General features: G+C 60.6%; 64 protein-coding genes, 2 tRNA genes and 1 pseudogene (2 of these 67 only partly in view). 13 read left to right on the forward strand and 54 right to left on the reverse strand.

Annotated features, from left to right (window positions below):
* The 16 genes from AACP59_RS04425 to AACP59_RS09620 form a co-directional block, all read right to left on the reverse strand.
* Window positions 1–2,741: the 5' portion of a phage tail tape measure protein gene (locus AACP59_RS04425; RefSeq protein WP_339350991.1), read on the reverse strand. Its footprint begins 1,012 nt before the window's first position; only the first 2,741 of its 3,753 coding nucleotides appear in the window; the start codon lies at window positions 2,739–2,741; its stop codon lies beyond the left edge, outside the window.
* Window positions 2,742–2,753: 12 nt separating this feature from the next.
* Complete coding sequence (locus tag AACP59_RS04430) at window positions 2,754–3,023, reverse strand: hypothetical protein (RefSeq protein WP_339350989.1); 270 nt, start codon at window positions 3,021–3,023, stop codon at window positions 2,754–2,756.
* Window positions 3,024–3,118: 95 nt separating this feature from the next.
* Window positions 3,119–3,589: a hypothetical protein gene (locus tag AACP59_RS04435; RefSeq protein WP_339350988.1), complete on the reverse strand. Its 471-nt coding sequence runs from the start codon at window positions 3,587–3,589 to the stop codon at window positions 3,119–3,121.
* A gap of 92 nt (window positions 3,590–3,681) precedes the next feature.
* Window positions 3,682–4,230, reverse strand: a complete 549-nt coding sequence (locus AACP59_RS04440) for a phage tail tube protein (RefSeq protein WP_339350987.1) — start codon at window positions 4,228–4,230, stop codon at window positions 3,682–3,684.
* 78 nt (window positions 4,231–4,308) lie between these two features.
* A complete protein-coding gene (gene gp17 / locus AACP59_RS04445; protein WP_339350985.1) occupies window positions 4,309–4,704 on the reverse strand; it encodes a tail completion protein gp17 in 396 nt (131 codons plus the stop codon).
* Window positions 4,701–5,072 carry a hypothetical protein gene (locus AACP59_RS04450; protein WP_339350984.1) on the reverse strand — a complete coding sequence of 124 codons (372 nt, stop codon included), beginning with the start codon at window positions 5,070–5,072 and terminating at the stop codon, window positions 4,701–4,703. Before AACP59_RS04450 ends, gp17 begins: the two co-directional genes overlap by 4 nt.
* Window positions 5,072–5,503 carry a DUF6093 family protein gene (locus AACP59_RS04455; protein ID WP_339350982.1) on the reverse strand — a complete coding sequence of 144 codons (432 nt, stop codon included), beginning with the start codon at window positions 5,501–5,503 and terminating at the stop codon, window positions 5,072–5,074. The genes AACP59_RS04450 and AACP59_RS04455 overlap by 1 nt, the downstream gene beginning before the upstream one ends.
* A gap of 8 nt (window positions 5,504–5,511) precedes the next feature.
* Window positions 5,512–5,955: a Gp19/Gp15/Gp42 family protein gene (locus AACP59_RS04460; RefSeq protein ID WP_339350980.1), complete on the reverse strand. Its 444-nt coding sequence runs from the start codon at window positions 5,953–5,955 to the stop codon at window positions 5,512–5,514.
* Window positions 5,955–6,131: a hypothetical protein gene (locus tag AACP59_RS04465; RefSeq protein ID WP_339350978.1), complete on the reverse strand. Its 177-nt coding sequence runs from the start codon at window positions 6,129–6,131 to the stop codon at window positions 5,955–5,957. The genes AACP59_RS04460 and AACP59_RS04465 overlap by 1 nt, the downstream gene beginning before the upstream one ends.
* Window positions 6,128–7,105, reverse strand: a complete 978-nt coding sequence (locus AACP59_RS04470; RefSeq protein WP_339350976.1) for a major capsid protein — start codon at window positions 7,103–7,105, stop codon at window positions 6,128–6,130. The genes AACP59_RS04465 and AACP59_RS04470 overlap by 4 nt, the downstream gene beginning before the upstream one ends.
* Window positions 7,106–7,124: 19 nt before the next feature.
* On the reverse strand, window positions 7,125–7,676 hold the full coding sequence (locus AACP59_RS04475) for a hypothetical protein (RefSeq protein ID WP_339350974.1): 552 nt from the start codon (window positions 7,674–7,676) through the stop codon (window positions 7,125–7,127).
* An 80-nt stretch (window positions 7,677–7,756) separates the two neighbouring features.
* Window positions 7,757–8,764, reverse strand: coding sequence for a hypothetical protein (locus tag AACP59_RS04480; protein WP_339350973.1), 1,008 nt, complete (start codon window positions 8,762–8,764; stop codon window positions 7,757–7,759).
* Entirely contained in the window at window positions 8,652–10,127 is a 1,476-nt protein-coding gene (locus AACP59_RS04485) for a phage portal protein (RefSeq protein ID WP_339350971.1), read from the reverse strand. The genes AACP59_RS04480 and AACP59_RS04485 overlap by 113 nt, the downstream gene beginning before the upstream one ends.
* Complete coding sequence (locus AACP59_RS04490; RefSeq protein WP_339350970.1) at window positions 10,099–11,754, reverse strand: terminase large subunit domain-containing protein; 1,656 nt, start codon at window positions 11,752–11,754, stop codon at window positions 10,099–10,101. The genes AACP59_RS04485 and AACP59_RS04490 overlap by 29 nt, the downstream gene beginning before the upstream one ends.
* A gap of 6 nt (window positions 11,755–11,760) precedes the next feature.
* Window positions 11,761–12,270, reverse strand: a complete 510-nt coding sequence (locus tag AACP59_RS04495) for a hypothetical protein (RefSeq protein ID WP_339351007.1) — start codon at window positions 12,268–12,270, stop codon at window positions 11,761–11,763.
* Window positions 12,271–12,632: 362 nt separating this feature from the next.
* Window positions 12,633–12,983 carry a DUF8602 domain-containing protein gene (locus tag AACP59_RS09620; RefSeq protein ID WP_502260905.1) on the reverse strand — a complete coding sequence of 117 codons (351 nt, stop codon included), beginning with the start codon at window positions 12,981–12,983 and terminating at the stop codon, window positions 12,633–12,635.
* Window positions 12,984–13,321: 338 nt separating this feature from the next.
* Here AACP59_RS09620 and AACP59_RS04500 point away from each other — a divergent pair, with 338 nt between their 5' ends.
* On the forward strand, window positions 13,322–13,465 hold the full coding sequence (locus AACP59_RS04500) for a hypothetical protein (protein ID WP_339350968.1): 144 nt from the start codon (window positions 13,322–13,324) through the stop codon (window positions 13,463–13,465).
* On the forward strand, window positions 13,462–13,659 hold the full coding sequence (locus AACP59_RS04505) for a helix-turn-helix transcriptional regulator (RefSeq protein WP_339350967.1): 198 nt from the start codon (window positions 13,462–13,464) through the stop codon (window positions 13,657–13,659). The genes AACP59_RS04500 and AACP59_RS04505 overlap by 4 nt, the downstream gene beginning before the upstream one ends.
* Window positions 13,660–14,222: 563 nt before the next feature.
* Here AACP59_RS04505 and AACP59_RS04510 read toward each other — a convergent pair.
* From AACP59_RS04510 to AACP59_RS04595, 18 genes are all read right to left on the reverse strand, one after another.
* Window positions 14,223–14,975: a hypothetical protein gene (locus AACP59_RS04510; RefSeq protein WP_339350966.1), complete on the reverse strand. Its 753-nt coding sequence runs from the start codon at window positions 14,973–14,975 to the stop codon at window positions 14,223–14,225.
* A complete protein-coding gene (locus tag AACP59_RS04515) occupies window positions 14,965–15,159 on the reverse strand; it encodes a hypothetical protein (protein WP_339350964.1) in 195 nt (64 codons plus the stop codon). The genes AACP59_RS04510 and AACP59_RS04515 overlap by 11 nt, the downstream gene beginning before the upstream one ends.
* Window positions 15,160–15,178: 19 nt before the next feature.
* The gene (locus tag AACP59_RS04520) at window positions 15,179–15,340 is read right to left on the reverse strand and encodes a hypothetical protein (RefSeq protein ID WP_339350963.1); all 162 of its coding nucleotides are present in this window, start codon (window positions 15,338–15,340) and stop codon (window positions 15,179–15,181) included.
* Entirely contained in the window at window positions 15,337–15,699 is a 363-nt protein-coding gene (locus AACP59_RS04525; protein WP_339350962.1) for a hypothetical protein, read from the reverse strand. The genes AACP59_RS04520 and AACP59_RS04525 overlap by 4 nt, the downstream gene beginning before the upstream one ends.
* A gap of 52 nt (window positions 15,700–15,751) precedes the next feature.
* On the reverse strand, window positions 15,752–16,138 hold the full coding sequence (locus tag AACP59_RS04530; RefSeq protein WP_339350960.1) for a hypothetical protein: 387 nt from the start codon (window positions 16,136–16,138) through the stop codon (window positions 15,752–15,754).
* Window positions 16,135–16,398 carry a hypothetical protein gene (locus AACP59_RS04535; protein ID WP_339350958.1) on the reverse strand — a complete coding sequence of 88 codons (264 nt, stop codon included), beginning with the start codon at window positions 16,396–16,398 and terminating at the stop codon, window positions 16,135–16,137. Before AACP59_RS04535 ends, AACP59_RS04530 begins: the two co-directional genes overlap by 4 nt.
* Window positions 16,395–16,904, reverse strand: coding sequence for a hypothetical protein (locus AACP59_RS04540; protein WP_339350956.1), 510 nt, complete (start codon window positions 16,902–16,904; stop codon window positions 16,395–16,397). Before AACP59_RS04540 ends, AACP59_RS04535 begins: the two co-directional genes overlap by 4 nt.
* Entirely contained in the window at window positions 16,901–17,782 is an 882-nt protein-coding gene (locus AACP59_RS04545) for a hypothetical protein (protein WP_339350955.1), read from the reverse strand. Before AACP59_RS04545 ends, AACP59_RS04540 begins: the two co-directional genes overlap by 4 nt.
* A 374-nt stretch (window positions 17,783–18,156) precedes the next feature.
* Window positions 18,157–18,645, reverse strand: a complete 489-nt coding sequence (locus AACP59_RS04550) for an SAM-dependent methyltransferase (protein WP_339350953.1) — start codon at window positions 18,643–18,645, stop codon at window positions 18,157–18,159.
* Entirely contained in the window at window positions 18,642–18,785 is a 144-nt protein-coding gene (locus AACP59_RS04555) for a hypothetical protein (protein ID WP_339350951.1), read from the reverse strand. Before AACP59_RS04555 ends, AACP59_RS04550 begins: the two co-directional genes overlap by 4 nt.
* Window positions 18,778–19,200, reverse strand: a complete 423-nt coding sequence (locus AACP59_RS04560; RefSeq protein ID WP_339350950.1) for a hypothetical protein — start codon at window positions 19,198–19,200, stop codon at window positions 18,778–18,780. The genes AACP59_RS04555 and AACP59_RS04560 overlap by 8 nt, the downstream gene beginning before the upstream one ends.
* Before the next feature lie 120 nt (window positions 19,201–19,320).
* Window positions 19,321–19,788 carry a single-stranded DNA-binding protein gene (ssb, locus tag AACP59_RS04565; protein WP_339350948.1) on the reverse strand — a complete coding sequence of 156 codons (468 nt, stop codon included), beginning with the start codon at window positions 19,786–19,788 and terminating at the stop codon, window positions 19,321–19,323.
* Between the two features lie 353 nt (window positions 19,789–20,141).
* Entirely contained in the window at window positions 20,142–20,618 is a 477-nt protein-coding gene (locus AACP59_RS04570) for a hypothetical protein (protein ID WP_339350946.1), read from the reverse strand.
* The gene (locus AACP59_RS04575) at window positions 20,615–21,280 is read right to left on the reverse strand and encodes a hypothetical protein (protein ID WP_339350944.1); all 666 of its coding nucleotides are present in this window, start codon (window positions 21,278–21,280) and stop codon (window positions 20,615–20,617) included. Before AACP59_RS04575 ends, AACP59_RS04570 begins: the two co-directional genes overlap by 4 nt.
* On the reverse strand, window positions 21,277–22,116 hold the full coding sequence (locus AACP59_RS04580; protein ID WP_339350943.1) for a PD-(D/E)XK nuclease family protein: 840 nt from the start codon (window positions 22,114–22,116) through the stop codon (window positions 21,277–21,279). Before AACP59_RS04580 ends, AACP59_RS04575 begins: the two co-directional genes overlap by 4 nt.
* Window positions 22,116–22,703 (reverse strand): hypothetical protein, encoded by a 588-nt coding sequence (locus AACP59_RS04585; RefSeq protein WP_339350941.1) that lies wholly within the window; start codon window positions 22,701–22,703, stop codon window positions 22,116–22,118. The genes AACP59_RS04580 and AACP59_RS04585 overlap by 1 nt, the downstream gene beginning before the upstream one ends.
* Before the next feature lie 305 nt (window positions 22,704–23,008).
* Window positions 23,009–23,230, reverse strand: coding sequence for a hypothetical protein (locus AACP59_RS04590; protein WP_339350940.1), 222 nt, complete (start codon window positions 23,228–23,230; stop codon window positions 23,009–23,011).
* Window positions 23,227–23,988 carry a phage antirepressor KilAC domain-containing protein gene (locus tag AACP59_RS04595; protein WP_339350938.1) on the reverse strand — a complete coding sequence of 254 codons (762 nt, stop codon included), beginning with the start codon at window positions 23,986–23,988 and terminating at the stop codon, window positions 23,227–23,229. The genes AACP59_RS04590 and AACP59_RS04595 overlap by 4 nt, the downstream gene beginning before the upstream one ends.
* 77 nt (window positions 23,989–24,065) lie before the next feature.
* Between AACP59_RS04595 and AACP59_RS09625 the strand changes: the two genes are divergently transcribed.
* On the forward strand, window positions 24,066–24,716 hold the full coding sequence (locus AACP59_RS09625) for a DUF8453 domain-containing protein (protein WP_502260908.1): 651 nt from the start codon (window positions 24,066–24,068) through the stop codon (window positions 24,714–24,716).
* 113 nt (window positions 24,717–24,829) lie between these two features.
* Here the strand turns inward: AACP59_RS09625 and AACP59_RS04600 are convergent, their stop codons facing one another.
* Complete coding sequence (locus AACP59_RS04600; RefSeq protein WP_267431105.1) at window positions 24,830–25,072, reverse strand: helix-turn-helix domain-containing protein; 243 nt, start codon at window positions 25,070–25,072, stop codon at window positions 24,830–24,832.
* Window positions 25,073–25,166: 94 nt separating this feature from the next.
* On the opposite strand from AACP59_RS04600, the gene AACP59_RS04605 reads away from it, so the two are divergent.
* Window positions 25,167–25,580, forward strand: a complete 414-nt coding sequence (locus AACP59_RS04605) for a helix-turn-helix domain-containing protein (RefSeq protein ID WP_339350935.1) — start codon at window positions 25,167–25,169, stop codon at window positions 25,578–25,580.
* Window positions 25,570–26,022, forward strand: coding sequence for an ImmA/IrrE family metallo-endopeptidase (locus AACP59_RS04610; RefSeq protein ID WP_339350934.1), 453 nt, complete (start codon window positions 25,570–25,572; stop codon window positions 26,020–26,022). Before AACP59_RS04605 ends, AACP59_RS04610 begins: the two co-directional genes overlap by 11 nt.
* On the opposite strand, the gene AACP59_RS04615 is transcribed toward AACP59_RS04610, so the two are convergent.
* The gene (locus tag AACP59_RS04615) at window positions 25,998–27,413 is read right to left on the reverse strand and encodes a 3'-5' exonuclease (RefSeq protein ID WP_339350933.1); all 1,416 of its coding nucleotides are present in this window, start codon (window positions 27,411–27,413) and stop codon (window positions 25,998–26,000) included. The genes AACP59_RS04610 and AACP59_RS04615 overlap by 25 nt on opposite strands.
* A 51-nt stretch (window positions 27,414–27,464) precedes the next feature.
* Here AACP59_RS04615 and AACP59_RS04620 point away from each other — a divergent pair, with 51 nt between their 5' ends.
* From AACP59_RS04620 to AACP59_RS04630, 3 genes are all read left to right on the forward strand, one after another.
* Window positions 27,465–28,085, forward strand: a complete 621-nt coding sequence (locus tag AACP59_RS04620) for a hypothetical protein (RefSeq protein WP_339350932.1) — start codon at window positions 27,465–27,467, stop codon at window positions 28,083–28,085.
* A 380-nt stretch (window positions 28,086–28,465) separates the two neighbouring features.
* The gene (locus AACP59_RS04625) at window positions 28,466–29,107 is read left to right on the forward strand and encodes an excalibur calcium-binding domain-containing protein (protein ID WP_339350931.1); all 642 of its coding nucleotides are present in this window, start codon (window positions 28,466–28,468) and stop codon (window positions 29,105–29,107) included.
* A 9-nt stretch (window positions 29,108–29,116) separates the two neighbouring features.
* Complete coding sequence (locus AACP59_RS04630) at window positions 29,117–29,317, forward strand: hypothetical protein (protein ID WP_339350930.1); 201 nt, start codon at window positions 29,117–29,119, stop codon at window positions 29,315–29,317.
* Between the two features lie 53 nt (window positions 29,318–29,370).
* On the opposite strand, the gene AACP59_RS04635 is transcribed toward AACP59_RS04630, so the two are convergent.
* From AACP59_RS04635 to AACP59_RS04655, 5 genes are all read right to left on the reverse strand, one after another.
* Complete coding sequence (locus tag AACP59_RS04635; RefSeq protein WP_339350929.1) at window positions 29,371–29,967, reverse strand: hypothetical protein; 597 nt, start codon at window positions 29,965–29,967, stop codon at window positions 29,371–29,373.
* Window positions 29,968–29,969: 2 nt separating this feature from the next.
* Window positions 29,970–30,503 (reverse strand): ImmA/IrrE family metallo-endopeptidase, encoded by a 534-nt coding sequence (locus AACP59_RS04640; RefSeq protein WP_339350928.1) that lies wholly within the window; start codon window positions 30,501–30,503, stop codon window positions 29,970–29,972.
* 201 nt (window positions 30,504–30,704) lie between these two features.
* Window positions 30,705–30,778, reverse strand: a tRNA-Ile gene (locus AACP59_RS04645).
* 65 nt (window positions 30,779–30,843) lie between these two features.
* Window positions 30,844–32,481, reverse strand: a complete 1,638-nt coding sequence (locus AACP59_RS04650) for a peptide ABC transporter substrate-binding protein (RefSeq protein ID WP_339350091.1) — start codon at window positions 32,479–32,481, stop codon at window positions 30,844–30,846.
* Between the two features lie 178 nt (window positions 32,482–32,659).
* Window positions 32,660–33,286, reverse strand: coding sequence for an ECF transporter S component (locus AACP59_RS04655; RefSeq protein WP_339350092.1), 627 nt, complete (start codon window positions 33,284–33,286; stop codon window positions 32,660–32,662).
* A 301-nt stretch (window positions 33,287–33,587) separates the two neighbouring features.
* Here AACP59_RS04655 and ettA point away from each other — a divergent pair, with 301 nt between their 5' ends.
* Together ettA and AACP59_RS04665 are read left to right on the forward strand one after the other, a co-directional pair.
* Window positions 33,588–35,264: an energy-dependent translational throttle protein EttA gene (gene ettA / locus AACP59_RS04660; protein WP_339350093.1), complete on the forward strand. Its 1,677-nt coding sequence runs from the start codon at window positions 33,588–33,590 to the stop codon at window positions 35,262–35,264.
* Window positions 35,265–35,303: 39 nt separating this feature from the next.
* Entirely contained in the window at window positions 35,304–36,218 is a 915-nt protein-coding gene (locus AACP59_RS04665) for an acyl-CoA thioesterase (RefSeq protein ID WP_370465966.1), read from the forward strand.
* A gap of 75 nt (window positions 36,219–36,293) precedes the next feature.
* Here the strand turns inward: AACP59_RS04665 and AACP59_RS04670 are convergent, their stop codons facing one another.
* The 11 genes and pseudogenes from AACP59_RS04670 to AACP59_RS04720 form a co-directional block, all read right to left on the reverse strand.
* Entirely contained in the window at window positions 36,294–36,815 is a 522-nt protein-coding gene (locus AACP59_RS04670; RefSeq protein WP_297316956.1) for a DUF3180 domain-containing protein, read from the reverse strand.
* Window positions 36,812–37,966: a dihydroneopterin aldolase gene (locus tag AACP59_RS04675; protein WP_339350098.1), complete on the reverse strand. Its 1,155-nt coding sequence runs from the start codon at window positions 37,964–37,966 to the stop codon at window positions 36,812–36,814. The genes AACP59_RS04670 and AACP59_RS04675 overlap by 4 nt, the downstream gene beginning before the upstream one ends.
* A 107-nt stretch (window positions 37,967–38,073) precedes the next feature.
* The gene (gene ftsH / locus AACP59_RS04680) at window positions 38,074–40,230 is read right to left on the reverse strand and encodes an ATP-dependent zinc metalloprotease FtsH (RefSeq protein WP_339350100.1); all 2,157 of its coding nucleotides are present in this window, start codon (window positions 40,228–40,230) and stop codon (window positions 38,074–38,076) included.
* Window positions 40,227–40,820 carry a hypoxanthine phosphoribosyltransferase gene (gene hpt / locus AACP59_RS04685; RefSeq protein ID WP_339350102.1) on the reverse strand — a complete coding sequence of 198 codons (594 nt, stop codon included), beginning with the start codon at window positions 40,818–40,820 and terminating at the stop codon, window positions 40,227–40,229. The genes ftsH and hpt overlap by 4 nt, the downstream gene beginning before the upstream one ends.
* The gene (tilS, locus tag AACP59_RS04690) at window positions 40,807–41,916 is read right to left on the reverse strand and encodes a tRNA lysidine(34) synthetase TilS (RefSeq protein WP_297316952.1); all 1,110 of its coding nucleotides are present in this window, start codon (window positions 41,914–41,916) and stop codon (window positions 40,807–40,809) included. The genes hpt and tilS overlap by 14 nt, the downstream gene beginning before the upstream one ends.
* 31 nt (window positions 41,917–41,947) lie before the next feature.
* Complete coding sequence (locus AACP59_RS04695) at window positions 41,948–43,360, reverse strand: D-alanyl-D-alanine carboxypeptidase/D-alanyl-D-alanine-endopeptidase (protein WP_339352930.1); 1,413 nt, start codon at window positions 43,358–43,360, stop codon at window positions 41,948–41,950.
* A 128-nt stretch (window positions 43,361–43,488) separates the two neighbouring features.
* Entirely contained in the window at window positions 43,489–43,611 is a 123-nt protein-coding gene (locus AACP59_RS04700) for a hypothetical protein (protein ID WP_297316950.1), read from the reverse strand.
* A gap of 995 nt (window positions 43,612–44,606) precedes the next feature.
* Complete coding sequence (locus tag AACP59_RS04705; protein ID WP_339350107.1) at window positions 44,607–44,948, reverse strand: hypothetical protein; 342 nt, start codon at window positions 44,946–44,948, stop codon at window positions 44,607–44,609.
* Between the two features lie 156 nt (window positions 44,949–45,104).
* Window positions 45,105–45,921 (reverse strand): annotated as a pseudogene (locus AACP59_RS04710) (ABC transporter ATP-binding protein).
* A gap of 210 nt (window positions 45,922–46,131) precedes the next feature.
* The gene (locus AACP59_RS04715; RefSeq protein WP_297316948.1) at window positions 46,132–47,358 is read right to left on the reverse strand and encodes a glycosyltransferase family 2 protein; all 1,227 of its coding nucleotides are present in this window, start codon (window positions 47,356–47,358) and stop codon (window positions 46,132–46,134) included.
* Window positions 47,358–48,881: an AI-2E family transporter gene (locus AACP59_RS04720; protein ID WP_339350109.1), complete on the reverse strand. Its 1,524-nt coding sequence runs from the start codon at window positions 48,879–48,881 to the stop codon at window positions 47,358–47,360. The genes AACP59_RS04715 and AACP59_RS04720 overlap by 1 nt, the downstream gene beginning before the upstream one ends.
* Before the next feature lie 137 nt (window positions 48,882–49,018).
* Here AACP59_RS04720 and AACP59_RS04725 point away from each other — a divergent pair, with 137 nt between their 5' ends.
* Both AACP59_RS04725 and AACP59_RS04730 read left to right on the forward strand, forming a co-directional pair.
* Entirely contained in the window at window positions 49,019–49,909 is an 891-nt protein-coding gene (locus AACP59_RS04725; RefSeq protein WP_297316962.1) for a glycosyltransferase family 2 protein, read from the forward strand.
* 85 nt (window positions 49,910–49,994) lie between these two features.
* A tRNA-Glu gene (locus tag AACP59_RS04730) sits at window positions 49,995–50,066 on the forward strand.
* A 161-nt stretch (window positions 50,067–50,227) separates the two neighbouring features.
* On the opposite strand, the gene AACP59_RS04735 is transcribed toward AACP59_RS04730, so the two are convergent.
* Entirely contained in the window at window positions 50,228–51,784 is a 1,557-nt protein-coding gene (locus AACP59_RS04735) for a xylulokinase (RefSeq protein WP_339350111.1), read from the reverse strand.
* 65 nt (window positions 51,785–51,849) lie between these two features.
* Window positions 51,850–52,236 carry a VOC family protein gene (locus AACP59_RS04740; RefSeq protein WP_297316945.1) on the reverse strand — a complete coding sequence of 129 codons (387 nt, stop codon included), beginning with the start codon at window positions 52,234–52,236 and terminating at the stop codon, window positions 51,850–51,852.
* A gap of 360 nt (window positions 52,237–52,596) precedes the next feature.
* Here AACP59_RS04740 and AACP59_RS04745 point away from each other — a divergent pair, with 360 nt between their 5' ends.
* Window positions 52,597–54,602 carry the 5' portion of a carboxypeptidase regulatory-like domain-containing protein gene (locus tag AACP59_RS04745; protein ID WP_339350113.1) on the forward strand. It continues 1,921 nt past the right edge of the window, so only the first 2,006 of its 3,927 coding nucleotides appear in the window; the start codon lies at window positions 52,597–52,599; its stop codon lies off the right edge, out of view.

The raw sequence follows: 54,602 nt of genomic DNA on the forward strand, positions 1-54,602 counted from the left end.
TTTTTGTTGATGGTGGCCCCGTTCGCGAGAGCGAGGGCAATATCATACTGGTGCTTGTCAAGGTCTAGGGTTCCTTTCTTCGGATCGATCTTGGCTCCGGTCACCTCGCTGATGGCTTTCATGGCCGCCTTGTTGTCGCCGGTGATCTGGATCGTCTGACCGTCCTCAAGGACCTTGGCCTTCACGCTGAGCTCATCCAAGGCTCTGGATGCGTCACCGCTATCGACACTCACCTTGACAGGTTGGAGCGGTTCGCCGTTGGCCTTCTGCACCTTGTTCACAAGGTCTTGCACCGCGTTCGATGAGAGCCCCACGGAGTCCGCGAAGGCGTTCGCCTCCTCCGGGGTCTTGCCCATCTGCTGCGCGTACTGGACCAGCCGGTTGCGGGCATCATCCATGAGGGGGCCGATCTTGGTCATATCATCCCCGGCTCTGGCGTGCGCCTCGGCGGACTGCATGGCCGACTTCGCCACATCGTTGAGGGCCTTCATGTTGTCCCGGCCCTTTTCGGTGTTTATATCAAGGTTTGCCCCATTTTTTTTGATCGACTCGGTGGCCTTGTCGAAGGAGTCATGCAGGGAGATGTCGGCATCGGAGGCGCTGATGGCGAACCCGTAGTAGGTCTTCAACGCATCGATCACCTCACCCAGTTCGTTCGCCTGGTTGCTTATGCCTTTCGTCGTGGCATCAAAAGCGTCAGCGAGGATCTGGTTGGCATCAACATTCTTCGCGGTCTTGTCCGCCGCATCGGCCTGCGCGTCCGCACCTTCCTTTGTGGCCTTGGTGAGACCAGCCGTGGCGAGGGCGTTCTGCGTCTGCTCTGCGCTGTTCTGCTGGGATGCCTTCGCGTCCTCCTCTTTGGCTTTCTGCGCCTTCTTCCAAGCTCCCTGCTGTTCGGCCAGACCGCCGTAAATGGTATGGCTGGTCCCGTCGAACATCTGGCCCATGAGGCCCAAGGAATTCGCATAGGCGTCGGCCTGCTTGTGTACTTCATCCGTGGCTGCCGCATCACCTTGGATGGCCCTGATATAGGTCTGGTGGCTGATACCGGCCTGGTCCACGGCCTTCCAGAGATTGTCATAGCCGTTTGTCAGCCGGTCGATCGCGGAAGCCGTATACACGGAGGCGGAACTGTCGGACAAGGTCTTCTCGAAGTAAGCCGTGGCCGTCTCGCCCTTGTTCAGGGACTCGGTCAGGTTGTCCACACGCTCCTTGGCCTGCTCATGACGCTGTGCAAAGGAGATGAGAGCTGCACCCGCCACGGTCATAGCAATGCCCCAAGGCCCCCCAAGCAGGTCTACCACACCACCGCCAGCGGCTTTGAGCGCATCCATACGCAGCTTGGGTGCTTCGGCGCTATGACCAAGTACAGCTAGTTGGTCTCCCGAAGACTTGGTGGACATTCTCATCAGTTCGAGCGCCTCGCTGAAACCGGATGTCGCCCCCTGCATACGCTGCACCGGGTCGAACGCAGCACTCATGGCCTTACTGAAACCGCTAGTGCTCTGAGAGAGCGGGCCGAGCACCTTGTGCAACCCAGCCACAGCACCAACCAGCAGACCTATCCCTATTACGCCTTGCTGAGCAGGGGCGGGCAGGTCACCGAAGGCGGTCACAAGATTGGTGACATGCTGGACAGCCGAACGGATCGGCCCGTTCGCACCTGACCCGATCTTGATCAGAGATGTTTCCACTGCGCCGCCGAACTGTTCGACGTCCCCCTTGAGGTTGTCTGTCAGGTCGGCTGCCTGCTTGGCCGCGAAGCCCTGTTTGTTGACCTGATCAGTGAAGCCTTCCACACCTTTCGCTCCCTGCTCATACAGGGTGTTCCCAACGCTCATGGCGGCGTTGCTGAAGAGCACGCCCATGGCGTTGGCACGCTGCTCCGGGGTCAGCTTGGAGAGCTTGTCCTGGAGCTGGCCGGCGAAGTTCGCCAGTCCGACGAACTGACCGCCTGAGTCGTACATGCTGATGCCGAGCTCCTGCATCATCTTCTTGGCAGGACCACTGGCTGAGGTGAGCCCGATCAGGGCGGAGCGCAGCTGGGTGCCCGCGTCCGACCCAGTGATGCCCTTGGAGGCCATCATGGTGAGCGCGCCGGTCGTGTCCTCAATGCTCATACCGGTCTGGCTGGCGGTCACACCAACCATCTTCAGCGCCTCGCCCATGTCGCCCACTCCGCCCTGGGCGGTGGCCGCGCCGGCGGCAAGCAGGTCGGCAACGTGGCTGGCCTTGTTGCCTTTCAGTCCGAATTCGTTCAGGGCACTGGCGGTGAGCTCTGCCGCGTCAGCGACACCCATCTGACCGGATGCGGCAAGGTCTAGTGCACCCTGGAGGCCACCGCTGAGGATGTCCTTGGTGGACACACCCGCCTTGGCCAGCTCGTTAATCGCGTCGGCGGACTCAGTTGCGGAGAAGACAGTTTTGGCTCCTGCGTCCAAGGCCGCCTGCTTGAGCTGGTCCAGCTCAGAGCCGGTCGCCCCCGTATTGGTCTTGACAGCGCTCATGGAGGCGTCGAAGTCCGCGAAGGCCTTCACGGCTGCCACTCCCACGGCAGCACTGAGGGCACCGACCACGAGCCCGGTCTTCTGCGCCATCGCGCCGAGGCGTTCGCTGGTGCTCATGGGCCGTTCCAGCGACTTGGAGAGCTGTGTGGCGGATGCGGAGGCGGCCTGCATCTTGGCGGTGTAATCCGTCGAGTCGGCCATGAGCCTGATGACGATGTTCTCATTGAGCGCCAAGATGCCACCTCTTCATAGTCTGGGTTTGAGTTTCGTGGTCTGCGAGTTCGGGGCCTCGACGATGCCGGACTCCGAGAAGCGGGTCATGGCCTTCTCGCGCATCTCCCCGACGAAGCAGGTCTCCACATCCGCGTCGCTGAAAGCGGCGTTGACGGCATGCTCGTCATGGCAGAAGCTGATGTCCATACCGCATACGGGGCACTTGTGGGACGATTCGTAGATGTCGAGCGCCATCATCCAGTCGCGCTCCCCCTGGTCCCACTCCACCGGATCATCCGGCATCGGGGTCCAGCCGAGGAAGCGCTTATAGGAAATGCCCAGCCCGTGGGCAACACGCAGCTGGGCGAGGATATCGGGATGCTGTGCGAGCCTGCCCGCTAGGCGATCAGGTCGCGCACCGCTTTTGGGATCTGGTTCACGGGGGTGTTGAGTGTCTGGACGGTCTGCGCGAGTTCGGCCACCTGGGTGTCGGTGAGCGAGTCGATCAGATCCTCAAGCTCCCCATCCTCGAAAGTGACCTCCGTGCCGTCCTTCCACTCGGCCTTGACCAGCATGCGCGGCACCGCGTCCCTGACCAAGCCCTGGAAGTCCTTCACTACCCGGTCATTGACTACGTCCGCATGAGCGATGACTATCGCGTTCCATGGGCTTGACGTAAGGCCCTTCATGGTGAGCAGCAGGGTCTTAGAGTCCAGATCCTTGACCATGCCGGCCAGCTTCTCCTTGTCGGCCTTCTTGGGCTTGTCCTGGCCGACGACCTGGTTGCCCAGGTCCACGATGTCGCTCATAAGCTGGAGGTCGGTGATGATCTCCACGGTCTTGGTTATCGGCTTGACGGTGACTTCCATGATCTGCTCCTTATAAAATTGACTGCTCCTGGTGGGTGAAGGGTCCCCCATGCGGCAGGAGCAGGAGTCGCACGGGGGAAGTCTGGGATGGATCAGGCGACGACGGTGGCGGTCTCGTCGTAGGAGCCGGGGGCAACGCTGAAAGTGGTCTGGCTCTTGGTCAGCGCGTTGGCGGCGTGCGCCACCGGCGTGGTGATGCCGATCGTGACCCTAAACACGGAGACGGTCTGACCAGCCTCGAAGGCGGTCTGGGTCTTGTTGCGGCGGCGGACGAAGTAGCCCTGCACGCCCTTGCGGAGCGTCTCGAAGGCTGCATTCGGCTCGTCCGTGTTCACGTTGTTGACGATCTGCAGAGATCCGCCGTCGAACTTCTCCGAGCCGGGGATCTCACCCGCCTGTGCGGACGCCTCGCGGTCGTCCTTGATCATCTCCTGCGTGTGGTTCAGCTTCCACCCGGTCCCGTCCAGGTACTGGGACAGGTTCAGGTTCGTGGGCTTGTTCAGCTCGGCCACGGTCGGCTTGGACATGTCCTTGATGCCGTCGAAGCCGGGCACGAAGATCGTCAGGATGTTGCCATCCTCGATGGTCGCCGTGGGCAGTCCCGTCGCGGCGGGGACGGTGGGGTTGGTCGTATCAGCCATAGATTTCCTCCAATTGGTTGGTTCCGGATATGCAAAGACCCCGCACGATGGCGGGGTCCGTTGGTTTGGTTTGTTCGGTCAGGCGCTCCATCCGAAGCGCCAGGTGAGCACGCGCATCAGCCAGGGACGTGACGTGTCCGGGTCGGTCAGCTCCGCCGCGTACACGCCGGAGTCCACGTCAGGCACGAGCCTGCCCACCCGCCTGTCGGCCGGGGTGGCACCATCCAGGGCGGGTTTGAGCCCGTCCGCAATGATGTCGATGGCCTCGCCCGTGCGGGCGACGATACGGATATCGAGCATGCCCATGCTGGCGGTGGTGTGCAGGTCCTCGGCGGACTCGCGCCCGGTCTCGCTGACCCGGACCACCACCCAGGGCGGGCTCTTCCCGGTCGCCACATCGTCATACACGGTCCAGCCGGGCAGTGCTGGGATGAGATCCCTGACAACACGCTTGACCTGCTTCGTGGGGGTCATAGGGTGCTCGCCGCCTCCCTCACATACTTGGCAGTCGGCTCCAGCTCGTCCTTGCCGTGCTCGTAGAACCTGTGGTGCCCGCCACCGCGAGAGGTGCCGAAGAAAGCGATGTTCGCCAGGTCGGAAGCGCCACCCTTGCGGGGGCCTATGTCGGCCTCTATGACCGTCCCTTTCTCCTTCATCTCGTATGTGATGCCGATTCGCCGGATGGCCCGGTTGCCGGAGGATTGCAGGTCCTCCTGCACGCTCTCCTTGATGTTCTGCGCGCCGTGCTTGACGGCGGCGGCCACCAGGACATGCTTGCGGGCGGCCACGGTCGCCAGCCTCTCGGCCAGCTCGTTGACCTGGCCCACATCGATCTGGCCCATCAGTTCTCCTTGATTTCCTTGACGTTCCACCGTCTGGCGGTCGCATGCGTCTTCTCGGACTGGAGGTTGACCAGGCGGAAGCGCCTACCCTTCAGGTCCGGGTCGGCGGACTCGACCACCAGGGCCGAATCCTGCTCCCTGGTGCCCGTCACCGAGACGGGAAGGTGCAGGTACAGGCCCCATTCGGGGACCACGCCGCCCAGGTTGGACGAGTCTCCGGATGCGGAGTTGGTCTCGGCGGCCACACCTCCCGCGGTCTGCACCTTGCCCGGCCCCTCGTAGACAAGGGTGCCGCCCGTGGTCTCCACACCCGTATCAGGGTCCACCTGGATGCCTCCGGGGCGGGTGATGCGGATGGTGTCGGTCATCAGGCTTTCGGCGGCCCTCTGTAGTCGGGGCATGGCCGAGGCGATCATGCTTGCCGGGTCCATGCTGCCTCCTAGTAGCAGTAGGGGTATGAGGGAAGGGGCACGAAGCAGGGGTCCATACGCGCCTGGACGCTGTTCATGCTGCCGGAGTCGATGCGCAGGAGCTGCGCCCACTCCTCGTCCAGGATGCTGATTTCGCCCACGCTGCGCGTGCTGTCGATGGTCTGCTGCACGTTGGCGTCATCGACCTGGGTCATGACGGAGCGCAGGCCCTCGGGGTTGAGGGCCTTGCGTTCCACGGCGCTGACCAGCACGTCATTGATGGTCGCCTTGTAGAGCGCGTCCTCCCCGGCCCACTGGTCGAGCATGGGCACGCGGGAGCGGATCTTGCGTTCGGCCTTGTCGAGCCAGTACTGCACCTGCTTGCCGTGCGGGGAACCTGGGTCGATGGCCTGCTGCATGTCCACGGCCACGTCGTCCACGGTGGCGTATTTGGCGAGCTGGTAGTCAGCCATCACCCCTCCTTGGTCGTCTTGCCCCTTGCGGGCTTCTTGGTCGGCTCCTCTATCGAGTAGCCGTGCCGCTCGAAGTAGGAGAGGTCTTCGGGGTCGGTGACATTCACGCCGTCCTCGAAGACGACGCCAGCCACCTCCCCCGAGAAGCCCTCCACGGGTGTGTGGATGACGGTCACTGAGCGTTCACCACCTTCACGTTCCGCAGGACGGCTGCGGCCTTGGTGGCCTTCAGGCAAACCCCGATTGGGCCGAGCTCGACCTCACCCTCCTTGACGGCCTTGGCTGTGGAGAAGTCGGGCAGCCAGGTCTTGACGAGCTGGCCACCGGTGGTGGAGACGCCGCAGAAGCCGTCCAGGGCGGCACGGTAGGCGTACACGCTGGTGGTTCCGTCAGCCGCGATGGGGATGATCGGGTCGTTGGTTCCGGCCTTGGGGCCTGCGTCCACCAGGGTGATGCCGCCGTAGGTCTCACGGGTGATGGGGCGTCCGCCCTGCCCGATGAGCCCCTCCACGGGGTCCTTGGTCCAGGCGCTGGACCGGCGTGCGGCGGCACGGATGCGTGCCAGGGCCTTGGCGTTGCCCACCAGGACGGTGGGGGTGCCGTCCAGCAGGGACAGAAACTCATCGAGCGAGTCCAGAATCTTGAACCCGGAGTCGCTCATGTCGGTCCAGTCGGGTTTTGCTTCCTTCTCCTCGGTGGAGGAGCCTGTCAGTGCCTTGTCCAAGCCGTCGAAGCTGTTGGCGTCCGTGGCCTGGTCGCCGTTGATGACGGCATCCTGGAACTTGGCCGTGGTGGCCTTGATCTTCTGCATGAGCTGCTGGGTGACCGCGCCCGAGGCTGCGGGCCCGATGTCGGCCAGCACGCGGTCGATCTCGAAGGCACCACCGAGGACGGCCAGCTCGACCGACACCTTCTTGGTGGTGACCTCCTGCGGGGTGTACTCGGAATTGATCGCACGGAAAGCCGCCGTGGGCTGGGTCTCCTGGCGGCGGTACGAGTAGGTGAGTGTGGCCCCGCCTCCTGCGGGGTTCACCACGTCGTCGAAGGTGAGCGAGTCCAGGATCTCAGAGTTCTTTCGGAACTCGTCGATGACCATGGGGTCGTAGTCCTCGAGCGCGTTGTTCTTGGCTTCAGCCAGTGTCACTGCCATTGTGTTGTCTCCTTACGGGTCATTCGTAATGCCCTGCGATGGCTCCCGCCAGCGTTGTGGGCTTGGGTCCGCCACCCATGCCCTGGCTCTTGTCAGGCTTGGGTGTGGGCGGCTGCTTGTCCTGGTGTCCGATCAGCGTGGACAGTTCCTCTGCGTCCTGCGTCATCTCCTCGCGTGAGCCACCATTCAGCCGGGTGGCGAGGCTCAGTGGGATGCCGGCCTTGGCCGCCACCTCGTACTGCATGGCCGTGCGCTGACTTGCCTGAGCCGTCCGGGTGAGCTCTTCGAGCTTTTCGGCCCGCTTCTGCTCCTCGGTCTTGTCCCGGTCCTCGTACTCCTTGAGTTTCGCCCGCAGTTCAGCAGCTTCGGCCTTCGCGGTCTTGGCTGCCTCCCTTTCGGCTTCGAGGGCCTTCTTGCCTCCCTCGCCCAGCGGCTCGTCGGCCTTGGGCTGCGGGGGCGAGGGCTTGGGCGGGTCCTGCGGCTGGGGGTCCGGGTCGCCCGACCCCTGGCCTTCCGGCGCAGGCTGTTCGATGGTGCGTATCCGCATCCGGTATGGATCGCGCAGATGCATGGGTTCTCCTTCTGATCGGTGCCACTTCGCATGGCAAAGGCCGGACACCTCGCATGCCCGGTCGTGAAAATGGTTGACGGCTAGTCGAGCCAGCCGTAGTTGTGCAGGAGCCGGAGCGCCTTGTCATGGTCGGCTCCGACGATCTCGTAGATGGTCTCGGGCATCAGCCTGGGACGGTCCACCCTTGTGGAGCGTCCGCCCCGTTTCACGAAGTCCTTGGCGTAGCCGCTGTCGATCATCCTGTGGGACGCGAAGCCGCGCCTGGTGGTGGACTCGGTGGTGTACTTGATGGTCCGGTCGTACACCTGGGCGGTGGCGACCCCACCCTTGCGCCGGTAGGCGTTGACCAGGGCGTTCATGTCCGCGCCATCCTTGTACGCCTGGGCGTTGGCCTTGCTGCCCAGCGTGCGGGCAAGCTGCTTCTCGTCCAGACCGTCCAGGTACTCCCGGGGGTCCGCGCAGGCACCCTTGGGCATCCTGGCAGCGTAGACGGCTATGCAGTCGCAGCGCGGGTGCCGTTCGAAGGCCTTGGCCCCGCTGGGTTTCCCAGCGAGGATGACGCACCTGCCGCAGGAGGGCGGTGTGAGCGCCCGCACGTAGGTGGCCGTGTGGTAGCGGCCCCTGGCGGACATGGCGGACGAGGAGCGTGCGGTGTCGGCCAGTATGGTCCTTGCCCGCTGCTGGATCTCGTCCTCGATGACCTTCAGGGCGATCTGCTCGTCCACTCCCCGTTTGACCGCCTGCTTGCCGGCCACGACCGCGCCCCACATGGCATCCAGGGTGTCGTATCCGGCCCCGTCCACACCGACCCACTGGCGCGGGTCCGGCTTGTAGTGCGCGTACAGGGGGTGCCCGTCCAATGCGGTCATAGACTGCGGGGTCGTGGCTATCGCGTCGGTGGCGGTGTCGAGCTGCTCCGTGTCCAAGGCGGCGAAAAGGGACGGCATGGACAGGGAGAAGGCCTGGTCGAAGTCGCTACTCGCGTTGGACCGCCATATGAGCGTGATCCTTCTTGCGAGCCGGTTGCTTCGCGTCCTGAGCCGTCTGGCCTGCTTGACCGCCGTCTCCGGCAGCTCCTGTCCCGCCATGGTCCTCATCACCGGCCTCGCTCTCGTCCATGGGCTTCAGGTATTCGCCCCACACCTGCGCGTCGTCGTCCTTGAAGCGTTCGCGTTCCTTGTCCTTGCGGGCCCCGGACCAGCCGAGCTCGTCCCAGGCACCCTCGCGGCTGATGATGCCGGTGGCGACCAGCTTCTGGATCGCGTCCGCCTTCTGCGCGAAGGTCGGCGTGTTCGGGTCGTCCCAGTCGGTGCGGATGCGGTGACCGTCCACTTGGTCACCGGTGGCGAGACGGTAGGCCAGGGCCATCACGTCGCCCCAAGAGTCACCATCAAGGGAGTTTTTAAGCTCAACGTTCTTGACCAGCCGCACCTCGTCGGCGCGAATAGCACCCTCGGACGCCGGGTTCGCGGTATTCTGGCCGAAATAGCGGACAGGAAGCCCGGTGACGGCGCTCACCTGCTCCGCCAGGAGGTCGATGACCGTCTTGAAGTTGCTCAGGTCGCTGGCCGCGAACTGCCCGAATTTCGCTTCCTTCGATGTCGAGGTGGTCATCGCGGTGTAGTACGCCTGCCACGTATCAGCCACCTTGCCTGTCCTGGCATCAATGAAGTCCTTGTCCGAGAGTCCCACGGCCCACTTGCCTGGGACGGCGTGCGTCTCCATCGCCACCTGGAGGTCCATCAGCGCCCTGGCCGCCATGTCGGTGGGCCTGAGCACGTCCTGCATCTCGCTCTCACCCACGAAATTGCCCACGCGAGGCCGATTGATGAACTGCACGACCGGAACCTGCCCCAGGTTATGGTCATCCCTGTCCGTGATGGTCCAACCCCACCTGCCTGACTTGTCCAGGTAGACGGTCGAGTCGGGCAGATAGAGAGTCGCCTGGGTGGGCGCGTTCGCCTGATAAGGGTCGTAGTAGACGCGCAGGGCCGCGGTTATCCTGCGGCTCCTGGGGTCGATGCGGGCGATCATGGACTTGGAGGACTCCACCGAAATGATCGGGTGCGCCTTGTCGTCCGGGTTCGCGCCCACGGTGACGAAGCCATGCCCCTGGACGCGGGTCTCCAAATGGGCCAGGACGCTCTGGGACTCCATGTTGTTGGCTTCCCAGATCTCCCACAGAGGGTCACTGGCAGCAGGGTCCTCGGGAAGGCTGAAGCTGCGCACATGCTGTCGCTGCACCACCGTGTCAACCGTCACCCGAGGCCAATTCAAGGGGAATTCAAAGGCTCGGAGCTGGGGCGGGACCGCGATGCCGAGCACCTGGAGCATCTGCGCGCCACGGTAGTAGTCGTCGAGCTGCTTGTGGGTGCGGCGCAGATTGGACAGCCGCTGGTATAGGGAACGGACAAGAGCCTGCTCATCCGAAGATAGATCCGCTGCCGCCATGCCTGCCTCCATCCATCGTGCTAAAAACGTAGACCTTGTTCTGGCCGGCACTCCACCCGAGCGCCCTCATGTCGCTGGCAGCCTCATGGGCGAGAATGTCAGCCATGGAAATGTCGATCTTCTGGTTCTCCGAGGGTTTCCCGAGCACGAACTTGTCGCCCGGCTTGGCGACCATGCGGGCGGCCATCATGTGCAGCTTCGCGGTTGCGTCCGGCGAGTGCGTGGTGGTCCCGTCAGCCGTGTCCTCCCGGAAACGTACCAGGGCGTCATACATGCGGCCCACCTGGTTCGTGGGCCAGGCGATGACAGTATCCTCCCCGTAGCGTTCGCTCCAGGCGTCCACCTGCGTCTCCCAAGGGTGCGGGTCGCAGTAGAAGCGCCGCACGCGGTACGTCCTGAAGAGTTCGGACACGCAGGCGTCCACCTCGCTGCGGGGTATCCTGCCCTCCCATTCCTTCGGGTTCCAGAAGGCGGGACGTTTGGCAGGCCCGTAGGTCGGAGTCCACCGCCACCCGTCCTGCGTCTCGGCGCGCAGGGCGGTCCAGTCGCCGGACTGGGAGCCGTCGAAGCCGAGGCACACCTCGGTGCCCTCCGGTGGCGGCTGCTTATCCACCATCGTGCCGTCATACAGCTGCTCGGGCATGTAGGAGCCCAGGCCCTGCACCAGCTCGCACCCGAAGAACCGCCTGGCCTGCGCGGGGTCGCGCTCCAGGAGCTCGGAAGCCGTGGCCTCCACCGCCTCCAGGTTCACCCAGGGCGACCCCTGGTAGACGAACTCCAGGATCTTCCTGCGGTCCTTGGGGTCCATGAAGTCCAGGTCCTTGTCGTGCCGTGGGAAGTACTTCATGATATCCGGTTGCCGGCTCTCATACGTGGCCTGGCCGAAACTCGCATCCATGGGGTCCCAGGGGTTGGTGAGCTCGAGCATCCTGCCATCCATGCCCGATACGCCACGCAGCACGGTGTCGGCCACCTCGAACATGCCCGAGCGGCGCGTGTAGATGCCGCTCTCGTCGAGGAGCGCGAAGTTGACCGGGTTGCCCAGCTTGGACCGGGCGGAAGCGGTAACGGGGTCGATGCGCCCACCATTGGGAAGGCGGATGAAACCCTCGCGCACCTTCATCAGGTCATCGAGCTTGCCATTCCTTACCATGGTCTGCAAGGGCCGGTAGACGTTCGCGGTCTGTTCCTCGGAGTTGGCGAGAAGCTGCACCAGGGCCGTACGCCTGGGCATGCCCATGGGCTCACCAGGCCGGTACTCGTACTCGAAACCGCACCCGCAGCCCCAGTCCGAACAGCGGTACACCTCACCACCCTTGGCCCATCCGCAGAAAACACACGGGCCGCCACCCTCGAAACAGGCCACAGCGGCACCGAAAGGCGACTTGCCCAGCTTCTGACCGCCCACGATCTGGCCCCTGCGCCATTTGAAAGCCGCCCCCTGCAAGGGTCTCGAGGCGTTGAATGCCGTATCGGGACGGATGGTGTAGAAGTTCACGGCGTTCAGCAGCTGCCAGCCGGTCAGGACGAAGGGCTTGTTCAGGTCGTAGCCGCTGGGGACCACGCAATGCCATGCGGTCCAGTCCGCGAAGAGGAAACCAAGGGACTTGGGCTGCGCCTTCGGCATCTGGCATCACTCCATCTCAGCGAAACGGTCACGCGAACTCGGGAAGGAGATGACGTTCTTCGTCTTCCCCTTCCTGGCCTTGGGCTTGCTCTCATGTGGCACGATCTGCCAGCCATTGAGCTTCAAACCCTGCGGGGTCAGCCCGATGGTGTCCGCATACCTCGCCAGCGTCGCCCTGTCGGAAGCCGACGAGCAAGAGGACTCGCAGATCACGAACTGGCGCGTGTACAAAGCAACGGTGTTCTGAAGGTAGGCGTAGCACGGATCATGCCAGGCGATCGCCTGCGGCAGTCTCCACAGTCCCCTCCACACCTCCATCTCCCGCTCATGCCACAGCTCGGACCGTGCCTCGTCCTCGGCGTCGTACGGGCCGAGAGGGAAATGGGGGGCCTTGTACCTGTATCCGTTCGAGTCAAGCGGGTAGAGACCACCGGAGGAACGCCCAAGCCGTTCGGAACGCTCCGAATTCGGGTCGTAGGAAGGCCCGGAGCGGGCGCGGGCTCCACCGGACACCATGTCGCTCACCTCGTCTCCTACGGGCCGTCTCCGGCGATGTTTGAACCCTCCGCACTTGCGAGCCACCTCACCGGCGGTCTATCCGCCCCCTGGGAGGGGGCACCCCCCTGGGTGGTCGGGTCGGTTTGGTTCGCTGTTCTTTTAGGGTTGTTTGGTCTTGTTGTTTCTTGGTTTCGGGTTTGTCCCGTGCGCCGTGTTTTCCGAATCGTGTTCGGCTTGCGTTGTCCTGCTTGGCTGGCGTTGCGCTGGCGGCGTGGTCGTGCTTGTTGCCTTCGTCTTGCTGGTCGGCGTTTGTATTGTCTGCTGGTCGCGTTCGGTTTGGCCTTTGGTCATGTCATCGTCTCTGATGCCGGCACTGTTGGTCAGTGTTGTCGTGTCCAGTGTTCGCGCATTCTCATGCTGTTGGCTTGTCCTGCGCTTCGGTTGCAGTGTGCGTGTTCTGGGCCGGTCCATGTGGTGCGGTCCTGGGTGTGTCCGAGGTCCCATGTGTCGTGGCTTGTGATTGGTTGTCCGCATTTTGCGCAGGTGATGGTGTGGCCTTGGGCCAGGTAGTGTACCCACCTGGCCCGTTCGGCCTGGTGTCTAGCGTTGTAGCCGCGTTGGCTGGCTGTGCCTCTCTGGGCTTCGTGGGCTTGCTGGTGGGTCTTGCAGTAGCGTGTTCCGCGTGGAACGAGTTGCGGGCAGTTGTGCCATGAGCAGCGGCTTAGTGGCATGGCCTGCCTCCTGCCTACGGGGTTGGGTGCTGTGGTCCGTGGGTGGCTGGTTGTGCGGTGGGGCGGTTTGGTGCCGCCTGCCCGCCTACCCCAGCTTCCCACGGCGTGTCGCCCTTGCTTTCTTTACATACTTTGTTATTATAGTAATTGTCAACGGAAAGGAGGAAACCAATGGACAACATCTGGACGGCAATCAGCTCCATCGCCTCGGCGGTGTCGGCGGTAGCCGCGGTCATCGCCATCATCCAGAACAGGAAACGATGACATGACAAAGGGGTTCCGGTTAGACGTAGAAACCGGAACCCCGGTCTTCCAGACTAGACCAAAGGGAAACCAACATGAACGGATTCAACACACTCGGATGGGTCGCGCTCGCGCTCGGCGCGTGCAGCCTCGCCCTCGCCTTCTGGAACCCGATCCCGGCGGGCGTCTTCGGGCTCGCGGCAGGCGGGTTCGGACTGGCCGCGGGGCGCAGGCAGTGACCCGCAGGTATCTCAGCCTGACGGACGTGGCGGAGCGTCTCGGCATCACCAAAGGCGCTCTCGCTCGCTACAAGCTCCCCGAGCCGGACGTGCTCGTGGGCCATGCCAGGGGCTGGAGCGAGAAGACCATCGACGCGTGGAACGCCGCCAGACCGGGCCGTGGCGTCGGCGGCGGCAGGCCGCGCAGAAAGTAGGTCGCCCGGCTCGCGTCCATGTGAAGGGAAATAAGGTTTGGCGTGGCCGGGCAAGTCTGGGTGCCCGCAGGGAAAGGAACGTGAAGAAGCCTGCGGGCAAGTGTCAGTGTGTAGTTTCCTCGATGGTCACTTTCCAGCAGCCGTGCCATTCGCAGAAGCGTGCCAGCCATCGGGGTACCACGTATGCGACGGTCCTGGTCTGGTGCATGCTTGCCTCGCTATGCTGGGTGGTATGTGTCAGTATGATCCTGAGTGTCCGGTGCATCGTCATCGTCCTGGGACGACGTGCCCGGTGGTGTATCGCAAGATGAGGGCTGCCGAGAGGCAGAAGCAAAGGCGTAAGGCTCAGATTTTCTCAATCATCGTTAGTTTGCTTGTAATCGTGTTCTTGCTGTCCACGTATCTGCACCCTGAGTTGCTGACGGCTATTGGTGATTGGCTGGCTGCCTTGTGGCCTGCAATGTTCGCGCCTAAGCCTTGATATGCGTAAGGGCCGGACATCTCTGCCCGACCCCTACACTAAAATTCAACTGTAACATATCTTAGCGGAACGGCCTGATATGTCAAGCCGCGCTCGCTGGTCTGTCGTGTTCGATGCGGGCGATGATGTCCCCGACCCGGTACACGTTTCTGCCGTCAGTGCCTTTCTCGCTGCCGATGATTCCTTTCTGCGCCCATTTGCGTATGGCCCTTGAAGTGACGGGCCAGCCGCATTGGGTGAGCAGTTGGGCTATCTCGCCCGATGTGCCTTCCTGGTAGGAGTCCATGAGCCAGTCCTTCTGGGCTTGTCTAGTTTCGGCCAGGTCGTTCAATTGGCCGCATTGCGGGCAGATGGCGTATTGGGACTTGTCGAGCACCCAGAGGATTGAGCTGCATGCCTGGCACCAGCCTCCGCGCCGCTTCTCGGCCTCCCAGTCGAAGATACGCTTGACCGAGTCCGCGGCCTGGCGTATCTGGCGTTGGATGGCCGGAGCGGACCGGTTGCGGGCGAGCGAGGGCACGCCTTCCAGGAGCAGGGTCCTGCCCTTCTCCCTGTCTATGCCTGCCGGCACGAGGGCCGTGTAGAACTGGCGGAAGTACTGGTAATACCCCCATGCGTCCTCCCTGAGCGGGTCAGGATTGGTGGCTCGTGGACCGATGCTGCCTTTGGCGAGCTGTTTGGGTCCGGGCTTGGCCTGCCTGGTGGCGACCTGGTAGAGGTCGTCCATCCGGTCGCACAGGTAGCCGAGGTCGGCTGCGAGGACCCGCTGACAGTCCTTGCAGATCATCTCCCCGTCAGCCATCGCCGCCCCGTCGTTCGGGCATTCACCTGCCACTGTCGCTCCTTTCGAGGGTGATCTTGTCGGCCAGTATGGTCAGTTGGAGCCTTGGGATGGGCATCCCGTTGACGGGTGGGAGTATCTTGACCGACCCATCCTCCACGCAGTTGCTCAAGTCCACACCGTTGATGGACACCGCGTCTCTGCCGAAGTGGATGTCTGCTCCGTGCCATTCGCTCATCGCTTACCCTCCTTGTCGTTCAAAATTCTGGTCCTTCCTGGTGTGCTGCTTCATGGCTGATGGCGGTGCGCATAGCTTGGATGACCGCTTGCGGATAGCCGTATTGGCGGCGTATCTGCTCATCGTCTGCTCCCTCGCGAATCGCCTGCAGGGCCTTAGCCTGCCGTGTGGCGCGAGTCATGCTGCCTCCTCCTGGAAGATGGCATCCAGGCTGGTTCGAGACCGGATGGGTGCGACGTGAAGACGATCCACTCCTTTGATGAGAATTCCGAAGTCTGCCGTCTTGGGAAACAGCCTGTGGAAGGTGTCGTCATCCACTCCCGACAGGCTCTGGACGAGCGGGTCGTGGGTCCGGTCGAAGTCGTCCTCCGGGCCTAGCCGGTACAGTCCAAGCACTTTGCCGGTTTCGGCGTCCACGTACCGGATCGCGTCAGCCTGGTGGAAGGACTCGTCCCTGACCTCGTAGCGTTTTCTTCCCTGCTCGATAAGCCTGTAGATGTCTGGCTTGATCTTCGCGGTGATGATGGTCGTGGTCTTCATGCCGCCTCCTTCGTTTTCTCCCACTGCTCGCCTAGTTGTTCGGCTTCGCGCCTCATGTCCTCCATATGCTCTTCTTTGGGCCCTTCATCGCGTTTTCCCGTCTCGCCCTCACTTTCGGACTAGGGTCAGGGTCCGAAGCGCCGTCAGAGAGCATTCTGCGTGTGATTGTCTTGACGTAGTTGCCGTCAGGCCTGATTTGGCAAAAACCTGCCGCCATCGCCTCCGGGTCGGTGACGCCCTCCCTGATCTTTCCTGCGATGGCCTCCTGCCGTGGAGTGGTCTCCGGGAGCGGCCGGCCTGCCAGCGTGCGCAGGCTGATGGCGATATCCACCAGGGCCTTGCTCGCCGTGGACAGTGACCAGGTCATGTCTTCCAACACGACCGGCCCGCTGCACTGTGACTCGTCGATGGCTTGCGCCAGCGTATCCACCTCGATCATGATTCCTCCTCCGGCTTGTACTCATTCCCGGCGTGGTCGAGCATCCACCTGCCGACTCTCCTCGCCATGCCCGGGCTGAGGGTCTTGCCCACGAAGTCACGCCCCTCGCTGAGGGTGAGACGGATGCCGCCATCCACCTCGACCAGGGACATCTCACGTATCCCGTACCCGTCGCGGATGCCGAGATCGTACCTGTCCTCGGACGGCTGCTCTTCGGGCGGCCATTCGGACCAATCCTCCGGCCCCTTAAACTTGCTCATGCTGCTCCTCCGATCATGTCTTCCAGTCGCATGTCTCCTGCTTTCGCCTGACCGCCGATGAAATGCCGGACGGGCCTAGTTTTGGGTTTCGGCTTGGGTGCCTCGATGACCAGCCGCTGGGAGGCTTCCACCGCGATGGCGTGGGCCTGGTCCAGAGGGACGCCTTGTCCGGTGTCGTGGACCAGCTTGCGCCGGTAGGCTGTCGCATGGTCCGAATCGATGCCCGCCCGGTCCATGAGCCGCTCGATCTCCGTGTTCTCCGGGACCCGCTTGGCCCGCATCCTCTTGGTGAGGATGTTCACATCACCAGAACGCATCCAGTCGGTGCCAGGGTGCGAGCCGTAGAACTCCTCGACAGCATCCCAGGCGTCATTGGCGTTCACAGCATCATCCAGTTCACGCCAGAACTGCTGGACATCGGTATCCTCGAACTGTGCATTCCCATGGTGGGTCATGATCTTGGCGTAGACCAGGGCCGCATCCTCGTACTTGATCTGCTTGCTCATGTGGTCAGCTCCCTTCTGCCCGTATCCTGCATGGTGCCCGCCCGTTCCTGGGCGATGATCCTCTCCACGACCTGCTGATTGTGGAGGAGGTTCTGCTGCGACTTGCTCATGCCCGGCGATGACGCGGGTGCCCGCTGCTTGGGTTTGGGTTTGTTCTTCCATCCCCCGTCATGCAGCCACTTGGATGCGGCCGGGATGTACCTGGGGTCCCTGTGCTCGTCCCGGAGCATCTGGGCTCCCTGGAGGAGTGCTGGCAGGCTGACGCGCTGACGGCGCACCCTGCGGAACTCCCTTACGGCGGCATCCTCGTAATCGTGATTCGGGTAGAGCGACCAGAACTGGGTGAACTCGACGGTAGGCTCCGATGATGGTTCCCGGATCTGCTCCTCGTCGCTCTCAACCCCCGTTGGGGGTTTAGGGGATATATCTACGTTAGTAGATATATAAGGTACGGGTACGGGTACGGCTTCGTTTTTGCTTCGCGGTTTGCTTCGATTTTGCTTCGATTTTGCTTCACGATTTGCTTCGCGTTTGCTTCGTCTCGACTCCCCAGATTTCAGACCGCCGCTCCGTCCAGCCTTGGAACGACTGGCTTTCAGGTCCTCAATCTCCTTCGCGGTCGGGTTGTAGTCGAAGAAGTCGTGGATGCGCCACTGGTCACCCTCGTCCTCCCACAATCCTGCGGCGACGAGTTCATCGGCCTGCTTTTCGCTCGATTCGACGTGAAGCAAACGAAGCAATTGCTTCGGGATGGTTCCGCCCGTCTGAGCGCCACTCGCCCAGGAGCCTCCCTCGACCCAAAGGCCGACGGCAGCCAGGCTCACTCCCGCCATTTTCCGGTTCATGGGCAGTCGGTCATCGACCTTGAACCACACCATTTTGTCCTCCTTTCCGTTTGATTCCTGGTCCCCGCTGGCACCTGCAGGACCGTGTTGCCCCGCTCGCGAGATTCGTGCCGGCGATCGTCTTGACCTGCCCGCAGTCGCACCGACACGTCCACATGACCGTCCTGCCCCGGTGCCCCCAGTAGCCGAGCACGGTGAGCATCCCGAAGCGCTCCCCGCGCAGATCCTCGATCGAGCGGGCCATGCCTGGGAATCTGAATGTGTCACGGGGTTTCCGGTGCAGGAGCTCCAGGTCTTCTTTGGACCTGTGCCCGCCATGAACAGGGTCCAGGTCATGCAAACGGCGCGTGTACCGGCGGCGGCTGACAGGCTCACGAAGCTGCCGGGCGATCACCAGGGCAGGCGGGTCAAGCCACGTCATGAGACGCCTCCTTGACCCATACGATCCAGTGCGTGCCGGTCTGCTTGGGCTGCCGGTTGCCGAACAAGGGCTTCCGATTTGTGCAGGCGAGGATCTCCCTGACCGGTATCTGGGTCTCGTTCCACTTGAAGATCAGCACACCGCCAATCTCCAGGACTCGGAAACACTCGGAGAAACCCTGCTCCAAGCCTTCCCTCCAGTCAGCGGACAGCCTGCCGTACTTCTTGACCATGTAGCTCTTGTCCCCGCCACGCTCCAGATGGGGAGGGTCGAAGACCACAAGACGGTAGGACCCGTCCGGGAAAGGCAGGTGGCGATAGTCCATGAGCCTGTCAGGGTGTACATCGAACCGACGCCCGTCGCACAGCTCCCAAGACTCGTCACGGATATCACCGAAAAGCACACGAGGGTCCTGCTTGTCGAAGTACATCATCCGGCCACCAGACGCCGGGTCCAACACCATAGGATCACTCATCGCTTGTCATCCTCCTTGGAGTCGCGGCAGATGACGATGCTCCAGCCCAGGACCGATAGGATGCGGAACCTGGGAGCCAGGGCGAGGGCATGCTTGTCTTCACTGCGCAAATAACGCCATTCCTCCTGATACTCAGTCATCGTCTTCCCTTTCGTCTTCGATGTCCTGGTCCGGGCCCAATGGCTGCCCGTGGTTGAGGAGCAGTGCATACTGCTCCAAGGTCATGTAGACCAGCTGCTGGCCCACCGTCTCCCTTGAATCGATACCGATCCCGCGCCGCTTCTGCACGACGGCCCAGAATGTAGCGCCATCGTGCATGGCCTCCTTCTGCGCCTGGTCAAGATGCTTGGGGATGTCCATGCGGGCCGTATTCTTGCACTCGATGACCACCCGATGCTGGTCATGCATGATGCCATTGATGTCTCCCCGGTCCTGGGACCCGGACAGGTGGCGTCTCTCCACCCTCGGATCATCAAGACCCCAGGCCAGATAGGACGCCGTAGCGGTCTCCATATCCGCACCAGCACGCTTGGCGCTCTTGCGATTACGGCTCATGCGACCGCCCCCCATGCAGACCAGTCACAGCCCATGCAATGACCGGACGGGCTTACCGCTCCCCCGCAGAGCGGGCACGTATGGTCAGGCTCAGGAGGAGACTCCACACCCGCGTAAGGATCAAAAGACAGGGTCCGCATTGTGGTCACCTCCCCACGGGTCCTGCGCCGTAGCGCCGGGGGTAGGAGCCGAGAAACCATTGGACACAGGCTGCTGGCGGTTGAAGTCGCCCTGCTGCTGGCCTTGGCCGTTGCGCTGCTCCGTGTGGATGATGCCCACATGCCGGGCCTGCAAGTCGAGCGACTGCCGCTGCTGACCCTGACGATCCTGGTACTCGCGCATCTTCAGCCCGCCCGTCACGATCAGCTTCACACCCTTACGAATGAACTGGGCCTGCTGCTTGGCCTGGTCGCTGTACAGGGTCACCCGGAACCAGGCCGTACCCTGGTCCACCCACTGTCGGGACTGCTTGTCCATGTAACCCTGGTTGACGGCCACACTCACCGTCGTGGCGGATCCTCCATTCTGGAATGTCACTGTCTCCGGCTCTCCGCCGGCGTTGCCTACAATCTCGATATCTGCGGCCATCAGGCCCTCCCTATAGGTGATTTGAAAGTAAATGGGTTGTCTTTGGTCCGGTAGCGTCTGGTCGTGCCATGCCTTGATTCGGCCTCCGCATTGCACTCGTAGCCGCACCACAAGGCGTGAGCGCACGAGGACCTCTTGCACTTCTCACAGACGCTGGAGGTGACGCGCATGCACGTCGCACACGAGCAGCCAGGACGGGTTGGCAGGGTCATGCCCGCTCACCCCGCTCCATGCACCAGCAGCCGCACACGAGGGCAGCCAAGTCCACCAGGCCAAGCCGCGGCTCCACCAACGTCCACGGCAGAGCGAAGAACAAGACCACGCCACACACGACGGCACCAAGCAGAGCCAGATCACTCAGCGGCATGACGCGCCCCCAGATCCTTGACCACCCTGCACACCAGCTCCTCGGCCAAAGCCTGCGGCTCATACTGGTGGTTGCCATCCAGAGCGAGGAGGAACGCCTCCCGATACCCGGCATGGAACGGATTGCCGCCGATACCCGCCCTGGTCGCCTTGATACCCACGCCATCAAGGTCGAAACGGACATTCGTCACCGTCCCCGGGGCGACGGCCACGTACACGGTCTGCAAGGACGGCCAACCGCACTCGTCGCCCCGCACCCTGTCGCCCCTGACCTGCGTATACGAGTCCACCGTGTCAAGCGCCGTCACATACCGGTCCGATGGTCTGCCACAGCCGCCACACAAAGGGCAGCCATCCAAGCCGGGCGCATACGTCCTGGCCCCGCACTGGTCGCACTCGTACACCTGCACCTTCTCGTCGATGTACTTGCCGAAGAACCCGGTGACTGTTTTCAGCCGCATCATCGGGCACCACCAGCCTCAACCTCAAGGCCACCAGTCTCACCCAGGGTCGTCAGCAGCTTCTCCGCCTCGGCGGGCGTCAGGTGCGCGTCCGACAGCCTGCCCGCGACGGGCCTGCCGATGATGGCGCTCACCCTCTGCCGCTGCTCGTCCGGCTGGTTAACACCGGCCTTGACCAGGGCGGCCCTGATCCGGGTCAGCTCCTGGTCGGGAACGCCACGGAAACGCTGACGGCCCACGAAGCCACGCTGGGCGCGCTCCTCCTCCTTGACGGCCATCTGCTCCGAACCACCCTCGTCACCGGAGGCGAGGTTGAAGGCGCTGGTGATCGCGTACCGCTTGCAGCTCGTCCACGTGCCCGCATCCTTCTTCACGTCCTGACCGGTCAGCACGCACGGGTAGGCCAGCAGGTCCTCACCCTTGCCGGTTTTCACGTCCACGACTCGCACATGCACCGCATTGTCGATCAGAGGGGTGCTCAGCCACAGGTCCTGCGAGTCCAGCGCGCTGTTGACCGCCTTGTACAGGTCGTCGATGGTCGCATACTCGATGCTGCTCCCACCAAGCCGCATCTTGCCGGACTTGGTGATACTCATGTTCTCCCTGGCCCGCTGGATGCGTTCCCAGACCGTGCCCTTCACGGGTTTGCTCTCCTGCTCGCTCATGCTTCCATCTCCTCGTACTCACGATCGATCTGCCAGCCCGTGAACCGCACGTCCCTGGGGGTCTTGTCCAGCCCGTAACAGGCCATCCGCTGCCTCCAGTCGCCGGGACTGTCACGCTTGAACCCGGCCAGCTCATCCAAGGCCTGCGCGATATGCTCGCCGGCCATCCCGATCTCCTGACTGTCCTCGGCCATCCGCCACACCATGTAGTCGTAAGGGCGCTTCTTCTCCTGCACCACGAACTCGAAACCAATCGGACCCTCATACCCGCCCAGCCGGTAAAGCATCATGTAGAAGGCCGCCTGGATGTGATAGCCCAGACGGGCCGCATCCCTCGGGAAATCACGAGGGTCCGAAGCCGTGGTCTTGTAATCACGGATACGCAGCACCCCATCCTCGTCAGGAGCATCAGGCAGCCAGTCATACTTACCCTTCAACTCCAAGCCGGACGCAGGGTCATCAGCGAACACGGCCACCTCCGGCCTGCCCGGTATCGCATCGAAGTAAGGTGACGTGACCGCAGCCATCGCCTCAGCCTTCGACAGGTCGGCGGCAGACAACACCGCCGCATCATCCCTCGCCTTCAACTCCTCCAACTCGGCCCGGCCAGCCTTCGTACGCAGATTCGGACGCTCCACAATCTCCGCACCAGTGCCAAGCACCAACGCATGAGCCGCCTTACCGAACTCCAAGGCATCACCCGACACGTCCAGGCCATGATCCAGATAATCCACATACGACAAGGGCGACACCATGAACCGCTTCAAAGCCGACTGGTCCAAAGCAGGGTCAGCGAAATACTCACTATCGGAAAGCTGCCTGATATCAGCAACCATCACTCGGCCCTCCCGTCCACGAAATGCACAGGAGTCAAAGGCAGGTACCTTCTAGCCACCTCTTCATCGATGAAAGACCCGGACTCGGTGAAATCTGCGGATGTGTAAGTCCACCGGTTTCGGTTCCTAGTCGCTACCCGAACCAGCAACGCACCATCGATACCCCTGTACGCACCCGGCTTGATCGGCAGCTCGTGACGGCGACGCACAGCACACGAAACGAAGAAAACCGGGACCGGGTCACAATCCCCCACCAGAAACACGTCGTGCACGACACGGGTGACCCGCAGCAGACGCCCATTGACCACGATCGCGTCGGCCTTGCTGACATCCTCCGTGCGGATCTGCTCCCAGTCACGCTCATCCCACACCAGACGGAAATCACGCACACCCTTATCGAGCTTGAGCCCATCGCCATCACGCCACAGGACACCCACGCCATCACACGAGCCATCAGCAATCACCGCGTCGCCATTGCACTCGACCATACGACCAGACACAACACAACCCTCGTCATAGGTCACCAGCACATGCTTGCCCTCAAGCTCCTCAGCCGTCAGGCCCTCATACCATTCCCTGTCACTCATTTGTTTTCCTTCACTACGATTGGTCCTTCATCAATGCGAGCCGGCGACCAGGGCACCTGCGCCCTCAGCCGCTCACACTGCTTCCTCAACGCCGCAATAGACAGCGCGCACTCGTCCAGATAGGCGTCAACCTCATCCGCGTCATACCGGTCAGGACGCCACAAAAACCCACGCCACGACCGGAACTCCGCACGCCGGATATCATCAGGAGTCAACAGGCGCATCACACCCACCCCCAAGCCCAAGACGAGCACGAGTAGCCGGATCCAAACGCTCCAACTCCAACAAAGCCAACTGATCAGCGGTCATGATGCCTGCTCCACATCCGCCTTGAAAGGCCACGACTCAACCTCAGCCTGAAGATCAGTAGTCAGAAAACCGCCGTTATTGCCATCCGGGTCGACCCGATACAAGTGTCCAAACAGCTTGTCGAACTTCTCGTCGCCAAACGGGGTCCGGGATGCGGCCTGCTTACGATTCAGCAGCTCGAAAATCACCGGAGCACCGGAAGCCACACGCCTGCTCACGCCGCCACCCCCATGTCCTTGCCGTCAAGGAACTGGCTGATGAAGTACGCCTGCCCCTTCCCCGTCACCTTCGGTGTCTTAGTGATCGTCGTATGCCCATCAGCATGAACGACCGTGGTCTCCTTCACATGGAAGAGCCCCAATTCCATGGCACGCTGGGTCGGCATGTTCTTCGCACTGCCCGCCTTCATCAGATAGCCATGCTCGCGCATCCACGCGAACAGCCTGGTGCCGCCAATATCCACACCATTGCCCTTGAGGATCTTCGCCAGATCACCGACCAGGATGTCCGTATGCGCCGCACTCACCGCGTCAGCAAACAGGACCTTCGGCCTTTGCCGGCCAAGCTGCTCCTCCTGCGCCCTGACCTTGGACTGAAGCCAGCGCATGGATGCCAAGGCCATCTGCTCCGGGGTCATATGCTCCTGCCCCAGCATGTAGCCCCCATGCACGCGGATCGAGGGAAGCACATCGTGAGTCACCCAACGCTGGAACTCTTTGGCCTCCGGCTTATCAGAGCGGAGAATGATCCTGTAAAGTCCAGTCTCGTTGACGATGTTGGCCTGACCGGACAAGCCCCCTAGATTGAATCTAGTCACCTCATCCTGGTCCAAACGCTTCGCAACATCCGTCGCATTCCGAATCCCCAGGACCTCGCACACGTCCTTAAGCACCCACCAGGTCTGACCCGTCTCAAAGGTCAGGGTCCTCACCTTATGGCCCTTGAAATCAAAGGGCTGTACAATATCAGTTGACATCAGATATCTACCTACTTTCTCTTGTCACTGCCGCAGCTGGTACCTGCGGCATTCTTCTTATATGGGAAAATCTGAATATGGGTTCGATAACTGACTGGATATCCGCCATATGCGCGGCAGTGGCAGTAGTGGCCGCATTCGTAACCGTCTGGTGGCCATGGCATGCGCGCAAAACGTCCAAACTGACATACGAAAAACGCACATATCCATACCCCAACCTGACACCCGAGCAGATCGGACAGCTCGTCGTAGCCACGCAACTAAGGCGGCCGATGGTCTGGTTTCTTATCAGGAACAACGGGGACGGCACCGCGCACGACATCCAGCTAAAACCCCTTGACGACTTCGAAGCAAGATTCTTCGAGCAGCACGAATCCCCCGATGGCGGTACCATCACGCTCTCCGACTCACAACCGATCCTCAGACCCGGTGAATCCTGCACGATCATGCTTCTTCCCAACAGGAAGACTTCGAGACAAAAGCCGAAACTTCGCCTATTATGGTCAGAGGAACCCACACGCCTTCGCCAGAGCCAAAAAGACCGAACTGACGCATTGCAGTGCCAATTAGAGCCCAAAGCCCCTCTTCCCCGAACAGAGCAACAGTTGGCTCTTGCACAACTACGCGCATCCGCACGTCAAACTCCGTATTCCCTGCGTGAATACGTTGATCTGCTAGGACTGGACCCGAACGAGCTTGGTCTCCACGATGCGAACGGACACGCTTAGAACGACCATCACGGAACAGAAGAATCAGATCCCCATCCTCCATGGTCTCCTCAGGAGCCTCCGGCACAGCAAACACGGGATTCACACACCTGGCGGGAAAAGGCAGCCTCATCTCACGCCGCCAGCCGCTGATTCTCTGACTTATCAGTAAGGAGAAGAATCGGATCGCAACTTATGACTTCTGCGATACGGAAAACCTCTTCCACTGTGAACGGCGTATAAGCACGGAGTTTTGAATTGAGGGTGCTGCTTGGCATCCCGGTCTTTTCTGATAAGGCGACTTTCTTGATTCCTGACGCCTCGATTGCTGCATTGACCTTGCTCGCAATTCTTTGATTGATATCGCTATACCTCATATGACTAACAGTAATGGTTCATAATGAACGTGTCAAACTCAATTGTGCTTGATTTGACTAACACTATTCCTCAAAACTGTTGTATAGTACTTCTATGACCAATATCATCCAGGACAGGGCAATGCTCTTCAGCAAATACATCGGTGCCGAGTTAAAAGGTGCCATCGCCTCACACGGATACAGCCAAGGCAAGGTAGCCGACGCACTAGGCCACGCAAGATCAGCAATGTCGAACTGGCTGAACGCCAAACCCCCGATCGATGTCGCAGTCGCGAACAAAATCTGCGATTACATCGGGATGGACTTTACAGTGGTCGTCAAAAGAGCCGAGCAGCGCGTGACCGATGAACTTGGCCCCTACCCGCCACTCGAGGTCGATCCGTCGCAGCTTCCCGAGGATGAGAAGATCCAGTACGTGCTGAACAAGATCAAGGCCGGCGACCAGGGTCTGGTCGCATCCACCGACCCCTACAAGGAGCAGGAGAAAGAAGGTGGCGATGGACGCTGACCCGCACTACCTGAAGGGGATCACGTCAACGACGACGTACGGGCAGATGCGCAGGCAGGCCGACAACCTCGACGTGACCATAGCCAGCGCGCACCTGCCGGGGAACATGGAAGGATGCTACGACCAGCATGCCAACATGATCCTCATCGACCGGAGCATGACCTACACGCAGAAACGGTGCACGCTCCTGCACGAGCTCATCCACTGGGCACACAGGGACACATCCATGGGCGGCATCTACGACACCCGCGTCGAACACCGCGCCAGGAGGCAGACCGCGCTGAAGCTGATCAACCCGCTCGAATACCGGACCGCGGAAACCATGTACGAGGGGGACGCCTACCAGATCGCCTGCGAACTCGACGTGACCCTCCAGGTTGTCAAAGACTACAGGATGATCCTGGTCCAGCGTCTTTATCAATTCTCAATGGTCGATGGTTGAATACCCGGACCATTCGTGCCCACCCGGCCATCATCATCCAGTGTTTGTGCGTATCGCTTATAGTCGATTTCCGGGTGCGCATAGGGGAATGAGACGCGTAACTGCAGTTTGCCTTTCCCTCCTGTTGCGCCGAAGTGCGCGTAGGAGACGCCTCCTTGTGGTGGCACCTGCCTGCAGTGACGGGAGGTCTGCAGCACTGTCAGATATCCGGCGTTCTCTCCATCCAGCCAGACATCGATGATGGGCTCGCCCGCATGCTTGCCCGAGGGCATGATCCCGTGGGTCAAAGCCACCCAGACCTCGGCATTGCGGGGGAAACGCATGAATACACCCTGATGCTTCCCCGCACCAGCAACCCCGACCGTCTGCCATGAACCGACATTCTCGACGATGCAATCCCCTTCAGGCCTCTTATTGCACGGCCGGCGCACGTCATGGCCGCCGAAATGCCTCGACTGGTCCGCCGCCGACGCACCAAGCGACGATCCGACTTCATGCGAGGCTGCGGCACCACCGCCTGATGAGATGGTCGAGAAACCCCCTCCGAGCCTTCTCATATAGTCGCGCATCCATTCGAAACACTGCTGCGTCTGTCCGGCATCCGAAAGTGCGCGATGCTCCTCGGACTGCGCAATGCCGAACCTGCGAATGAGATCCTCAAGCCGGTGATGCCGCTCCTCGGGAAACATGGCCCGACTCATCTGCAAAGTATCCATGCAGATGACACCCTCCGGGGCTTCCACCCCTATCCGGTCACCCTCTGCCTCCAGGAACCCCATGTCGAAACGCAGATTATGCCCCACCAGCGGATCATCCCCGACCCACGACCAGAAAGCGGGAAGCACCCGAACGATGCCCGGCTGCCCATTCAGCATCGAATCGGTAATCCCGGTGAGTTCGACTATCCGCTCATCCAAGGCACGACCCGGATCGACAAGCATGGAAAAACGATCGACCACCTGCCGGCCGCGCACCTTCACAGCGCCTATCTCGATGATCCTGTCCCTATCGGCATGCAGACCCGTCGTCTCCGTATCCAAAGCCACATAATCAACTGGCAGACCATCATCACCCAGATACCTCCCAGTGAATTCGGGAGACACGACAGAATCAAGACCACCCTCATAACGTTTTCCGCTCTCATGACTACCGGCTTGACCAGCATGCCTGCCCCGACCGGACCTGGAAGCGAGGAAAGCGACTAGCAGGACCAGCACCAGGCAGACGACACCCGCCACCGGATAGGCAGCAAACAAGCATACAAGAATGAAAGCGACCACTATCTTCCAGACGGCACCTTTACCCTTCTTACCCATAACCGCAAAACTACAACAAGGGGACGAAACACCATCATCATTATCTACTCTTGTAGCTTTTTTTAAGGTGGACATGTCCTCCTGATAGGCTGGCGGACAGTCACAGAAGACCGGGAGGAGAAACACATGCGCGCCACCAGGAAATTGTGGACCGTTGTATTGGCTATATCGATTCCGCTTGCAATGTCGGCTTGCGGAAACGGTGCCGCCGAAAGCAGCCAGTCGGAGCAGCATGAAACCGCCCAAAGCAAACCCACGGAAAAGCCAACCAAGAAGCCGACGCCGGGTATAGGCGAGACGGTGGAGAACGATGGGATCAGGATGAAGCTGGTCTCCGCCAGCGACCAGCCCAATATCAATTACGATACATGCGGAGATGGGTGCAGCAACCATGAATACGCACCAAAAGCGGCGGACCCGAACGCAAAATACTGGGTGGTCACCACGGAAATCACCAACACAGGCAAGGAACCCATCGACCTGACATGCAGCTACCCCGTCGAGATCAACGCCTACAACTCGGAAAACCAGAAGTATACCCCTATAAAGGATCTGTACCAGGTCCAAGGAAACCCGGAATGCAACACACAACTCCAACCCGGATTATCCTCAGCGATGACTTACCCGTTCCAGGTGCCGTCCGGCGCAACGATGATCGGACTGTCATGGAAGCCGGTACATATCAATGAGGAAAGCCAGCCGGAATACAGCTACTTCCTTACAGACAATAACTACGAACTGAAATGAGTCAGTGCTCCCACCCGGCATAAAATGCTGCTAATGGGCTCTCGCCCATTCTCTGCCCCGCTTCGTTGGGGCTTTCTTTATACCGGCTGTCTGACGTGCGCTGGTGGTACTTTTTTGTTGTCACAGTCGACATGACAAGAGAGGGAAGAAAGATGACGGACCCCACAGGCGACGGGTACGACAGGTACCGTCCGCAGCCGGAGCAGCCCACGCAGCCGATGCAGCCCGTACAGGAACAACCAACCCAGGCAATGCCACCTGCGCAGGAACAACCAACGCAAACCGTGCCGTTACAGCAACCCACCCAGCAATTCGACCAGGTGCCCTATCAAGGACCAGCACAGCAACCCATGGGGGACGCGGGACAAGGGGCGGCAGCCATGCCAGTCCCGAACGGCGAAGATCAAGGCAACGCCGGCGGGAGGCGCAGAGGCAAGGGCAAGAAGAAGCCCTGGTACAAGCGCACTTGGGTTTGGATCGTGGTGGCGGTTGTGCTCATCCTGGGCCTGGCTTTCGGGCAAGGCGGGTCGAAGGAGGCGTCAGCCCCGGCAAGCAGTAAAAGCACCCAGCCTGCGGTCTCCCAGCCCGCGAAGGAGACCTTCGACATGCAGACCCTGGTCGGCAGGAAATGGGACGAGGCCAGCAGGACCCTGACAGACCACCACTGGACCACCACCGATTACACGGTTCAGACCGACGACGGGAAAACCCCCATCCTCGACAGTAACTGGACGGTCACAGGCGTATCCGCAGACACAAAGCCGGTCATCTCGCTCAGACATGACACAGCAACCCAACCAGCGCCAGCTCCAGCTCAGTCAGCGGCCCCCGCCCCGACGCAGGAGCCCACCCAGGAACAAGCCCCGGCCCAGGCACCAGCGCCGGCACCCGCACCGGACACTTATGAGTACTACCAGAATTGCGATGCGGTCCGCGCCGCCGGCAAGGCACCCCTGTACCAGGGTCAGCCGGGGTACCGTCCTGCCCTGGACCGGGACCATGACGGCGTGGCCTGCGAGTAAGGAGACACCATGAAAGTAGGCATGCGCAAACCCAGCATCAAGCGGTCCATTAGCGCCAGGACCACAGGCAAATGGAAAAGGCAGGCCAAGAAAGCCATCATCCCCGGCTACGGCAGGAAAGGCGTGGGCTGGGTGAAGAACCCGAAGAAAGCAGCCTATAACAAAGTCTACCGGAAGACCACCTTCAGCCTCTGGGACCTCTTCAAGTAGGAAACCGGACAGCCCCGCTTCGGCGGGGCTTTTCCTTTATGTGGGGAGACAGCCTAATCCTCGGTTGAATCGATAGTTTGGCTGGTCTTCACGTCTGTCTGCTGGGATATCCTTCCAGGCCACGACATATCCTCGGCCTTCGTATCCCTATCACCATCGTTGAATGGGAAGATGCTGCGCGTTATGACCCAGACGAGGCCGATGACTTCAATGACACACGCACTGAGCCACGCCAACATGACAGAGGTTGAATGCGGGTTAGCACACATGAACTTATAGAGGAAGACGTCACTTATTACAAGCTGTACGCCAACTATCCCGAGAAGAACATACCCGAGCAAGTTTCTCAGTTTGTTCTCGTCCTTGACCCTCTCGCTTAACGCCTGTCTGCGATCCCCCTCGATTTCTTCAAATCGATGCTGATCCGACTTCACACTCAGTCTGGCGGTCTCGCTTCCGGACCCAGTGAGATTTTCGACACCGTGTCGTTTTTCCTCTTCTCGGTCCAGATAATACTTAGCCTGCTGTTCTATATAACTCGATACTTCAGACCGAGAGAATAACTGCTGTGCGTTTCCCCTATAGAGCTTGATCGCTTCGTCGCTCTCAAACTTTCCATCCTCTGTGGTATCGTCGCGTGAATCAGTCATTGCTAGATAAGGCCCAAGCCCGAGAGACGGTTATTCATAGCGCTTGGCGACACATCAAACTTTTCTGCCATCAACTCAGGGGAATAGGCCTTTCCCCAATAACGTCTGACTATGGATGCCGGCATCAGCAACGCGGCCGCGAACCGATTAGCCCAGATCTCTTCCGAGTCGCATCCACGAGAGGAGAGTTCGTCACGCTTCTCCACCTTGCCCGCTACCTTATCCTCGGGAAGATCCTGATAGGAATGGATGTAATGTCCGAGCTCGTGAGCGTATGTGAAGCGCACACGATGAGGATGGTCCAGCATATTGGAAACAGCTTTGAAAGGCTCGTTGGGCTTGTCTTTGACCAGCAAACCCGAAGTGTCCCCTTGGAGCAGCATAACTTCAGTCTTTATGCCCATCTTGCGAAGAACTTCATGCACATCTATGGGCAGAACAACGTTCCCATCCGGGTCGGCTACTGTCTTCAGAAGAGTTTCAGTGGCCGCCTTCGCAGGGGTCTGAATGTCATCAACTCTTATTTTCTTATCCATTCAATCCACCTCCCGCGAGTATATCCCAACAGACAATCTTGTGTGGGTGGTATCAGTCTATCATCGCACATGCCGGTACACCATACCTGATCCGGATTGCATTTTACCGTACACATACCGTACACAGGAGGGGTTTTGAGTGGTTTCAGAGGGCATGAGAAAACCCCCGCAACCATTGTGGCTGTAGGGGTTTCGAACCTGTGGGGCCTCAGGGGCTTGAACCCTGGACCGAACGATTATGAGTCGTTTGCTCTAACCGACTGAGCTAAGGCCCCACGCCGACGTGGTCGGCAGAGTCATGGTATCAAACAGGCACGTCATAACGCCACGGACCGAGTCGTCAGACCTGCTTGGTGATCCGGTTGTAGACCGGCAACCCCATATACCCAAAGGGGACGTCGCGCACCTGCTTGCCGGCCACTGCGGAGACCTTCCGGTACCACAGCGGCAAGGCCGGCAGGTCCTTGAAAAGAACGGTCTGGGCCTGGCGGTAGTCCTCCATGGACTTGTCCAGATCGACCTTGGTCGCTGCCCGGGCCAGGATCGCGTCATACTCACCGCTCTTGTAGTCGCCGTTATTGAGCCCCTTCCCATCGGCCTGGGAGGAGGCGTATCCCTGCACCAGATACCCTTCGGGATGGGGGTAGTCCGAAGTCAGACCGGAATTGAAGAAGCTGTTCACCTGACGGTTGTGGACGGCGGTGTTGAACTCCTTGCCGGTCGGGAAGATGTTGGCATCGGCCTTGATTCCCAGTACCTTGGAGTACCCGTGCAGGACGGCATCGACCCAATCCTTGTCGGTCCCGTCGGCGCTGTAGGCGATCCTCAGGGTCCCCTCCCAGGGGGAGATGGCGTCGGCATCCTTCCACAGTTCCCGAGCCCTATCGGGGTCGTAGTCCACAACTTCATGCCCCGTGATGTCACCCGCGTGCCCGGTGATGGTCGGCGCAAGGAAGTCACTGGCCGGAACGACCGAGCCTGCAAAGACCTTGTCGGCTATACCCTTCCGATCGATGGCACGGGATAATGCCTGCCTGCGCAAGGCCCCCTCCCGTCCCTGGAAATGCGGCAGAGCCTGCGGGACGGTCAGGGAACGGAAGGCTGGGCCAGGCTTGACCAGGGGCTGGAGGGCCGACTCCTGACGGAAGGTCTTCAGTCGGGAGACCGGTACCGTATCGAGCACGTCCAGACGACCGGCCTGGGCATCGGCATAGGCCGCATCAAGACTCTGGTAGTCCCTGAATTCCAAACTCCCGTTACGGGCCTTGCGGGGCCCCTTATATGAGGGATCACGTTCAAGTTCAATCCCCTGATTGGGCACCCATGACTTGAACCGATATGGTCCGTTCCCCACCGGATGATTGCCGAAGGCCTTGATGTCCTTGTAGGCGGATGCCGGCAGCGGCAGGAAGGCCACGTCGCCCACTTTGTAGGGGAAGGACGAATCTGGCCTGGCCATGGCCACTTTCAGGGTCAGGTCATCCACGACCTCCAGGCCGGACAGGGTCGCCTTGGGATCGCCATGCTCGTCCTGGATCCGGTCGTACCCCTCGATGGTGGAGAAGGCGGAAGCCCCCAACTGACCGTTGGCCGCATTGGCAGCAAAGGACCAAGAATCCGCATAGGTCTTCGCCTTGATCATCTCCCCGTTGCTGAACCTCAGCCCCGGTCTGAGCACAATCGTGTACTGGGTGGCATCCTGGTTGGGTGTGATTGATTTGGCCTGAACCAGGGTCTGTCGGCCCTTTGCATCGAAGGTGACCAACCCATCGAAGAGTTGGGTCACCACCTTCCACCCGGCCGTGTCGTTGGTGCTTGAGGGAATCAGGGGCGCGGTCGGCTCTGTGTTGTTGACACTGATGGCCGCCCGGGGGTCCGTCTCCCCCTGCACCCGGCTGCCGCCCGAAGAACCGCAGGCACCGGCCATCAGGACAAGGGGAAGTATGCCCGCTGCCAGATAAGAACGAAGGTTGGTCATGGCGACACCTTTCCTGCCCGATTCGGGCATCGTGGGTCCATCTTATGTGGTTCTGCACGGGTTGGTGGGATAAGAGCCCAGGAGGGCGAGTCCCCCCCCCCCCCAGCGGCAACTTGCGGATCGATGCCCGCACCCTGTGAAGATGGATTGAGAGTGCACCCCCATGGGGCCGACGGCTTCACACCTGTCTGACGTCTCGGCCGGAGGCCAGACGGTCCAAGGCTCCGGTGCTGCCGATGGCCCGGAAGAGGGCCCAACTGACCAGACCGGCCAGGACGATTCCACTGATCAATTCGCATATGGTCCCGATGATGCCTCGCGGGCTGAGTGGGGAAACCCCCTGATAGTAGAAGGCAAGAAGGAAGGCGTTGTAGAACATGGCAATCATGACGCCACCCAGGATGGTCGTACCCAGGGTCCACCGACGGTAGCGGAAGATGCCGAAAGCCAGTTCTGCGCAGAACGCCTCCAGGATGGCCTCGACGAAGATCATGGGGCCACCGTAGGCGTTGCCGGGCAGAATCTCGACCAGCACGCTGATGATTCCCACATAGACGGCCGCCCCTGGCTTGCGCAATATCAATAGGGACAGGGTGCAAGGAAAGTAGAAAATCCCATGCAGGAGGGCTGCCATACCCGGAAGGAGGGCCGTCATCAGGGGGAACACCCACGACGAGAGCAGACTTGCCGCCCAGTAGATCAATCCCGAAACGGCTCCCAGGCCGGCACCCACCGCAATGTCCAGGGGCCTCCAGCGCAACCTGCGGGCTGCCGGTATTCGATTATCCTGCTGTTTCTCTGTCATGGTTACTCCATCACGACCATTGCAAGAACGGTCCGTTCAATCATGCGCACAGCGAGAGGCCCGGGCTGGTCAGAACCGGCCAGGACCGAGGTCGACGCCCCTTGACCTGCGCATGTCGGGCGGGAACGCCTCCTCAAGGCTACCCTGTACGACCGCCCGAATCCCCCAGAGGGGTATAGGGAAAATCGATAGGTCCTTCACACCGGAGATATGGGCTTTGCCAGCCGCATAAGTCGGAAGTCTCCATTACGATTGGTGCAGTTTGCAATGTTGAATTCCCAACCTTTTGTGAGGTAGTTCCTTGGCTGAATTTATCTATCAGATGATCAAGGCGCGCAAGTCCTTCGGCGACCGCGTCATTCTTGATGACGTCACGCTGAGTTTCCTCCCGGGAGCCAAGATCGGCGTGGTGGGCCCCAACGGCATGGGCAAGTCCACCCTGCTCAAGATCATGGCCGGGCTGGAGACCGTCAGCAACGGCGAAGCCCAACTCACCCCGGGCTACTCGGTGGGCATCCTCCAGCAGGAACCGCCACTGGACGAAGACAAGACCGTCGGCGAGAACATCCGCATGGCCTACGGCGACATCATGGAGAAAGTCCATCGTTTCAATCAGATTGGCGAGGAGATGGCCAACCCCGATGCCGATTACGATGCCCTGATGGCCGAGATGGGCAAGCTCCAGGAGGAAATCGACGCCGCCGACGGGTGGGACCTGGACTCACAATTGGACCAGGCCATGGATGCCCTGCAATGCCCCGACCCCGATACGCCGGTCTCGGTCATATCCGGAGGGGAACGCCGTCGCGTGGCCCTCTGTCGGCTTCTTCTCGAGGCACCCGACCTGCTCCTCCTCGACGAGCCCACCAACCACCTGGATGCCGAGTCCATCCTCTGGCTGGAACAGTACCTGCACACCTACAAGGGTGCGGTCCTGGCCGTCACCCACGACCGGTACTTCCTGGACAATGTGGCCGAGTGGATCTGCGAAGTGGACCGCGGTCACCTTTACCCCTACCAGGGCAACTACACCACCTACCTGGACACCAAGGCCAAGCGCCTTGAAGTCCAGGGGCAGAAGGACGCCAAGCTGGCCAAGCGGCTCAACTCCGAGTTGGAATGGGTCCGGTCCTCCCCCAAGGCGCGGCAAGCCAAGAACAAGGCCCGTCTGGAACGCTACGAGCAGATGGAGAACGAGGCCCGCAACAACAAGAAGCTGGACTTTTCCGAGATCCAGATTCCACCGGGGCCTCGCCTGGGGTCCAAGGTCCTGGAAGCCGAACACATCCACAAGGCCTTCGGCGACCGGGTCCTGATCGACGATCTGAGTTTCACCCTGCCGCGCAACGGCATCGTCGGTGTCATCGGGCCGAACGGGGTGGGAAAGTCCACACTCTTCAAGACCATCGTGGGGCTGGAGCCTTTGACTTCCGGCTCCCTGGAGGTCGGCGACACGGTCAAGATATCCTACGTGGACCAGAACCGCGAGGGAATCGACCCCAACAAGAACCTCTGGGAGGTGGTCTCCGACGGTCTGGACTTCATCGAGGTGGCAGGCATCGAGGTCCCTACCCGCGCCTACGTGGCCTCCTTCGGATTCAAGGGATCCGACCAGCAGAAGCCTGCCGGGGTTCTCTCCGGCGGTGAACGCAACAGGCTGAACCTGGCCCTGACCCTGAAGCAGGGGGGCAACCTCCTCCTCCTGGACGAGCCCACCAACGACCTGGATGTCGAGACCCTGGAGAGCCTGGAGAACGCCCTACTGGCCTTCCCCGGCTGCGCCGTGGTCATCTCCCACGACCGTTGGTTCCTGGATAGGATCGCCACCCATATCCTGGCCTGGGAGGGCACGGATGAGGATCCCGCCAACTGGTACTGGTTCGAGGGCAACTTCCATGCCTATCAGGAGAACAAGGTCCAGCGGCTGGGCGAGGAGGCCTCCAGGCCTCATAGGATCCACCGCAAGTTGACGCGCTGACACGTACAGGGACGCAAACAAGCTGGGATGGGGGAAAGCATGACACCGGAAGAAACGCCACTGGAGCACGTGGTCAAGGTCCTGGATGTCGTTAGGACCGGCCAGGAGGGTGCTCACACCCTCTTCAGGGGGGACTCGCTCTATTTCCCCACCAAGCGCATCTATGGGGGCCAGATCGTGGCCCAGTCCGTCATGGCCGGGTCTAGAACGGTTCCTGAGGGACGCCTGCCCAACTCCGTTCATGCATGCTTCCTGCGTACCGGAAGCATCGAAGAAGAGGTCAGGGTGGACGTGGAGACCCTGCGTGACGGCAGGTCCTTCTCCTCCCGCCGAACGGATGTGCTCCAATCCAAGGGCTCCATACTGACGACCGTCCTGTCCTACCAGGAATCCGGCCAGCATGGTGTCAGATACGCAGACCCCATGCCCGGTGACCTGCCCGATCCGGAAGACCTGACCAGCGCCAAGGATCTGATGCGGCCCTATGCCGAGAAGTCATCATTCGCCGACTACTACGTAACCCAGTCGCCGTTCGACATCCGCCACCTGGGCAAGACCGTCCTGATGGGCGTCGACAAGGAGGCCGTGGCCAAGGATTCCGGCCGTCAGATGGTCTGGAGCCGGACCGATGGCCATCTGGACATGTCGCAGACCATGAACCGGGCCCTCCTGGCCTTGGAGTGCGACCAGATCATGATGGAACCGGCCCTGCGCCGTTCCGGCCTGGGCATCACGACCAGGGGAATCTCCTTTGCCTCCATCGATCATTCCATGTGGTGGTATCAGGACATCGACCTGAATAAGTGGCACCTCTTCGTCCAGGACTCCCCCGTGGCCGACCATGGTCGCAGTCTCTGTGTGGCCAAGGTCTATACCCGCGATGGCGCCCTGGCCTCCGTCATGATCCAGGAAGCCATGATCCGGGTCCCTCAGGATGCCAACAACAAGGACTGATGCTTCCCTGGACCGGCCTGGCCGAGACCCTTGCGATAGCCCCTTGATATTGAGCCCCGAGCGCCTGGCAGGGAATCAGTCGGTACGATTCTTCTGGACGGCATCCGGCATGCGGCCCGTCTTGGGACCACGCTTCTCCGGGTTCTCAGGCCCCTCATCCGGCGGCAGCTGGCAGAGCCACTCCCCCACGGCCCCGATGACCACATCAACCAGGCACACGGCCGCTGCCACCAGGCACTCCACCATGACCGAAGCGTAGTAGGGTGCACTGGCATGCCCCATGCTCATCAGGGCCTGAGCGCCGTACCAACCCAGCAAGGCCGCGCAGGCTATTCCCAAGGACTTGCTCATGATCAGGGCATTGACGGCGAAGCGGGAGTCCAACTCCTTGCGTTCACCCTTGGCATATCGGTGGACCTGGACGCACATGATCAGAACCAGCACCCCCAAGGCAAGCAGTAGCAGGGAAACCAGCCAGTGCACCCCCATCAGGTCGGCCCTGGTTGACATGCTGACCTCGGAGACGACCAGACCGCCGGCCATGCCCAAGGCAAGGGCAACGAAATAGTAGGCAATGGGCGTGCGACGTGTTCTCATGACAAACCATCCAATATCCAGTTCTCGGAAAGGAGGTCGAGGCGGTCCCCGTCCGGTGCCCTACGGGAGAGAAGGGCAACTGACCCCCCATCATCCGAACCGACCGGGACGGCATTCGGCTCAAGAAAGGCCCAGGGCACCAGGACCGAGGCACTGCCGATTGTCCTGACGGGGGGGATGTCCAGACCTTCATCATCGACCATCATGCCCCCGTAATCCACCATGGTCAGACTGAGCGGTCCATCGTCGCCTTCCGGATCCCGTTTCCCAACCGTCCTGCAGGCGGACTCAATCATGCGCAGGGTCTCGATAAGGTCGCGGGGAGCCAAGGGGGTATGCAGGATGGCCACGGCACAGAGGTGGGCCCCGTCATTGGATCCAGGGCCGGGCCTATAGGAATAGAGGGGTGAGATCCCGACGACCTGACTGCCGGGCATCCCGTCCATGGAGGTGAGAGCCACATACATGGCCTGCTGGGAATCCTCCCCCGCCCCATCCATGGAAATGACCACCCGATGAGTGGACAAGGATGGTTCAGATCCGTCCCCTGGGTTCTCAACCGACTGGCGGCCACCGTCCCCATAGGTGTCGGCATCTTCCTGACTTCCTGCATGGATGGTGCCCATGGGATGACGGTTCCGTGCCTCGCGGTGCCGCCGGAGGAAGTCATGATCCACGGATGGATGGGTTGCGGCCGACCCGTGGGTAGGGTGCACTTCCCCCACCGTATCCTCGGCATCGGCACTGTCGATCTCATGTTCCTGGGCTGAAACCAACGAGGCGGTGCTCGCCGCATCCGAGCCATCGACCGCCCGCTCAAGGGTTACGCTGACCCGGAAATTCGTCTCGGTCTGGTCATTGGCACCCAGCCGTGCAACACGGACCCTGGTGCGTCTGACCTGATGGGAGAGCAGAATGGCATCGGCCACCTTGGCGGCCAGTGCCTCCAGAAGGACGACGGGCTCATGCTCGACCAGGGAGACGATTCTGTTGACCACCTGGATATAATCCACGGTTTCGGTGGCATCGTCGAGACGACCGGCCTCACTCAGGTCCAGAAAGAGGGTGGCATCGACCTGATAGACATAGTCTGCACCATCACGAGGATGCAGGGGTCTGGCCCTGATCCGGCTCAACTGAATCGAATCCATGTCTCAACCCCTCTCGGTCATATCCGGCCAATGATCTACCCCACCTCATTGCATCGTGTGGGATACAGGACCCAGGAAACCGTTTCCGGCGGCAGCTCTTCCCGAACCTACCTGCCCTGTACGGAGGAACCGGGCTCCTGCCCGGATTGCGGAGCCTCCCCGTTGACACTCTGTTCAAGCGCCTTGGGAATCTCCACCGGAGGAAGATCGGAATCGGGGCGGTTCTCGTTGGAGAGCCAGAGTGCCCGTTCAGGCGCCATTTTCAGGTTGGAGAAGATGGCAGCCAGTTCATTCTTGTTCAGGGTCTCCTTGACCAGGAGCTGACGAACCAGCTCGTCAAGAACCTCCCTGTTCTGGCTGATGATCTGCCAGGCCTCGTTGTGGGCGGTCTCGACCAGGTCGAGGACCTCCTTGTCGATGATCTCGGCCGTCTGCTCCGAGTAGTTATGGGGCTTCAGTGCGTCGAGTCCGGAATCCTGGTCGTTCTCATCAGCCCACTTGATGGCTCCAAGCTTCGAAGAGAACCCATACTCGACGACCATCTGGCGGGCGATACCGGTCGCCTTCTCGATATCGTTGGAGGCACCTGTGGTGGGATCGTGGAAGACGACCTCCTCGGCCACCCGGCCGCCCATGGCATAGGCCATCTGATCCAGGAGCTCGTTGCGCGACTGGGAGTACCGGTCCTGGGTGGGCATGACAGCCGTATAGCCCAGGGCACGACCACGCGGAAGGATGGTGACCTTGGTAACCGGGTCCGTGTGGTGGAGGGCCGCAGCGACCATGGCGTGGCCACCCTCATGGTAGGCTGTGTTGCGCATCTCCTCCAGGGCCATTCCCTTGGTGCGGCGCCTGGGGCCACTCAGCACGCGGTCGATGGCCTCATCGATGGCCCGGTTGTCAATCAGCTGGGCATCGGAGCGAGCCGTCAATAGGGCCGCCTCGTTCAGGACATTGGCCAGGTCGGCACCGGTGAACCCCGGAGTCCTGACAGCCACGGTGTGCAGATCCACGTCCGGCACGAAGGGTTTGCCCTTGGCATGCACCTTGAGGATGGCCTCACGGCCCTCCAGATCGGGGGCCTCCACGGCGACCTGCCGGTCGAACCGTCCGGGGCGTAACAGGGCCGAGTCCAGGATGTCGGGTCGGTTGGTTGCTGCGATGATGATCAGGTTGGTGTCGTTGTCGAAACCGTCCATTTCGACCAGGAGCTGGTTCAGGGTCTGTTCACGTTCATCGTGGCCACCGCTCATTCCCGATCCGCGCTTGCCGCCCACGGCATCGATCTCGTCGATGAAGATGATGGCCGGTGCGTTCTTCTTGGCCTCGTCGAAGAGGTCACGCACCCTGGAGGCGCCCAGACCCACGAACATCTCGACGAAGTCCGAACCCGCCATGGAATAGAAGGGCACGCTGGCCTCACCGGCGATGGCTCTGGCCAAGAGGGTCTTACCGGTTCCGGGAGGTCCGTAAAGCAGCACGCCACGGGGTATACGAGCGCCCAGGGCCTTGTACTTGGAGGGATCTTTGAGGAAGTCCTTGATCTCCTCGACCTCCTGGACGGCCGCATCCTCGCCGGCAACGTCGGAGAACTTGGTCTTGGGGGTCTGTCCGTCGTTGAGCCGGGCCGAACTCTTCTTGCCCCCCATGCCGAACATATTGCCCCCGGCGGCCGATGACATCCGGGAAAGAAGGAACCAGAACACGCCCAGGATGATCAGCATGGGCAGGACCGACGAAATCAGCAGACTCATCATGCTGGTCTGTGGAACAACCGAGTTGTATCCCTCGCTCAGCCCCGCCTTCTCCACGGCCTTGACCACCTGGGGGCCCTGGTCGAACACATAGTAGAACTGGACGTCCTTGCCGAAGTTCTTCGTGGTCCTGTTGCCCCGGAAGCCGTCGACCTCCTTGGTGAAGTCGTTGTTCAGCTTGAGCTCGACCACCTGCATCTTCTCGGTGATCTCGGCTGACTTGACCTCCCCGCTCTTCTGGTTACCGGCCAGGAGCGCCAGACCATCCTTGGTGTCGATGGTCTGGGGGCCGTTCTGACTGTTGAAGAAGCCGAAGATACCCATGATGATCAAAATGGACAGGATGGCCCAGAGCCAGGGCGAGCGCCAGAAGGACCTGTTCCCGCCGGAACCGTTCCCGTCACCCCTGTCGCTGTTGAAGTTGAAGAAGGGGTTGCCCCTGTCCGGGCCATTGCCCCCGTTGCCGTTGTTCTTGGGTGGGCCCTGCTGTGGTCCCTGCGAGTAGCTCATGAATGCTTCCCCTGATTCTGATTCTGTTCCTGATCCAGATACTCATCCGATTTGAGTACGGCAATCGAATCCAGATTACGGTAACGCTCGTCGTAATCAAGTCCGAATCCCACTACAAACTCGTCCGGAATGACATATCCGGGGTATTTGACCTCGACCTCGACCTCATGCCTGACCTTCTTGTCGAGCAGGGCGAAGACCTCCACCGATGCGGCTCCACGCGACCGAAGCATGTTCACCAGCCAATGCAAGGTGTATCCGGAATCGATGATATCCTCCACAATCAGGATATGCCGTCCGCGTACATCACACCCCAGGTCCATGCGAATCTCGATATCGCCCTCGGAAACGGTGGTCTTCCGGCCGGGGTAGCTGGAGATGCTCATGAATTCGATCTGGACCGGAATGGTCACGGCCTGGGAAAGGGCGGCGAGGGTGTTGAAAGCCCCCTTGAGCACGGCCACCATCATCAGGTTCTTTCCCTGATAATCCCCGCTGATACGGGTGGCCGTCCTCTGGATCAAGTCCTCTATCTGCTGTTTGGATACCAACTCATGATCGATGTGGGATTGAATATCAGCGATTCGCATGGTGTCCATCATTGCATATGAGAATGACCTGACTCTTACGAAAAGCTGAATACGAGCTGGGAAATGCCGGCCCCCGCTGTCCGTGCCAGTCCGAGACCAGGGAGTCAAGAGCCCTGATCTGCGAGGAATCGGCCTGGATGCCCAAATCGGTCAGAAGATGGACCATGAAACGCAGGCGAAGAGCGGGATCCTGGTCGCGAAGTCGTCGGGCGTTCAGCCGGACCAGGATACCATGAGCGGCATCATCGGGTTCGGGAGCATCGATCACCTGATCGACCAGGGCCGCCGCCTGCCGGTTCAGGTAGGCAGCGTCGCGCCTGGCCATGTCGGCCCCCTGGGCCAGGCTGCGGACCATATCATGCCCGGCGAACCGACTCAGCGCGGGCAGGAGGTCATGGCGCACACGGGAACGCAGGGGGAAGTCATCCGGCAGGGTATGATCAGCCGGGTACCCGTCTCCATTGGTGGGGTCATCCCACCAGGAGAGTCCCTGCTGCAGGCAGATTTGCGTGGTATCCTGCCTGGTCATACCAAGGAAGGGCCTAAGATACTCCAGTCCGCCCCGATTCATCCGGATATCCATACCGGTGATTGCATCCAAACCCCGGGAACGAATCAGTCCGATGAGCGCGGTCTCGGCCTGGTCATCCATGGTATGGGCCAGGAGGATGACCGAAGCATTGACCTGCCTGGCCTCTTCCCCCAAGGCCTCGTATCTGGCCTCGCGGGCATCGGCCTCCAAACCCGCGCCGGTACGGGGCACATGGATGGGCCTGACCCGTACGGGGTCCAGCCCCATACGTCGGCAATCAGTTGCAGCCTTGAGACTGATCCGATCGGAGTTCTTGGCCAGCCCATGGTCAATCAGCACGGCCCCACAGCGAAGCCCCAACATGGCCGAGACCTTCGCGGAGACCGCTGCCAGGGCCATGGAGTCACGCCCACCGGAGCAGGCCACCAGAATGAGGGGCGCATCCGGATCGGGGCGATGTCTGCCGTGTCTGGCAAATCGGCCATCCTGCCTCCTCAGACCGGCATCCTCAAGGCAGGAACGCAGGGCTCCTACGGCCTTCTTCATCTGCGCGGAATAGACCACAAGACACCAACCCCTTCCGACTGACGCACGGCTACAGGCGATCCAGAGAAGTGACGAACAGATCCACGGCTTGCTTGGCTGCGGCCATATCCCGCGGATTATTGACGATGACGGCAAAGACCAGACTTCCGCCGGACCTCCGGGAGACGTTCCCGGTCATCGAGGTGACCTGGTCCAATGTGCCGGTCTTGACCCTGACCAGTCCATCGGCATGGTCGTCAACCTTCCTGGTGGCGGCGGTTCCGGCCAGTCCCACGACCGAGAGCCCCTTGGCCACAGGGGCGATTCCCCTGGCTCCCAGGGCAAGCTCCTGTATCTGGGCCAGGGTATTCACGCTCAGTGCGGAACCGGGTGCCAAACCGGAGCAATCAGCCATCACCAGCCCCTTGGTATCGACCCCGAGACGGTTGAGGGTTTCCGTGACTGCCCTTACGGCACCTTCCGGACGATTCTCCTTGCCCATCTTCATCGCCGTCAAACGGCCGAAGAGTTCCGCCAGCGTATTGTCGGAGGTCCTGAGCATCAGCGCCATGATCTCGCTGAGGCGAGCGGATCGTACGCTGGCGATGACAGGACCCCGGCCGGATTCAGCCCGATCGGGTCGGTCCGGATTATCCACCCCGATGCCGTTGCCCGACAGGGCTCCGGCAAAGATCAGTGCGGCTTGGGCCGCCGGCTGGGGGACCCTGGGCAGATAGACGTCTCCTGCATCCGGGTCGCCGCCTCGCTGGGTGCCGGACCAGTCACGGCCCTGGTCCACGGCCAGGGCCGTCGGTTCCTGAAAGTAGATTCCGCCAGGATTGTTCTCCTGAAGACCTTCGGATTGTCCAGCATCATTGAAGAGACCGTCATCATAGGCCACCGTTACTCGGCTGACCCCTGTTCTGCGCAGGGCATCCGTGGTCATGGCGGCCAGGGTGGCCAGGCCCGCACGACCGTTGACATGGTGGGAGTCGTTGGTACCAGACCCCAGCAACATGTCGCCATGACCCTCCAGGACCAGCCGGGCATGGTCACCCGCGACATCACTGATCCGCACATCAGTAGCCAGATGTGATGACATATCCAGAACGGAGGCGGCAGCGGCCGCCGTCAGGGTCTTCATGGTCGAAGCAGGTTGGCGGGCCACCTGGGCCGATTCCTGGATGACGGGCCTCCCGTCCGCTTGGCGGATGACCAGGGAGTAATCCTGCCCCAGACCGGGACTGTCGGCGAACTTCTCCACCAGCTGCCGAGCCTCAACCTGATTGACTGGTCCACCGACGCCGGCTGCACCGAGACCACCGGGGGGTGCCGGCATGGTTCTGGCTGGTGACGCCGTCCTGGCCCTGGTCGCTTTCAGGGTCAGGGGACCGGGCAGTACATCCTGGGCATCCGCAGCCGCATATCCGCAGATCAGGGCCGCAGACACCAGAACGGACAGGGCCGCCCTCCATCGACGCATCACCAATGACCTGCGGGTCAGCACCCCCCGGTGTCTACCAGCCAATTGCACTCTCCTGCATGGAAGTCCCCCTCATACGGGTAATGGGCACGAACATCAGACAGCCTAGTCCGACCTGACCCCCACCATCATGACTGAAGGATGGCGAATCGGTCAAGCGTACGGATGATGTTGAACTGGCGGTTGTCGAAAAGCCTGCCGCCCCAATGGACGCCGACCATGAAGATGATCAGGCCATTGGCCAAAGCCACCGGAGCAATCGGCCAGAGCAGATCCGGAAGGCGCAAGAGAACGTACAGGAACGGCCGTTATTAGTGTCGGAATCATGGTAACGAACTGCACCAGGAATTGAAGGAGCGGTATGAATGACTGGGATACGACCCTCCCCTGCGGGGTGGAGGAGGGACGGTCCATGGGGGCCACCGGGTAGATCAACACAGTCGAGATGACCTGGGCAACACCGGATCCGGATGGGACAACGCCACAGGTAAGGCAGACCAGGTCCGACACCCCCATGAGATCGAAAACGCTCTTCCAGCAGCCGGTTACCAGGAAACAGATCAGGCAGAGTATAGGCAAATACGGCAGTTCTAAACGAACGGCGACCCAACTCCTGCCGCGACCGGTCATCCAACCCGCGCACGCCGGCCATGACCTCCATGGTCAACCCCTACCGTCGTAGGCCAGATTGTTGCCCTCAACCATCATCAGTATGGAGCCACCCATGATTGGGACGAACCAGACAGGGAGGGGGCGGTACCGACTTGGAAGGCAAAAACGATCATGAGCAGGATAGGGAACAAGGTATACGATTCTGCGGGTGTCGTTGCGCATGTAAGCCACCAGACGAGCGGCAACGGCCCCCATCGACGGATCGGGAACCCGGTTGAAGGCACCCAGAGCCCCGGAGCCCTGTTTTCTTACCATCTCGCGATCATGGGCGAATCACGTATGCCGAAGGCACCGGATCCCAGCCAGACCGCACAGGACCAGGGTCACCAGTGCAATGACCACCCGGCCGAGGAAGGATGGCCAGGAACCCCCATACCATCCTGAGGCAAGCGGAAAGCCGCCCCCAGTGGGGTCCAGGCCAGGATATCCGATGCCGTTAACCAGCCCATCCGCATCGGGGCCACGGAAGGATGCCTCAGAGGTGATCATGGGCGGCAGAGGGCAGATCAGGAAGGAGAACGCAAAGCTATCAGGTAAAACCCGCACTTCGCCCTCTTGGAAGCAACCAGGGTGGTCACCAGGTCCATGGAGACGCGTGAAGCACCGCCAGGCCCAGCACGGCACCCAGGACAGCCGCCAGCATGGGTCCGGCACCCCGGCTCCTGTACAGGGGCACCACTGCCAGGAGGCAGACCAGTCCGAATACGGAGGCGGGGCCTGCCAGGGCGGCCAGGTAGATCCCGGTCTGCAACCGACCGTCAGGTATGCCATACAGGACGAATCGGTCAGGACTCATGCCGGAGCCCTGACCAATGACCATCATCCGGACAAGAATGACCATGAAACTGACGACCGTCAGGAGGAGAACCGATACGACACCGACCCATATGGACTCGTCGAAACCGGCCCCGGACATCCGGGAAACCGGCTTCCACGGCAACAGACCAGCAGGCTATGGCGACACCGAGTCCCAGAATGACCGGTAGAATGGCTGCAATCACCTGCCAGGAGGACTTCCTCAGGGTCCCCATGGTGAGTGCCCAGCGCAGGGCAATGATGGAACGTATCGTGCTCATCGGGTATTGTTCGCCGGTGACTGTCCACCACCATCGAGCCAGTCAATTCTCATGGCCGCACGGCGTCCACCGACCAGGTCAAGAAAGCAGTCCTCCAGGTCCTCCCCTGCGGCGACCTGGGCTATGGTCCCGTCGGCCCGGACCAGTCCGTGGTCGATAACGGCCACACGGGTGCACATCCTTTCCACCAGGGCCATGACGTGCGAGGAAATGACCACTGTGCCCCGGGTGGAGACATACTCGACCAAGCTGTCCCTCAGATTGACGCTGGAGACCGGTTCGACCTATTCGAATGGCTCATCCGGGATGAGGATGCGCGGCGAGTGAATCATGGCCGAGGCCAGACAGATCTTCCTGGTCATACCTGATGAATACTCATTGATCTGCTTCCCGGCATCCTCGGCCATGTCGAAGGCCAGCAACAGGTCCTTTCCCCTTGATCTGGCCTCCCGCCTGGGCATTCCTCGTAGCATACCCGCGTAAACAAGCAACTGGAGCCCGGTCACTCTGTCGAAGATCTGGTCTGCCTGGGGCATGACTCCGATGGAACGCGGAGGCATTGATGTCGGACCGGGCATCCCGGCCCAGAATCATGACCTGGCCGAAATCAGGAGGGAGAAGCCCGGTAGCCATATTCAGCATGGTGGTTTTCCCCGCCCCGTTGGGACCGGCCAACCCGTAGAAGGATCCCTGGGAATATCAAGAGAGAGGGGAGTTGACCGTAACCTTGTCCTGGAAGGTCTTGACCAGGCCGCGGATGGAAATGGCGGCATGAGGACCGGGGGGCAAGACAACGGGGACGGGCGCCGCCATGGGGCCTACCCCCCCATCAATCGCCGGGCGGAGGATACGGATGAATCAGCCGGGACAGACATGACACCTTCGGGAGCAGGAGACATGGATGATATCCCCCGATCTGCGTATGCATTGTCCGTTATTACCTTATGCCACATCAAATCATCCCAGACAGCTGACATTCCGCGGAACCTGGAGGTCTCCACGGCACCCTGGGGAGGGGGATGGCTACCTGCCGCTGTGCTCGATGGGCTTCCAACCGGGATTGGCGAAGATGGCCTGAAAGGATATGGGCAGGTAACTCAGCATGAATATGGGAAAACTCAGGCAATAGGCAAAAAGCTCCTTGTTGGAGGCACCGATTTTATCGCGTTCGGCCAGGACGGTGATGGCGGCCAGGCCCATCAGAGCCAGGATTCCCAGAACCGCGGAGGCGACCCAATCCACCAGCTCGGTTATCTGACTGGTCCAGGTAACGAAACCGAGCGCCGGGAACAGGATACCGAAGACGCAACGGATGACGGCCAGAACGGTCAAAGGACAGATGAGTATGGTCAGGTCGACTGCCGAGAAGTCACGTTCACGGAAGGCACGGCTGATCAGGGCCGGACCGTAGTAACGGAAGACCTGGAGAAAGCCCTTGCTCCACCGCAGTCGCTGGCGCCAGCTCTGCTTGAAGGTTACAGGCTGCTCGTCGTAGAGGATGGCGGTGCCACAGTACCCGATCCGATCCCCGTGCAACACGGAGTCCATGGTGAATTCCAGATCCTCGGTCAGGAGGTGGAACTTCCAGCCATTGTTCCGTTCCATCACCTCCTTGGAGAACATGAATCCCGTGCCCCCCACGTGACAACTGGACCCGAAGACCATTCGGGAGGAGTTGAGGAAGCGGGATTCCCTGATGAACCACAGGGCCGAGCCCGAGGAGACCCAGTTGTCCGAGAAGTTGACCGAGTTCCGGTAACTGGTCAGGATACGGAACCCGGACTGGAAGGCCTTGTTCATCTCTTCGATGTAGTGCCTGTCGAGCCTGTTGTCGGCATCGAAGACGAAATATGCATCATAGCGTTTGGAATATCCCCGGCTGATGATCTTGTCAAGCAGGTAGGAAAGGGCGTATCCCTTGCCGATGTGCTCGGTATCATGCCGCTCTATCACGTGGCATCCCCTGGACCGGGCCAGGCCCGCAGTATCATCGGTGCAGTTGTCGGCCACAAGCCAGATGTCAACCATGCCGCTGGGGTAGGTCTGCGAATGGATGGAATCGATCAGCGTACCGACCACGCCCTCCTCGTTACGGGCGGAGATCAAAACCGCGAAGTGCTTGTCGAAGGGTGCCTCGGGGAAGACCACCGGCTTGGCCACGAAGGAGGTGACGATGCAGATGGCCTGGTAGACGATGCCGACCGACCCCAGGATCATCATGAGGATGTCGAGAACCTTCAGGAAGGCCATCAGCGCCATCCCTTACGCGGATTACTCTTTCTGGACGACCTGGAGGGTCCTTCGGAATTCGCGCGCTCTGATCTCGGACTCCCCGATTCCGCATGGTCGGATTCCTGGTCCGCAGATCCCGGAACCCCATGGTCGACAGCCGCATCCTCGACCCCCCTGAGCCTGTTCGTGCCCGAAACCGCATTGGTTTTGGGAATGGCCATGGTCTGCGACTCGTCAAGATCCTCGGCTGTCGGAGGCCGGTAGATCTGCTCGGCAATCATGGAGACCGGGTCCTGAACGCTGACCCTGGCGCTGCTTCCCTTGGCCGAACGACCGCCCACATGGCTGGTTACCGGTTGTATCACGTGCTCGTTGAAGGCCTCGACCCCCTCGACCACCTTGGACTTGCCGACCGGCTTGGGGTCCTGCATCAGGGGCGAATCGATCAGCTCATAATGTTTGATGGAAGCGTTGAATATAGCCTGGAAGCTGGCCGCGAGAGGCAGGGCCAGGAAGGCTCCGAGGGCTCCGAAGACGGCACCGAAGGCCAGAACCGAAAGGAAGGCTACGGCCGGGTTGAGATCCATGGTCCGCTCCGATATCTTCGGCGCCAGGAGGAGGTTCTCGATCTGCTGGTAGATGATGATGTAGACCAGGACAGCTATGGCTATCAGGATTCCCCTGCTTCCCCAGGCCACCACGATCGGAATGGCACCGCCGATGTAGGTGCCGATGGTGGGAACGAACTGGGAGACCAGACCGCAGAAAAGGGCCAGGGGGAGCCAATAGGGCACCTTGAGAACAACCAGGAAGACTGACATGCAGGCTGCGGAAATCAAGGCCAGGATCGTTCTGCTGAAGAGGAAGCTGGAGATCTGATCCTGGGCGATGGTCCACACGAAAATGAAACGACGCTGGCTGTTGGGTCCCAGCCACTGGCAGAGACTTCGACGGAGTCTGGGACCGGCTGCGGAAATGTAATAGGTGACCAGGAGGACCGTCATGATGTTGATGATGGCTCCGAAGAAGCCTACGGTCGTGGTCAGGGCCTGTCCGGCGAAGTCGGTCACCCAGGAAGTCTGGATGTTCTTGGCTATCTCACCACCCAGATCCTGCATGGCTGGCATTCGCCACTGGGTGTATTTCTCGACGAAGTCCACCATCTGGTCATAAAAGGCCGGAGCTCCGTTGACCATACCGATCAGCTGCTTGACGAAAAGGTTGCCGAACAAGCCCATCAGGACGATGACGACAATAATCAGTCCGACCAGGGTAACGGCCGAAGCGGCCCCGCGCTTCCACCCGTGCCTGACCAGGTTGACCACCAGCGGTTCCATGGCCAGGGCCACGAAGACGGAGATGATCACATCCAGGACCAGGAATTCCAGCTTCCACCATGAGGAGTATGCAAACCATGCAAGGAATACCGCTATGACAGCATAGAGAAGGGCACGACCGAACCACTCCGGTGGCCTGCGAGGGTCGCCCTTGGGCGGAAAGACGGTCGCAAAATCGAACTGCTGCTTTGTATCGTTCGCCATGGTCCCCATTATCCCAATCATGCTGACATGATTCGATATTCAGCGCACACCGCTTCGATCTGCGACCATCCCCTCCATCCCCATCCCGAGCCGTCCGGTTTCTGCTGGTGTAGCCGGTGACACGTATCCTGAGATATATGTTGACCGTTTCCATAGTCATTCCTGCCTGGAATGAGGAGGATCGCATAGCCGATTGCCTCGTCAATGCCACCAGACAAAGCCAGGCGCCACTTGAGGTGTTGGTGGTGGACAACAAGTCCACCGACCGCACGGCAGCCATCGTCCAGGATTTCATCGATCACAATCCCGACGCCCATGTCGGACTCCTTCATCAGGACAAGGAGCAGGGATTGATCCCCAGCAGGAACTTCGGCCTGGACAGCGCCAGGGGTGATGTACTGGGACGCATCGATGCGGACTGCATGCTCAGGCCGAACTGGGTGGAAGTGGTCAGCAGGATATTCACCGAGGACCCCGAGGCCATGGGTGCCACCGGTCCCGTCGCATACTACGACATGCCAGGCAAGACCATTGGCCTCAAGGGCGACAACACCATCCGCAAGGCCATCTACCGGGCCGACGACGGCCAGTATCTGCTCTATGGCTCCAACATGGCACTGAGGGCCACCGCCTGGAAGGCCATCCGCAACAAGGTCTGCCGGGACAAGGCGGACATCATGCACGAAGACGTCGATATCTCCCTCCACCTGATCGACCAGGGCTTCAAGACCGTCTACTGCAAGGACATGAATGCCGGCATATCGGCCCGGAGGATGGATACCTCCTTCCCTTCCTTCCGGAGATACATGCAGCGTTTCAAGAACACCTTCGACGCCCACCCGCAGCACACCCGGGAACAGAAGCCGGAGCATACGCTCTACGCCCTCTACCCGATCCTGAGGGCCTTCTACCCCGTCTACCAGAAGTACCTGGAATCGGCCGACATCAACCCGGCAGAACGGGTATGGATCAGCGAACAGATGGAGCTCTTCCATCGGCGCGAACAGGAGATGAACCAGGCGGACTGAGCTTGTCCTAGCCTGGGGCCGCCCGGCACCCGACACGACACCTGGCTTGCCTGGTCTAGGGGGGCCGGGTAGTATGGGCACGTTCGCCCCCGTCGTCTAACGGTTAGGACACCAGACTTTCAATCTGACAACGAGAGTTCGACTCTCTCCGGGGGTACACATCACGCGAGAAGCCTACTGATGGCTTGCAGGGAATAAACACAGACACGCCGATTGCAAGTCTGCCTGCACCCTTGTTCCCCTGGCTTCCTGGAATTCCTCTTAGTACGGTTGACTCCCGGCTGTCGCCCGATGAGCTCAGCACCTGGAACGGGTGGTCTATTTCACTGAGTCGATGGCCGGATACAGGCGTCTGAACCGGTTGTAAGCGGCATCGTATACCTGACGATTCGCGCTGTTCGGGGCATATATCTGACCGGCCAGGGTGGATTCCAGGAAATCCTCCACACCGTGCAGATCCGGTCGTGATGAGGGTAGCACCCCCTGCCGTGCCGAGACCAGACCGGCCAGGGCAAGGGCCGGCATGACGTGGGCATCATCCAGCACCTGGACGGGGGCATACAGGATGTCCGCCAGCATCTGACACCACCGGGTCTCACGGGCACCGCCACCGATGAGTGTGACGCGTTCCACCGGCATGCCCATGAGATCAAGACCCTGGCGAATCGAGTAGGCGACCCCTTCCAGAGCGGCCCTGGCCATGTCGCAGGCCCGGGTATCCGAGGAGATACCTACATAGGCCCCGCGGATCGATGGGTTCATCATCGGGAAGCGCTCCCCCACCAAATATGGCAGGCAGACAAGTCCCCCGGCTCCGGCAGGGCTGGACTCCAAGAGCCTGCCCATCCGCAGGTACGATTCGCCATCATCACCGGCACGGTCATTCGCGGAATCCCCCTGGTCAGAGACGGCTCCGGCTTCGGCAAAGACCTTACAAGCCCAGCGGTGTACGTTTCCGGCGTTCAGGAAGGGAACCGTGTTGATGATGGTGTCCTCACCCAGGTAGGCCAGGTTGGCCATACCGGCGCGGTCCGTCACCGCATGGTCCGAAACTGTGGCGATCCATCCGGATGTGCCCAGGTTGATGTTGAACTGACCAGGCCGGAACACCCCACCCGCCAAGGTTGAGGCTCCGGCATCCCCCATTCCCGCGTAGACGGCCGTTCCCGGGGAGAAGCCGGTTGCCGCGGAAGCACCGGGCGTACTGACACCCACCACTTCCCAGGGTGAATACAGCTCAGGGAAGACCTTGGCATTCAATCCAGCCGCAGCCAGGATGTCCCCGCTCCACCGCCGCGACCTCAGGTCCATGGCACCTGCGGTCGAGCAGGCGGTCACATCGCCACAATATGCTCCCGTCAACCACCAGATCAGATAGTCCTTGGCATCGATGAGCACATGCCGCACCCTTGCATATCTTTCCGGCTGGTGCCTGGCCATCCACATCAACTTGGCCACGGGCAGGGACCCTTCGCAGGGGTTCCCCACCAGGGTGCGGAAGGTCTCCTCACCATAGGTTTCCACCAACTCGGCAGCCTCGTCACCCGCCCTGCCGTCCGCATAGAGTATGGCCGGCCCGAGGGGCTGCCCCTGCCCGTCCAAGGCGATCAGGTCCTGCATCTGCCCACTCATGACGATGCCCTTCAGCTCGCTGGCACTGAAGTGTTCGAGTTCCCGAACGGCTTGGGTCAGAAGCTGCCGTGTCACCTCAATGAAAGCCTGAATCCAATCCTCGGGATTCTGCTCGATATGTCCCTCCCTCGTTTGGATTGGGAGGGGGCCGCTGGATGCGAGGACCCTGCCGACACCCTTCTCATCCACGAGGACGGCCTTGACCTGCGTGGTCCCTACATCGAAAGCGGCAATATAGGTCATGGAGTCATCCTAGGCATCCCAAGCCGCCCTGGACCTTGAAAGGCCCCCAATGTGGACTGGTGGCACTACGCCCGTAACCCTGACCAGTCCACGACCGCCTCCACATTGATCCCATCCGGATCCAACACAAAGGCCGAGTAATACCCCGGGTGGTAGTCGCGAGGACCGGGGACCCCGTTCCCCCGCCCGCCCGCAGCGATCGCCTCCCTGTAGAAGGCATCGACCACCGAGGCATCGGAAGCCCTGAAGGCTATGTGGGTCAAGGGCGAGCAGGCGTCACTTCCGGCCGGTGTCAGATAGAAATCGGAATGGAGACCGTCGTCGGCAACGCCAAAGCCGATGGTGGGTTCGTGATGCGCCTTGGCCACGTATCCGAGCGGAGCCAAGGCCCTGGTATAGAAATCAACGGACCGGCCCATATCCCGGACCATCAGCGTCAGATGGTCAATCATGCCTTTCATCTTATGCCAATCATAAGAAGCCGACGGAAGAGGAACCGGAGTGATCAGCATGAACGGCATGACAAACCGCTTGGACTTGGCCCATTGGCGGCCTGGGCCGAGCAGAACTATCGATTCAACAGACATCGTGTTTACAGTGTTTTGCAGTATTTTTCTTTGATGTGCAGAAAGTACTATAATTGATATATCCCATAAGGCGCAGGCCTTGTTGGTTACAGATTCCTCGCCAGACAGCAGAGTGGTCAACGCCCGCCTGCCCCTTAACACGATGGTCATGGCCGACCAATCAGGCGGGAAGAAATTCCCGCCTATACAGCAACACAACCAACACCGAAGATTGGAAGCAAAAGCATGAGAGCATTACCCCATTACAGAATCTGGCTGCTGACGGTCCTGCTCATCACCGGCCTGATTCCAGGCGCTACGGCTTCCGCCAATGCACTCATTCCTTCTTCACATAAGCAATCAGGAACCACCGGCTATACCGACAAAGGCGGGCTGCGTCAGGAAGGACGCTTCATCGGGCAACATCGAAGCCTCTCGGTTCATGACCAAAACGACCATGAACCGTTAGGAACTGCATACTACGTGGATTCCATCCACGGAAATGATACGAATGACGGGAAAAGCCCGGCACGTCCTTGGAAGACACTGTCCAAGCCGAACCAAATAACCTTCCATCCCGGTGATGAAATCCTCCTAAGGGCTGGCAGTGCATGGTCGGCCCATGGTTCTTCCACAGCCAAAGAAGCCTATTCATTCACTGCGTGGAACGGGAATCGACCCACCGACACCCATGGTGAGGCTGGAGCTATGCCGAGTGCGCTCCTAGCGCCAAAAGGCTCAGGAAGTTCAGACCGTCCGATAATTCTGTCCAGCTATGGTGAGGGTGTTGCTCCGAAACTTCTGGGAATGGGAGTAGTCAATGACACCATTCAGCTCACCAATCAGCAATACTGGGACATTTCCAATCTTGATATCAGCAACCAGAAAGACGGATTCGACTCCATGCATTTTAGCGCCCAATCCGGAAGCGGTCAGGTACCTGGCACGGAAAACCCTGATACAGGCGATCTCCGCGCCCTCCATATCCAAGCGGCAAGCACCGGCGTCCAAAGCGGATATCTGATTCACGATCTCTTCATCCACGATGTGGCAGGAGTGACCTGGTCCGTCAGCAAGGCCGGAGTGGACCGATCGAAAAGGACAGGTGGCATCGTGTTTGAAGGTCTCAAGGGTGATTCGCGAATCGCATCCCGGTTCAAAGACATACAAATATATGACAATTACATTATCGATACCGCCTTTGCCAACATTGTCTTCAAACAGTTCTCTGGAATGGGCACAGCGAGATACCAAGACAAGAAGCCGGGTTGGGGCGATCGGGCGATGGCCAGCGTAGACACTCAGGGGACACTTCAAGAAGATCCCGACTGGTCTCCCCACACAAAAATCATCATACGCGGGAATTACCTGTCCAATAAGAACACTCAGTACGGGTGGGATGCCATCTACCTGACCAGCGTACAAGGATCAACCATCGAAGACAATCTGATCGATGGAGCAGGGGTTTCAGGTATCGAACTGTATTGGACCGACAACATACGTGTGACCAACAACGAAGTCGGCGACCTGGAACGGCGCACAGGAGCCGCTGATTCAAATGGCATTGATGCCGACAGGGGGACCTCCAACATACTTTTCGAACAGAATTACATCCACGATTCGGGTGAGGGATTCCTCCTGTGTGGTTTCTCCTTTAGTTCAGCATTGGTTCGATACAACCTGGTACGAAATGTGGACAGGAACTACATCAACCCGCACGGGGATTCCGGAGTCAACGTGATTTACAATAATCTCCTCTACAATTCACAGAGTCCTGGGCCCGCCAATACAGATGGAAAGGTACATTTCTTTGCCTCTTCGGGGGACACGTCACGAATCTGCACGGACAGGAACCTTCACTACCTATTCAACAATGTTTTCATCAACACCAAAACCGGAACCAATGGCGTACTCTTCCAAGACGGGCCCGGCGGCGTCACCTTCTCAGACAATGCCTATTACGGCGAAGACCTTCCCTCCCCCCCATCGGATGCATCAGCCGTCACAGGAAATCCTCACCTGAAAGGGGACCCTGCAGTTGATATAGGTAACATAGCCATCGGATCGATTGATTCTCCGCTCATAGCAGCAGGCCTTCCCGTCAACCTTGCAACTCTGGCACCTGGATTCAAAATCACCGGTGCGGATGTAACGGACCGCACGACCGCTTCAGTGGACTTTTCGGGAAAAACACTCAACACGAGACCCGATATCGGCCCTGGGTCCTACTCCCCACAACCGGGTGATGGCGT

This window comes from Bifidobacterium indicum (assembly GCF_036987015.1).
Taxonomy (GTDB): Bacteria; Actinomycetota; Actinomycetes; order Actinomycetales; family Bifidobacteriaceae; genus Bombiscardovia; species Bombiscardovia indica.

Excerpts from the sequence above, each read along its gene's own strand:
- AACP59_RS04430 (WP_339350989.1), bottom strand. The coding sequence starts at position 3,023 with ATGCCGGATGATCCGGTGGAGTGGGACCAGGGGGAGCGCGACTGGATG.
- AACP59_RS04435 (WP_339350988.1), bottom strand. The coding sequence starts at position 3,589 with ATGGAAGTCACCGTCAAGCCGATAACCAAGACCGTGGAGATCATCACC.
- AACP59_RS04440 (WP_339350987.1), bottom strand. The coding sequence starts at position 4,230 with ATGGCTGATACGACCAACCCCACCGTCCCCGCCGCGACGGGACTGCCC.
- gp17 (WP_339350985.1), bottom strand. The coding sequence starts at position 4,704 with ATGACCCCCACGAAGCAGGTCAAGCGTGTTGTCAGGGATCTCATCCCA.
- AACP59_RS04450 (WP_339350984.1), bottom strand. The coding sequence starts at position 5,072 with ATGGGCCAGATCGATGTGGGCCAGGTCAACGAGCTGGCCGAGAGGCTG.
- AACP59_RS04455 (WP_339350982.1), bottom strand. The coding sequence starts at position 5,503 with ATGGACCCGGCAAGCATGATCGCCTCGGCCATGCCCCGACTACAGAGG.
- AACP59_RS04460 (WP_339350980.1), bottom strand. The coding sequence starts at position 5,955 with ATGGCTGACTACCAGCTCGCCAAATACGCCACCGTGGACGACGTGGCC.
- AACP59_RS04470 (WP_339350976.1), bottom strand. The coding sequence starts at position 7,105 with ATGGCAGTGACACTGGCTGAAGCCAAGAACAACGCGCTCGAGGACTAC.
- AACP59_RS04475 (WP_339350974.1), bottom strand. The coding sequence starts at position 7,676 with ATGCATCTGCGCGATCCATACCGGATGCGGATACGCACCATCGAACAG.
- AACP59_RS04480 (WP_339350973.1), bottom strand. The coding sequence starts at position 8,764 with ATGGCGGGACAGGAGCTGCCGGAGACGGCGGTCAAGCAGGCCAGACGG.
- AACP59_RS04485 (WP_339350971.1), bottom strand. The coding sequence starts at position 10,127 with ATGGCGGCAGCGGATCTATCTTCGGATGAGCAGGCTCTTGTCCGTTCC.
- AACP59_RS04490 (WP_339350970.1), bottom strand. The coding sequence starts at position 11,754 with ATGCCGAAGGCGCAGCCCAAGTCCCTTGGTTTCCTCTTCGCGGACTGG.
- AACP59_RS04495 (WP_339351007.1), bottom strand. The coding sequence starts at position 12,270 with ATGGTGTCCGGTGGAGCCCGCGCCCGCTCCGGGCCTTCCTACGACCCG.
- AACP59_RS09620 (WP_502260905.1), bottom strand. The coding sequence starts at position 12,983 with ATGCCACTAAGCCGCTGCTCATGGCACAACTGCCCGCAACTCGTTCCA.
- AACP59_RS04500 (WP_339350968.1), top strand. The coding sequence starts at position 13,322 with ATGAACGGATTCAACACACTCGGATGGGTCGCGCTCGCGCTCGGCGCG.
- AACP59_RS04515 (WP_339350964.1), bottom strand. The coding sequence starts at position 15,159 with ATGAGCGAATGGCACGGAGCAGACATCCACTTCGGCAGAGACGCGGTG.
- AACP59_RS04520 (WP_339350963.1), bottom strand. The coding sequence starts at position 15,340 with ATGACTCGCGCCACACGGCAGGCTAAGGCCCTGCAGGCGATTCGCGAG.
- AACP59_RS04525 (WP_339350962.1), bottom strand. The coding sequence starts at position 15,699 with ATGAAGACCACGACCATCATCACCGCGAAGATCAAGCCAGACATCTAC.
- AACP59_RS04530 (WP_339350960.1), bottom strand. The coding sequence starts at position 16,138 with ATGATCGAGGTGGATACGCTGGCGCAAGCCATCGACGAGTCACAGTGC.
- AACP59_RS04535 (WP_339350958.1), bottom strand. The coding sequence starts at position 16,398 with ATGAGCAAGTTTAAGGGGCCGGAGGATTGGTCCGAATGGCCGCCCGAA.
- AACP59_RS04540 (WP_339350956.1), bottom strand. The coding sequence starts at position 16,904 with ATGAGCAAGCAGATCAAGTACGAGGATGCGGCCCTGGTCTACGCCAAG.
- AACP59_RS04545 (WP_339350955.1), bottom strand. The coding sequence starts at position 17,782 with ATGGTGTGGTTCAAGGTCGATGACCGACTGCCCATGAACCGGAAAATG.
- AACP59_RS04550 (WP_339350953.1), bottom strand. The coding sequence starts at position 18,645 with ATGAGTGATCCTATGGTGTTGGACCCGGCGTCTGGTGGCCGGATGATG.
- AACP59_RS04555 (WP_339350951.1), bottom strand. The coding sequence starts at position 18,785 with ATGACTGAGTATCAGGAGGAATGGCGTTATTTGCGCAGTGAAGACAAG.
- AACP59_RS04560 (WP_339350950.1), bottom strand. The coding sequence starts at position 19,200 with ATGAGCCGTAATCGCAAGAGCGCCAAGCGTGCTGGTGCGGATATGGAG.
- ssb (WP_339350948.1), bottom strand. The coding sequence starts at position 19,788 with ATGGCCGCAGATATCGAGATTGTAGGCAACGCCGGCGGAGAGCCGGAG.
- AACP59_RS04570 (WP_339350946.1), bottom strand. The coding sequence starts at position 20,618 with ATGATGCGGCTGAAAACAGTCACCGGGTTCTTCGGCAAGTACATCGAC.
- AACP59_RS04575 (WP_339350944.1), bottom strand. The coding sequence starts at position 21,280 with ATGAGCGAGCAGGAGAGCAAACCCGTGAAGGGCACGGTCTGGGAACGC.
- AACP59_RS04580 (WP_339350943.1), bottom strand. The coding sequence starts at position 22,116 with ATGGTTGCTGATATCAGGCAGCTTTCCGATAGTGAGTATTTCGCTGAC.
- AACP59_RS04585 (WP_339350941.1), bottom strand. The coding sequence starts at position 22,703 with ATGAGTGACAGGGAATGGTATGAGGGCCTGACGGCTGAGGAGCTTGAG.
- AACP59_RS04595 (WP_339350938.1), bottom strand. The coding sequence starts at position 23,988 with ATGTCAACTGATATTGTACAGCCCTTTGATTTCAAGGGCCATAAGGTG.
- AACP59_RS09625 (WP_502260908.1), top strand. The coding sequence starts at position 24,066 with ATGGGTTCGATAACTGACTGGATATCCGCCATATGCGCGGCAGTGGCA.
- AACP59_RS04600 (WP_267431105.1), bottom strand. The coding sequence starts at position 25,072 with ATGAGGTATAGCGATATCAATCAAAGAATTGCGAGCAAGGTCAATGCA.
- AACP59_RS04605 (WP_339350935.1), top strand. The coding sequence starts at position 25,167 with ATGACCAATATCATCCAGGACAGGGCAATGCTCTTCAGCAAATACATC.
- AACP59_RS04610 (WP_339350934.1), top strand. The coding sequence starts at position 25,570 with ATGGACGCTGACCCGCACTACCTGAAGGGGATCACGTCAACGACGACG.
- AACP59_RS04615 (WP_339350933.1), bottom strand. The coding sequence starts at position 27,413 with ATGTCCACCTTAAAAAAAGCTACAAGAGTAGATAATGATGATGGTGTT.
- AACP59_RS04620 (WP_339350932.1), top strand. The coding sequence starts at position 27,465 with ATGCGCGCCACCAGGAAATTGTGGACCGTTGTATTGGCTATATCGATT.
- AACP59_RS04625 (WP_339350931.1), top strand. The coding sequence starts at position 28,466 with ATGCCAGTCCCGAACGGCGAAGATCAAGGCAACGCCGGCGGGAGGCGC.
- AACP59_RS04630 (WP_339350930.1), top strand. The coding sequence starts at position 29,117 with ATGAAAGTAGGCATGCGCAAACCCAGCATCAAGCGGTCCATTAGCGCC.
- AACP59_RS04635 (WP_339350929.1), bottom strand. The coding sequence starts at position 29,967 with ATGACTGATTCACGCGACGATACCACAGAGGATGGAAAGTTTGAGAGC.
- AACP59_RS04640 (WP_339350928.1), bottom strand. The coding sequence starts at position 30,503 with ATGGATAAGAAAATAAGAGTTGATGACATTCAGACCCCTGCGAAGGCG.
- AACP59_RS04650 (WP_339350091.1), bottom strand. The coding sequence starts at position 32,481 with ATGACCAACCTTCGTTCTTATCTGGCAGCGGGCATACTTCCCCTTGTC.
- AACP59_RS04655 (WP_339350092.1), bottom strand. The coding sequence starts at position 33,286 with ATGACAGAGAAACAGCAGGATAATCGAATACCGGCAGCCCGCAGGTTG.
- AACP59_RS04665 (WP_370465966.1), top strand. The coding sequence starts at position 35,304 with ATGACACCGGAAGAAACGCCACTGGAGCACGTGGTCAAGGTCCTGGAT.
- AACP59_RS04670 (WP_297316956.1), bottom strand. The coding sequence starts at position 36,815 with ATGAGAACACGTCGCACGCCCATTGCCTACTATTTCGTTGCCCTTGCC.
- AACP59_RS04675 (WP_339350098.1), bottom strand. The coding sequence starts at position 37,966 with ATGGATTCGATTCAGTTGAGCCGGATCAGGGCCAGACCCCTGCATCCT.
- ftsH (WP_339350100.1), bottom strand. The coding sequence starts at position 40,230 with ATGAGCTACTCGCAGGGACCACAGCAGGGCCCACCCAAGAACAACGGC.
- hpt (WP_339350102.1), bottom strand. The coding sequence starts at position 40,820 with ATGCGAATCGCTGATATTCAATCCCACATCGATCATGAGTTGGTATCC.
- AACP59_RS04695 (WP_339352930.1), bottom strand. The coding sequence starts at position 43,360 with ATGCGTCGATGGAGGGCGGCCCTGTCCGTTCTGGTGTCTGCGGCCCTG.
- AACP59_RS04705 (WP_339350107.1), bottom strand. The coding sequence starts at position 44,948 with ATGTCCGGGGCCGGTTTCGACGAGTCCATATGGGTCGGTGTCGTATCG.
- AACP59_RS04715 (WP_297316948.1), bottom strand. The coding sequence starts at position 47,358 with ATGGCCTTCCTGAAGGTTCTCGACATCCTCATGATGATCCTGGGGTCG.
- AACP59_RS04720 (WP_339350109.1), bottom strand. The coding sequence starts at position 48,881 with ATGGCGAACGATACAAAGCAGCAGTTCGATTTTGCGACCGTCTTTCCG.
- AACP59_RS04725 (WP_297316962.1), top strand. The coding sequence starts at position 49,019 with ATGTTGACCGTTTCCATAGTCATTCCTGCCTGGAATGAGGAGGATCGC.
- AACP59_RS04735 (WP_339350111.1), bottom strand. The coding sequence starts at position 51,784 with ATGACCTATATTGCCGCTTTCGATGTAGGGACCACGCAGGTCAAGGCC.
- AACP59_RS04740 (WP_297316945.1), bottom strand. The coding sequence starts at position 52,236 with ATGATTGACCATCTGACGCTGATGGTCCGGGATATGGGCCGGTCCGTT.